We start from the raw sequence: 57,671 nt of genomic DNA on the forward strand, positions 1-57,671 counted from the left end.
AGAGTGAATACTTGATTCCTGAAATTCTGGATAAAATTAAGTTACATAGCGAGCATCTTGATGAGCATCACGAGATGTTGTTTTTCTATAAAATTGCTTGTATTTATTTTGGTAACGAGAAGTATAATGAATCTATATTTTATTTAGAGAAAATTATAAATAACAAAAATCTTTCGATGCGCGAGGATTTAATGTGCTTCTCTCGAATATTATGTCTTATTGTTCATTACGAATTAGGGAAAGATTATTACTTAGAGAATCAATTGAAAAACACGTATAAGTTTTTATTAAAAATGAATGACTTACACGAAGTGCAAAAAGAGATTATTAAGTTCTTAAAAAACTTGAATAATTTTTATCCTAATGATATAAAGAAGGAATTTATAAAGATGCGCGAGCGTTTTATTGAGCTTGAAAAAAACACTTACGAAAAAAGAGCTTTTTTATATTTAGACATTATTTCGTGGCTTGAAAGTAAAATTGAGAATCGGAAAATTGCTGATATCATGAAGGAGAAAGCAAAACTTATTAATAGATAATTCTTTTTAGGTTCTAAGTTGCTAAGGGACTGAGGTTCTAAGAGAGTGGTATTGTTTTTTACTGCACCCAAAAATAGTATATAACTTTTTTGGGGCAGTCTAAAATTGAGCTTTTTTATTATTTTATCTGCAATAGCAGCAAGTAGATGTTCCTTGTAAACAAACATCACCTCTACCTGGCGTATTTGATAGTACCCCTCCTGCTTCTCCACATAATCTATCACACAAACCGATTGTTGGATTTACATAAGGAAGAAGACCTCCGAATATAGATTTTTGAGCATTTTTAGACACAATTTCAATGTTTTTTAGGTTTTTTAAATTTTTCATAATTGTATAATTTGATTTTTTCCTACTCTTTAGCTTTTCGGATTACGCTTTTTCAATCGGTTAGTAATTAAGAGTTTACTACTGTCTAAATTAAAAAAATAAATCATAATTCTGTTTAAATTAATAGAAATAAAAAATATAAGTCATTCATTTTTAAATATTTGAATGTATTTGCTGGGGTTGGCTATAGAATCAATAACCAAACATTAGCTTTGAGTTATGACCAATAAAAAAGGCTTCCGTTGTATTGGAAGCCTTTCGTTATAAAGATTGTGTCGTTACTTATTTTGTGATGTCCATTTCGGCAACATAAAAATTAATGTCAACTTTTAAATCTGTTTTTCCAGAATCTACTTTAAGATTAGCCCATTCTGTAGTTGGTTTTAACCAAGTTTCAACACCATTTAAAGTAACTTTTATTGGCATATTAAATCCAGCTACAGCATTAGACCAACGGTATCCTAATTGATTGTCTTTAAAGTAATGCTCTAATGTAGGTATCATTGTTGATCTTAAATATTGATCAAAAACAGGAGATAAATTCATTCCAGCTTCTTTGCTCATATATCCTTCTATTTGCTGTGTTGTAACGGTTTGATGGTAAAAGGTACTGTTTAAGCCTCTTAAAATGCCTCTCCATTTTTCATCATTATTTACAAGTTGGCGTATGGTGTGTAGCATATTGGCTCCTTTTTGATACATATCTCCAGAACCTTCATTATTTACATCATAATTACCAATGATTGGTTTGTCGTTGCGAATGGTTTTTCGGCATCCTCTCACATATTCTGCGCCTGCATCTTTACCGTAATAGTATTCTACAAAAAGGCTTTCGGAATAGTTCGTAAAACTCTCATGAATCCACATATCAGCAATATCTTTATAAGTAATATTGTTTGCAAACCATTCGTGTCCTGATTCATGAATAATAATAAAGTCAAATTTTAATCCCCAGCCTGTTCCACTTAAATCACGCCCTTTATATCCGTTTTTATAATCGTTTCCATAAGTTACGCTACTTTGGTGCTCCATTCCTAAATAAGGTGCTTCGACTAGTTTATAGCTGTCTTCGTAAAATGGATAAGGACCAAACCAATGCTCAAATGCTTTAAGCATTCTTGGAGCATCTTTAAATTGTATTTTGGCTTTGGCTAAGTTTTCTCTTAACACATAATAATTACAATCTAGATCACCTTTTTCTCCTTTATATTTTTCTGAGAAATTAACGTAATCACCAACATTTATGTTTACTCCATAATTATTAATTGGGTTTGCAACATACCAGTTAAAAGTTTTTGTACCGTCTTTTAATTTTTGAACGCTTTGTAAACGACCATTTGAAACATCTGTTAAATGCCCCGGAACGTTTACACTAATAAGCATATTTTCAACTTCGTCATACATATGGTCTTTATTAGGCCACCAAACGCTAGCTCCTAACCCTTGACATGATGAAGCGATGAAATCATTTCCTTTGCTATCTTTTTTCCAAGTTATACCTCCATCCCAAGGTGGACGTACAGCAACTTTAGGTTTTCCTCCAAAAAATACTTTTATTTCTTTTACTTCACCTACTTTTTGGTTTGCTATTAATTGAATAAAAAAGGCATTTCCCTCTCTTTCAAACTTCAATTCCTTACCATCTTGGATTACTTTGTAGATATCCATTGGTTTTTGCAAATCGATTTGCATTTTGTTATAATCCTGCAAAACGGTATATCTAATTGTGTTTGATCCCGTAATAGTGCTATCTTTTGGGTTTACCTTTACATCTAGATGGTAATATTTTAAATCCCACCAAGCTCTTTCTTTGGTAATGCTCCCGCGTAAGGTGTCTTGTCTTGTGAAGGCAGTTTCAGACTTATTAAGAAGCCCTTGTGCACCTGCATTATTAAAAATAAATGCAGCGAAAAAAATAGCGCTAAAATATTTTTTCATGAATAGTAGTTTTGGATTATCGATAATTTTCTTTGTAATTTTTTTTATTTCAACAAATGTAACTAATCGAATTAAATTCATGTCAATTTCAATTTTCAAATTATTGAATTTAATTATTGTCATCTAAAATTTCTTGTTTATTTTAGCAATATCTAAAGCTATAAGTCTAATTATGAAATACTCTCGTTTATTTTGCTGTGTAGTTTTTCTTTTTTTCTTTTCATCTTATTCGCAAACTTTTCCTATTCATAGAATAACAAATTCTATAGCGATTGATGGAGATTTATCAGATTGGAAGACTCCTTTTATAGGACCATTTGTTATTCATAATTCTGGACTAAAAGCAACGCAGGAAACGTATGTTTCTCTTTCATGGGATGATAAAAATCTTTATCTAGCTTATAAGAGCAAAGATTCAAAAATTGTTGGTTCGACAAAAAAGAATGATACACAGCTATTTAAAACAGATGACTTAGTTGAATTGTTTCTTGATCCCGATGCAGATTCTCAAAACTATATCGAGATTGGTGTGAATGCTTATTCGAGTAATTATGATATGATTATTCACTGTATATCGCCTTCATGTGGTGGTTGGGACACTGATATTTCATTGGATATTCTAGGAATGAAAACCGCCAGTAAAATTACTTCTGACGGTTATGATGTCGAAATTATGATTCCGTTTTCTAGCCTTACTTCTATTAAAGACGCAGGTTTTACAATTCCTGTTGTTGGTACAAAATGGAAAGGAAATCTTTTTCGAATTGATTACGGTACTAAAACCGAATATCAAGCAATTGCTCCTTATAGTGGTTCGGAATATGGATTTCACAAACCAGAACAATTCAAGACTTTTGAGTTTATGGAGTAAATACTCCTCGTCGAGTATTTATTATATAGTTTATTTCTTTTACTAGGTGTATTTATTTTACAGTATAATATTTAAGTTCTTCTTCTGATAAATACTTAAAAAAATCATTCTCTTTTTTCATCTTATTAATTTCAGTAGAGGATTTCTTTTTTTGAAAGTACATATTTTGTAAAAATCTATCATTTAAATCTCCGTAGCAACTATATGTTTCTAAGAACATCGAAATTCCTTTTTTTAGAACTGGCGCTTTTGGGAATTTTAGAAGCATGAATGTACTAACTGTATTATCTTTTTTAACAAATAATTCTCCTGTACTTTGGTTAATTACTGAATACTCAGTCTTACTTTTTTCTAAAAAGAGAATTAACTTCTGACCCACTTTCAATTTTTCTATTCTACGGTCACACGTCCACTCATCCCAAATTGTTACATAGATTTTTGGAGTTGATTTTCCTTTTATGTATTCATTTATTGTGAATTCGTATTTTCCTTTTATAATTTTTGTGACTGACCCCTCGACAATTAAATCGGCTTTTGAAATAACAATTGAGTATGACAAAATGTTTTTTTTGTAATCAAAATTAAAAGAAGGAATTATAAATAAAAATAAAAAGGCAAACAACTTCATCGATTTTTTATACTAAAGTAAACTTTTTTTTGAAATAAAATATTCTAGCCCTGATAGTAGCGGTATCCTTTATACTTTTTCTTTAAAAATATAAAGATATAGCGAATAGCAGGAACAGCTCCTTACAATAGTTCAGAATATGGATTTCATCAACCTACTCTCTTCAAGTCTTTTGAGTTTATGGAGTAAATACTCTCCATAGATTGCTTGTTGTAGATGTGTCTTAATGTCAATATTTTAAAATCTTGTTATCTTAATTTTTTTAATTTATCAACTCCCTTAAATAGGAATAATAGGCCAACCACAAGAACGATAATACTATAACGCATAATTTGCCCATCTGTTAAGAAATAATAGATTATACTAAATGCTATTAAAAACACACCCAAATTTCTCGCGATTTGAGCATTTTTTATGTGCTCCTTTTTTGCAAACCTGTTAACGTTCTCCAGTTTAAAATCTAAATCAGATGGTACTTCTATTTTATTTTCTAAAATGGTTGCCAATATAAGTGAATAGTTATGGCTTGTATAGAAAGCATTCATTTTATTATCAAATTTTCCGTTTCCTAAAACGGTTTCTATCATATCTTCTAATACTAAAAGTACTTCCTCGTGGCTTAATTCTTCATTTTTTAAAAACTTTGTCTTGATTATCTCTAAATCCATAGTATCCTTTTTTGCAAATATTGCAAAACAGTTCCATTATTTAGTTTGAATTAACAAGAATTTAGATTTATTTTTTTGTTATTTTTGACGGTTTTTTAATACGTTTATCACATCGTTTAATTGAAAACCTTTGGCTTGCAATAGTATAAGGTAGTGAAAAAGCAAATCGGCACTCTCGCTTAAGAATAAATCATCATTATCATCTTTGGCTTCAATAACTACTTCTACGGCTTCTTCTCCTACTTTTTGTGCAATTTTATTAATCCCTAATTTGAATAATGAAGCAACATAACTTTTTTCTGAATCTGCATTCTCTCTTCTTGATTTGATTGTATTTTCAAGATCAGAGATGAATCCATAAGTAGTCTTATTTTCTTCTTGCCAGCATGTATCAGCTCCTGTATGACAGGTTGGTCCTTCGGGTTGTACCTGAATTAATAATGTGTCATTGTCGCAATCATTTTTGATACTTTTTAAGTGTAAAAAATTGCCACTCTCCTCACCTTTTGTCCACAATCGTTTTTTGGTACGGCTATAGAAAGTTACCTTTTGAGTTTCTATGGTTTTTAGGTATGCTTCTTCGTTCATATAACCCAGCATCAAAACGTTTTTAGTTTCGCTATCTTGAATTATTGCAGGGATTAACCCATCGTTATTTTTTGAAAAATCTATATTCATATCTTTTAGTCTAAAGTCTTATTTGCTTGAAATTCTTCGAATTTTTGCGTTATTATGTATTTCAGTTCGTTAAAAGGAATTTTTAGTCCATTGGGAGAAATATTCACAGGAGATCCCGTTTCTTTAAAATTCATTTTTAGTAATCTTTTCTTAATTGGATTGGTTACTCTATTAATATATTCTTCTGGTTTTTTCAGATAAATAGTTACTGACTTTTGATTTAAAAATTCTCTGTGATCAATAATCATAACGTCAGACCAAAGAATTCTTCCTATTGAAACTCCTGAAGAATTATCGATAATCCCAATGTTATCGATAATGACTCCAGGCTTCTTATCGAATATTTTTTTTGCAAAAAAGTAAATCCCGAATCCTCCCATTAAAACGCCTAATATTGAGGCTACATTTTTTATAATGAAATTTCCAAATAAAGGATTGCTCACTTCGGGTTGACTGGTTAATATCCAAAGACTTATTGCTAAAAATAAGACGGAGAAAAATAATAACATTATTAATTTCTTTTTGCTTAGTGCAACTTCTACCCTGTCTTTGATTTCCATATTTAATAATTTAAAGTCTAACTTCTATTTTATTGTTTCTAAGTTCTTGTTTTAAGTCTTTGATTTCAATCTCTTTAAAGTGAAAAACGCTTGCTGCTAGTGCTGCATCAGCCTTACCTTCTTTAAAAGTATCTACAAAATGCTGTATGTTTCCTGCTCCACCCGATGCGATAATCGGAATATTGACTAATGTCGAAAGTGTAGCTAAAGCCTCGTTTGCAAATCCGTTTTTTGTTCCATCATTATCCATTGAGGTAAACAAAATCTCCCCTGCGCCACGTGCTGCAACTTCTACAGCCCAATCGAATAAGTTTAGTTCCGTTGGAACCTTTCCGCCCACTAAATGCACAATCCATTGTCCATTGATTTGTTTAGCATCTATGGCGACAACGACACATTGACTGCCAAATTTTTGAGCTAAATCATTAATTAACTGCGGGTTTTTTACCGCAGAGGAATTAATAGATACTTTATCGGCTCCGTTATTTAGTAAAACAGCAACATCATCTACTGATGAAATACCGCCACCAACAGTAAACGGAATATTAATTGTTGAAGCTACTTTTCGAACTAAATCAATCAATGTTTTTCTTCTTTCTTCGGTTGCCGAAATATCAAGAAAAACCAATTCATCAGCACCCTCATCGGAGTATATTTTAGCCAATTCTACTGGATCTCCAGCATCACGTAAATCTACGAAATTTACTCCTTTTACAGTTCTTCCGTTCTTTATATCAAGACAAGGAATGATTCTTTTTGCTAACATTTATAGTAAGTATTAATTATTAAGGATGAAGTATTAAGTATTAAGTATTGAGTTTTTTAAGATTGTTCTTTGTGCTTATTATAATACTTTTTACCAATTTTAAAACTTCGATTCCATCATTATTCATGCTTGAAAATTCTTCTTGGGAAATATAATCTGTTGCGTGTAAAAGCTCTAACCAATATAAAGTTTCATCTGCTTCTTTTTGAGAAATTCCCATTTTATGAATGAAATCGGCTTTGCTTTCTGCATTTTTTGCCTCCCTTATATTTGCCCCGATAGAAGTTCCTGACCGAAGTATTTGCTTACTCATAACATATTCACCTCTACTATTTAATATTTTATAAAAATTAACTATTCTTATTGCAAAAGAAAAACTTTTACTTCTTATAACATCTTTATCCGCATTCATATTTCATACTTAATAATTACTACTTAATACATAGCTTTCCAATTGTTTTAATGAAATTCTTCCTTCGTAAATTGCTTTTCCGATGATTGTTCCTTCACAACCTAATTCGGCTAGTTTGGGTAATTCATCAAATGTTGAAATTCCACCAGAAGCGATTAGTTTTATTTCTTTTGCTTCTGCCAAAATCTTTGCATACAAATCAAAACTTGGACCTTCAAGCATTCCGTCTTTGGCGATATCAGTGCAAATAACGTATTGAATTCCTTTGCTTTGATAATTCTGAATAAACGGAATTAAATCTTCATTAGAATTTTCTAACCAACCCGAAACGGCTACTTTCTCATTGTTTGCATCAGCACCAAGAATTATTTTATCAGCACCATATTCGACAATCCAGTTTTCGAATAGTTCTCTGTTTTTTACTGCAATACTCCCGCCAGTAATTTGATTTGCACCACTTTCAAAAGCAATTTTCAAATCGGCATCGGATTTTAATCCACCACCAAAATCAATTTTCAGGCTGGTTTTTGTAGCAATTTGTTCCAGAATTTTATAATTCACGATTTGACTTGATTTTGCCCCATCTAAATCAACCAAATGCAGGTATTCTATTCCATGTGCTTCAAATGATTTGGCTACTTCAAGTGGGTTTTCATTGTATATAATTTTAGTATTGTAGTCACCTTTTGATAAGCGAACACATTTTCCTTCAATGATATCTATGGCTGGTATTATTCTCATTTATTTTTTATTTAAAGTTTTAAAAATTAATAATTTACTGGGCTTAATCATTCAAGCTTTAAATTTTTAATTATTCAATTTAAGAAAATTTCCAAGGATTTTCTCTCCCACATCTCCACTCTTTTCTGGGTGAAATTGGGTTCCGTAAAAATTGTTTTTCTGCAAAGCCGATGCGTATTCTACTTCATAATTAGTAGTAGCTATTGCATTTTTGCAAAGTGGTGCATAAAAACTATGTACCAAATACATATATTCGTTTTCATTAATTCCTGCAAACAATGGTGATTGCAAATTGTAAATTGTGTTCCAGCCCATTTGAGGCACTTTTACTGATGGTGTAAATTTTATTACATCTACATCAAAAATCCCTAATCCAGACGTATTTCCTTCTTCAGATGATTTGCACATTAATTGCATTCCTAAACAAATTCCTAGAACGGGTTGTTTTAAATTCGAAATCAAACCATCTAAACCACTTTCAATCAATTTTTTCATTGCAGAACTTGCCTCGCCAACACCAGGAAAAATAACTTTATCTGCTGCTTGTATTTCGTCAGGGTCATTACTCAAAATGGCTTTAAATCCCAATCTTTCGATGGCAAACATAATGCTTTGAATATTTCCTGCACCGTAATTTATAATTACTATTTTCATTAAAAAAAATTTAAGTCGTAAGCCGTAAGCTTTAGGTCTAATGCCTAATACTTTTAGCTTATTACGTTTTTACAACATTCCTTTTGTCGACGGTAGAATCATTTTCTCAGTATCGCGTTTTACTGCAACTTTTATCGCTTTTGCAAAGGCTTTAAAGATTGCTTCGATCTTGTGATGTTCGTTAGTTCCTTCGGCTTTAATATTGATATTTGCTTTAGCGCCATCAGAAAACGATTTAAAGAAATGATAAAACATTTCAGTAGGCATTTTACCTACCATTTCGCGTTTGAATTCGGTTTCCCAAACCAACCAATTTCTGCCTCCAAAATCTATAGCCACTTGCGATAAACAGTCGTCCATTGGCAAGCAAAAGCCATAACGCTCAATTCCTAATTTGTTCCCTAATGCTTTAGCAAAAACTTCACCTAGCGCGATTGCAGTGTCTTCAATAGTGTGGTGTTCATCGACTTCAAGATCCCCTTTTACAAGAATTTCAAGATCCATTTGTCCATGACGTGCAATTTGGTCTAGCATATGATCAAAAAAGGCAATTCCGGTTTCGATTTTACTCTTTCCTGTTCCGTCAAGATTTAAGTTAATGTAAATGTCTGTTTCGTTGGTTTTACGCGTAATCGAAGCCGAACGAGCTTCAAGCTTTAAAAACTCATAGATAGTCTTCCAATCAGTGGTTTGTAAAGCGATAACACTATCTAGCTCTTCTCTTTTTGAGGCAACTTCGGCGCTTCCTAGTCCTTCGTCAGTATTAATAAAAATAGCTTTTGAACCTAGATTTTTAGCCAATTCTACATCAGTTAAACGGTCTCCTAAAACAAATGAATTTTCTAAATCATATACAGGATTGTTTAAGTATGCAGTAAGCATTCCTGTTCTTGGTTTGCGTGTTGGAGCATTCTCATGAGGGAACGTTTTGTCTATAAAAACAGCATCAAATACAACTCCTTCATTTTCAAAAGCTTTTATAATAAAGTTATGCGTTGGCCAGAAGGTGCTTTCAGGATGCGAATCAGTTCCTAATCCGTCTTGATTCGTTACCATTACTAATTCGTAATCCAGCTCATTGGCAATTTTAGCCAAATATTGAAATGCTTTTGGGTAAAATTCTAGTTTCTCAAAACTATCTAATTGGTAATCTGCTGGTTCAAGGACCATGGTTCCGTCACGGTCAATAAAAAGTATTTTTTTCATGTTATTTATTTTCTAAATGGCAAGGATGTGAATTTAATCTGCAAAATCTGCGTGCAAAACCAATAGGTGTTTTGCGGTTAAACTTTTATTTCAATGCCTTCAATTCTTTAATTAATATAGCATTTTCTGCTTCAGTTCCAATAGTAAGACGCAAGCAATTTTCACACAAAGGCTGCGTACTTCTGTTTCTTATAACGATTCCTTTAGCAATTAATTGATCGTATCTTTTGTTAGCATCATCTACTTTTACTAGTACAAAATTAGCCTCAGTAGGATATACTTTTTCAACAAAATACACATCAAGTAATACTTTAAGTAATAATTCTCTTTGTCTTATTATAGATGCTATTTCCGAATTTATTTTGGCTGTTTCTTTTAATCGTAAACCGGCTCTTTGCTGCGTTAATTCATTTACATTATACGGAGGCTTTATTTTGTTTAAAATAGTTATAACCGCTTCTGTCGCATAGCAAATTCCTAAGCGTATTCCAGCCAATCCGTATGCTTTAGAGAGCGTTTGAGTAATTATTAAATTAGGATATGCATCCAATTCGTTAATCCAACTTTCCTTTTTAGAGAAATCGATATAAGCTTCATCGATAACTATCAAGCCTTTAAAATTCTGTAATAAGGTAACTACGCTTTCATCTGAAAATGAGTTTCCAGTTGGGTTGTTTGGCGAGCACAAAAAGATGATTTTAGTATTTTCATCTACAGCACTTATTATTTTTTCAATCTGTGGTTGAAAATCTCCCGAAAGTAAAACCTCTCTATTTTCTACATCATTTATATTGGCCAACACACTGTACATTCCGTAGGTTGGAGGTAATGAAATTACATTGTCTTTTTTTGGTTCACAAAAGGCACGAAACAATAAATCAAGTACTTCATCACTCCCATTCCCTAATAATATCTGATTTTGGTTGACATTTTTTTGTTTTGCCAAAATCTGTTTTACGCTATTTTGCTGTGGATCAGGATACCTATTTACACCATTTTCAAATGGATTTTCGTTAGCATCTAAGAAAACCATATTAGCAGTATCAAAATCTTCAAACTCATCACGTGCAGACGAATAGGGTTTTAAAGATTTTACATTTTTGCGTACTAGGTTATTTATATCAAAATTTTCCATTTTTTAAATTTTTATAGCGTTTATCTCAGCCAAACGCAGTGTTACTGCATTCTTATGTGCTTGCAACCCTTCAGCTGCCGCCATAACTTCGATGGCTTTACCAATAGTTAGGATTCCTTTTTCGGTTATTTTCTGGAAAGTCATTGATTTCATAAAGCTATCTAGATTTACGCCACTATAATTCTTGGCATAACCGTTTGTTGGTAAGGTATGATTGGTTCCTGAGGCGTAATCGCCTGCGCTCTCAGGGGTGTAATTGCCAATAAAAACTGATCCAGCATTATATATTCCATCAGCGTAAAAATCATCATCTTCTGTACAAATAATAAAGTGCTCAGGACCATATTCATTAATCAATTCAAGGGCAATAGTGTTGTTTTCTACAAAAATTAGTTTTGAATTAGCTATGGCTTTCTCAGCAATCGCTTTTCTAGGCAAAACGGCAATTTGAGATTGAATTTCATTTTCTACTGCATCAATTAATTTTTTTGAGGTAGAAACCAAAATTACCTGACTATCAGTTCCGTGTTCAGCCTGTGATAATAAGTCAGAAGCGACAAAGGCAGGAATTGCACTATCATCTGCCACAACTAATAATTCTGATGGACCAGCAGGCATGTCTATTGCTACACCAAACTGTGTTGCTAATTGTTTTGCTACTGTTACAAACTGATTTCCAGGGCCAAATATTTTATATACTTTAGGAATAGTTTCGGTACCAAAGGTCATTCCTGCAATAGCTTGAATCCCTCCTACTTTTATAATTCTGGTAACCCCACATAAATTAGCTGCATACAAAATAGCAGGATTTATCTTTCCATTTTTATCAGGTGGCGAGCATAAAACAATTTCGTTGCAACCCGCAATTTTAGCAGGAACGGCAAGCATTAAAACGGTAGAAAATAAAGGCGCTGTACCTCCAGGGATATATAAACCAATTTTTTGTATTGGTCTTTTTTCTTGCCAGCAATTAACTCCTTCGGTAGTTTCGATAGTTATTCTTTCTGTTTTTTGTGCTGAGTGGAACTTGTAAATGTTGCTTTTCGCTAACTGAATAGCCTCTTTTAATTCCTCTGCAATTGAAGCTATTGCTTCGTTTATTTCGTCTTGGGATACTTCATTGTTTTCTAAAGCAATCCCATCAAAGATAGAAGTGTATTTAGAAACGGCTTCATCTCCTTTTTTCTGTACTTCTTTAAAAATTTCTTTAACCGTAACCTCGATATCATCGATTGTTTTAGTTGGTCTTTTTAATATTTCTGACCAAGTTTCGGGTTTTGGACTATATATCTTGTTCATTTTTTTTTGTTTTTTATGCTATGCTTTACGCATATTTGTTTAGATAAAGCTTACAGCCTAAAGCTGGAATACAAAGTCTTAAAGGACCATTTTCTCAATTGGACAGACTAAAATTCCTTCTGCTCCAACATCTTTTAATTTATCTATTACGTCCCAAAAAGTATCTTTATCTATTACCGAATGTACACTACTCCATCCTTCTTGTGCCAGTGGCAACACAGTAAGGCTTCGTAGAACTGGGAGTATTTTTCCAACTTCTTCGATTCGATCATTCGGTATATTCATCAGAATATATCTTGATTTTCTAGCCCTAAGAACAGATTCTATTCTAAATTTAAGGGTGTCAATTAGTTTTTGGTTTTCAGGGTTTATCTTTGGAGAAACGGCAAGAACAGCTTCGCTTTTTAGGATTATCTCTACTTCCTTTAGGTTGTTTTTAAACAATGTACTCCCACTAGAAACAATATCTACAATAGCATCAGCAAGACCAATATTTGGAGCAATCTCCACAGAACCAGAAATTTGGTGAATGTCTACAGTTAATCCAAATGAATTAAAATAATCAGTAACAGTATTTGGGTATGATGTTGCAATACGCAATCCGTCAAGGTCTTTTATGGAATTGTATTCAAAAGCTTTAGGTACAGCAACAGAAACTTTGCATTTAGAAAATCCTAATTTCTGTGCAATTTGGATTCCTTTTCCTTTTTCAACTAATAAGTTATCCCCAACAATAGCAGCATCTACAACACCATCTATTAGATATTGTGGGATATCTGAGTTTCTTAAGAATAAAACTTCTAAAGGGAAATTGGTAGCTTCTGCTTTTAATTGGTCGTTACCGTTGTCTATCGAAATTCCGCAATCTTTTAAGATTTGAATGCTTTCTTCGTTTAAACGACCTGATTTTTGAATTGCAATTTTTAATGTACTCATTTTAGTTTTTTGATTTAAATTAATAGTTTGAGTACAAAGGATTGGATACAAAAAAACCCGTTTGAGTACTCAAACGGGTTTTAAAATATGATGATTTACACGCATACCATTAACACATCGCTTGAGAGCAATAATGAAAATGATGATGATGTAATTGAATTAATGACATAACTTTGCTTTGTTTTTTTTCTTTGATTCGTTTGCAAATATACTAGATAATTAAATTAAAAAGCAATTTTTAATTTAACTTAAAATGATTTTATTGTTAAATTTAAAAATTCTGCAGGCTTATAGCCCGTAAACATTGCTATTTATCTAAAGAAAATGCATTTGCTTTATTAAGTTTTAATGTTGTGAATTTTCATTAAAAATAAGTTTTACGACAGTTCCTTCATTCAACTTACTTGAAACTGAAATAGAGATATCTAATAATTGACTTATTTTTTTTACAATAGATAATCCTAAACCAATTCCTTTTATTTCGGGATATAATTCAGCATGTGAGCGGAAAAACTGATTGAATACTTTTTGTAAATCTTCAGATGGAATCCCGATTCCAAAATCGATAATCTGACATTCAATACCATTTGCAATATCAGTTACAACAATGTCTAATTTGCCATCTTGCTTAGAATATTTAAGAGCATTAGATATTAAGTTGTTAAAGATTATAGTCAGCAAATAAGGATCAGTATCTAAGCAGTAATCCCTATGGAATTTTGTTGAAAGTTGAATTTTTTTAGACTGAATGGTATTTGAATGTCGTGATATTGTGTCTAAAATAAGGGCATTTAAATATACTTTTTCTTTTTTTAAATCTTGGCCTTTATCTCCAAATCGGGCCAATAATAACAATTGATCGACCAATGCATTCAGTCGGTCGACTTCAGAAATACAAAAATTTATTTTTTCTTCATATTCCTTACTATCACGTGGTTTACGTATTAAAACTTCTAGTGTCCCTTTAATTATTGTTAGCGGTGTTCTTAATTCATGTGAAGCATCAGAGGTAAATTGTTTTTCTCTTTCAAGTGCATTCTCAATTCTTTCTAATAAGCTATTTATAGTTTTTGATAATACATATAATTCATCTCGATTTCCTGGTAGTGGAATTCTAGTTTTTAAATTGTCTTTAGTAATAATATTCGATGTTTTGATAATAGTATTAATAGGTTTAATACTTTTTCCAGCAAAAAATCTTGCGATAAAAAACAACAATATCAAAATAAGCGGAAAGGCTACAACCAATATATAGAACAAGTTGTCGAGTACCATTGTAGAATCGGTTAAAGACATGGCAACAATTAAAGATCCTATTTTTTTATTATCTACATAAATAGGCACTTGTATCTGTCGGATGATATTGTCTAATAATTTGGTATTAAACAATTCATAATTGTCTTTTTGACTATGAAAAACTAAGGTTTCAGATTTTAAATTGGGTGATTTTTCTATAATCGTTCCCTTTAAATCTAAAAACTGAACGAAAACGGGGTTTACATCAACAGTATTATGTTCGCGTTCGTTCCACTCCTCTACATCTATCAAAGTTAAAGTACCATTTTTAGTATTGATCTCCTCTAGATGATTTTTAATTTCTATTATAATATCGTTATCGATATGACTGTAAACATTTTGTTTTACAATCGTATAGATAGTAAAAAACACTACAAAAATTAATAATGCAGTGATCGCAATATAATTAAATGCGATTCGGTCCTTGAATGAAAATTGTAACATTTTATTAGTCGTTTGCGATATAACCAATACCACGGATTGTTTTTATGTAATCTTCTTCGATTTTTAAATTCAATTTTTTCCGAATTGCATTCATAAAAACATCAATTACACTTGTGTCATATTCAAAATTAATCTGCCATACAGCTTGCAAAATCTGATTTCGAGTACACACATTTCCTTTATTCTTAACCAAATATGTTAGTAATTCAAATTCTCTTTGTGTAAGCGATACTTCAACACCATTTGTACAAACAGTATGTTGTGCTAAATTAATTTTGATAGTACCAAGTGTGAGTATTTCAGGAGTGCTTTGGTTTCTGAAATGAATTCTAATTCGTTCAATCAACTCTTCAAAGCTAAATGGTTTTTTTATATAATCATTTGCACCCGCTTTTAATCCTTCTATAGTTTCAAGGATAGTATCTTTTGCCGTTAAGAAAAGTATTGGTGTTGTAGTATCTTTAATTCTAATGGCTTTACATAAGTCTAATCCATTGATTTTAGGAAGCATCCAATCAAGTAGAATTAGATCAAATTTTTGTTTTTGTGATAATTCAAAGCCAATTAATCCATCAGAAGCAGCAGTGATTTCATATCCTTCTTCTTCCAAACCTTGTTTAAGAAATTGCACAATGCCAGCTTCATCTTCGACTATTAAAATATGCATTTTTAAATTTATTTGTATTTAAACTTATGTTACTTACCTACTAATACGATTTATTAATAAGCTAGTTTACTACTTTCAAAGATAGAGGTTTTTAAATTGGGTTCGCAAAGTGATGGTATTTCAAATTCAAAAAATATATATTTTTAGAAGAATAGTACTCTTAAAATAAATGAACTCAATGTCTTAATAAAGTACACAAAATGTATTATCTTAAGGGAATCTTAAGGTAATTCTAAGTTACGCAAAAGGTTAAGTTAATAGTCTACAAAGAGAAACAGTTAAATTTGCAACAAATTTTTTTAAGATGACATTATATAAAAAACTCGCTCCGTTTTATTATCTCGCTTTATTTTATTTGCTAGTAAGTTTTGTATTAAGACTAGTTTTATTTTTTCACCCCATAACCGAAGCATCCTTTAGTTTTATTGACACAATAAAAATTTTTGGAATTGGATTGGTTTCAGATGTTTTTGTTTTTGTTATTGCCAGTGTTTTTTTATGGTTGTATCTAATTTTTATATCCAATTCTAAATATCTAAAACCTACAGGTTATATTATTTTTGGTGTTCTTTTAGCACTGTTCCTTTATGTAGCTAGCGGTAAAAGTATTCTTAATGAATATGGAGGGGCATTGCCAGAAATAGTTCTTATATTCATTGGTATAAAAACATTTTTGTTTGGCTTGTTACTTTTCCTTCCTAATTATCGTGACAAAATTAGATTTTGGCTCTTTGCATTTGTAATCTTTCTATATGTGCTTCTAATTTTACAAAATGGAATTAGTGAGTATTTTTTCTGGAATGAATTTGGTGTAAAATATAACTTTATTGCAGTCAATTATTTGGTTTACACCAATGAAGTTATTGGTAACATAATGCAGTCGTATCCTGTTGTTCCATTGTTTTCGGCATTGTTTTTAATCGCTGGAACCGTAACTTACTTTATCGTTAAACGAACAAGAATTTATATTGATAACATTCCCACGTTTGTTGAGAAGGTAAAAACTTCAGCATTATACATTACACTTTTTGCTTTTTCCTTATTTTTTATTCCACGTTTAGCACTTACTGAAAATTCAGAAAATACATTTTCGAATGAGTTGCAATCAAACGGATTATATAAATTTTATTTAGCTTATATAAATAGTAGTTTAGATTACTTTAAATTTTACAAAACAATTCCTAATGCTCAGGCTTACGGAATATTGAAACAACAATTACCTACCATCTCAGGTGAAAGTACTTTGCGAAAAATACAAAGTGACTCAGCTGAAATTCATAAAAATGTAGTTTTAATTACAATTGAAAGTTATAGTGCTGAGTTTATGAAGCGCTATGGTAATGACCAGAATATAACTCCTTTCTTGGATAGCTTAGCTGATAAAAGTTTAGAGTTTACTAATCTATATGCTGTTGGAAATAGAACAGTTCGTGGTTTGGAGGCTGTAACTTTAAGCATTCCTCCTACCGCAGGAGAAAGCGTAGTTAAAAGAAAAGATAATAAGAATAAATTCTCAACAGGATCTATTTTTATGAAGAAAGGATATACTACAAAATATCTTTATGGTGGTGATGCATATTTTGATAATATGAGGGATTTCTTTTCTGGTAATAATTATGATATTGTAGATAAATCAAGTTTTACTCGCGACGAAATTACTTTTTCAAATGTTTGGGGTGTTTGTGATGAAGACATGTCTAATAAGGCAATAAAAGTTATGAATGCTGAAGCTAAAGCAAATAAACCGTTCTTCAATCATATTATGACCGTGAGTAACCACCGTCCGTTTACATATCCAAATGATAAAATTGATATTCCAGGCGATGCTAAATCGCGTGATGGAGGTGTAAAATATACTGATTATGCGCTGAAAAGATTCTTTGAAATGGCGAGTAAGCAACCTTGGTTTAAGAATACTGTTTTTGTAATTGTAGCCGATCATTGTGCGTCGAGTGCTGGAAAAACAGAACTTCCTCTTGATAAATATAGAATTCCTGCTTTTATCTATAGCCCAGGATTTATTCCAGCTCAGAAGTATAATACACTAATGTCGCAAATAGATATTATGCCTACTTTATTTGGTTTATTAAACTTTAGCTATGAAAGTAAGTTTTATGGAGAAGATGTTTTAAAATCTGATTATAAACCAAGAGCTTTTATTGCTACGTACCAAGATATGGGATTAATAAAAGATAATGTTTTAACAATACTTTCTCCAAAGCAAAAGGTAAAGCAGTTTCAATTAAACTTGATTCCAAAGGAAGGTATTGCACCTGAATATCAGATTTTCTATGATGAAATTCCATTAACGAAAGAAAGAACTGATTTGGTAAACGAGACAATTTCGTACTATCAAACGGCTTCGGATATGTTGAAGCATAAAAAGTATGAGAAGTAGGTTTTACTGAAGTTTCTAAGTGTTTTTTTAGGTTCTAAGGCTCTAAAGGTTCTGAGTAACTAAGTGACAAAGTTGCTAAGGCTCAGAGGGACAAAGGTTGTCTATTGTAATCTAGAAATTTTTGAAGGTTGAAGACATCTTATCGTATAAAAAAAGCGTCAAATTCTATTGAATTTGACGCTTTTTTTTTATAGAACCTCAGAACCTCAGAACCTCAGAACCTCAGAACCTCAGAACCTCAGAACCTCAGAACCTCAGAACCTCAGAACCTCAGAACCTTTGCAGTTTAGTCATCTTGGTTTTTCATTCCAAAAAGGCTTCCGCTTTGAAATAATTTCAAATCATCTTTTAAAGCTTGGTTGTTTCTTTGTGTAACCATTGGAGAATCTAGATCACTTAAATCTGGTTTTCCAGCGTTAACCCATGCAGTATACCAGAAACTTGCTGTAGCAGTGATTGCTTTTTTCATTTGTTTCTCAACCATTCCGTCTAAAGAAGCATGGAATTTTGAAGCATAAGCATCTGTGTATTGTAAAGCATTGTATTTGTTTTTGATAAAATTTCCGTCTTTATCAACAACAAACATTTCTTTTTCGGTAGTTGCTTCTCTTAACTTTTTATCAGCTGCTAATAATGGTACGATTAAGCTATGAGTATCATTAATAATATCCCAAGTTGCTTTGTTTACGTTCTCAATATATTGAGCAGTTGGTACATTAAGCTTGTATTTTTTAACAAATAATTCAGGTAGTCTACTTTCCCAAAGTGAATGAATTCCTTTTTGGTTAGTAAGCTGTCCGTCATGATTTGCAGAGGTATGTAAAGGCATGTGAGCATCACCAATATAATGACCTAAATCAGCTGCAAGAAATAAGATTTCTGCACGGTTTTTATCTTTAAAAGCTTTAGTAAGCTTTACCATCATTTCTTCAATGTACCATGGTAAAATTCCATTATCAGATAAAAATTTAGCGTCGTATTTTTTAGTTGCTTCTTCTAATGTTTTTGGTAAACTATCGGCAGAACCGAAGTTTTCCATATCAAAATAATGTCTTGGATTTTCCTCCTTGTATTTTAAAGCATACTTACGAATGTCTGGAACGGATGCTTCTTGTGTAATAAAATCGATGTGATTGTAAAAAAACACTTGTAATGGTCGTGGAAGAGCCATAACTGCAGCTTTGTTGATGCGTTCATGACCAACAATTCCCCACGATAATGATAAAAACCCTATTCCAATCGCTATGATTGCAATAAATTTAGGTTTCATTTTAAATTTTTTCATTTTGTATATTTATTAGGGCTACAAATGTAATTTAATAAATATAATATAAAAGGATAACATTAAGATTATGTTAATTTAACTTCACATAATTTACCATTCCTTCATAAAACATTTAAAATTATGTACTATTTTTACACTAAAATTTGATATATGTGTCGCCCTATCTACTTGAGTGTTTTTTTAGTTTTATTTTCTTTCATCTGTACTGCCCAAGAAGATGTTATACAATTAAAAAAGGTTAGCGATACGATCTTAAATCCGAAAAGAACATTGCAAGTTTCAGATCCGTTTGATCCAATAAAAACGATGCAAAAATTGTTTCCTGGTAGATTGTATAAACTCACTGACGATAATATTTTTATAAGTTGGAAATGCAATAATTGTAAGCCAACGCCATATACAGATGTTAATGAAGTTGAAGGAGATCAATTGTTTCCTTACACAGATGGTGTTGCGACAAGACTTCTTGATAATATTGATTATGTAGATTCAAAAGGAAATCAATTTAAACTTCTACTGTTCAATCATTCTAATTACGATACTGACGGCGCTCAAACTGGGAGATTTTCTGGTGGTTTAGTCGGAATTGCTAAGTTTGCAAAAAATGACAACAGTTGGCAAATGAGATCATTTCAACCGGGAATTGCTGCTTTTGGAGCATTTTCTCGAGCTCCTTCTCCTAAATTGGTACAAATAGGTGAAGATCAATATGCATTTACATTAATTCAGGCAAATGGTGGAGCTGGTGCTCCCTATTCAGGTTACCTCTATCTTATAGCAGGTTTTGGAGGGAAATACCAACCAATAATGGAATTGGGTTATTATAATCTCACTAACAATGGTGAAGAAAATGTACAATGGTCAAGTGCTTATTCTATTATTAATGATGGTAAGAAAAAGTTTTTCAGAGATTTTGCAATTACAACCACAGGATTTTATCGCAAACCAAAAGGGACAGAAGACGATTATGAAGTAGATCTGCCCAAGGAAATAAATGGATTGGCAAAGACAAAAAAACAATTTAATTTCACGATTGAAAAACGCCTTTCATTTAATGGAAAATGGTATGTTATTGTTGGTGAGCCAACTGTTAAGTTTTCTAACGTAAAATAGATTTTTAATTAAAGTATAAAATAGAAGCCAAACTTAAACTAGCGATAACTATCCATAGCAGAACTCCTTGAACTAAAGGCTTCACTCCTACTGTTTTTAAAACACTTAAATTCAATCCTGCTCCAATTAAGAATAAAGTTACAGTTAATCCTATTTTTGCTAAAAGAACCAAAGTTGGTGCAATGATTTCGGTTTGCGGTACATAAGTGTTTAGTAACATTGCCAAAATAAACAATCCAATGAAATAAGGAATTTTAATTTTTGTTTGTTTGTTTTTAAAAAGCACAGTTGTGATAAGTGCAATAGGAATAATCCATAAGGCACGTGCTAGTTTTACAGTTGTAGCTATTTGCAAAGCTTCAGCTCCAAATTTATTTGCAGCTCCAACTACTGAACTCGTATCGTGAATTGCCACTGCGCACCATAATCCAAATTCTCTTTGTGATAAGTCTAATTGATGTCCTATATATGGGAATAAAAACAATGCAATTGAGTTTAATATAAAAATTACTCCTAATGCTATAGATGTTTGTTTCTCATCTGATTTTATTACTGGAGCAATTGCAGCAATGGCACTTCCTCCACAAATAGCCGTTCCACAAGAGATTAAGTGAGATGTTTTTTTATCGATGTTAAACCATTTCCCTATAAAATACCCTAATATTATAGTACTAAATATTGATGCAATAGTAAGAACTAATCCTTCTTTACCGGCTGTTAACGCACTTGTAGCGTTCATTCCAAATCCTAATCCCACTACAGAGAATTGTAATAAAATAGTAATTGCTTTATGATTTAAGTGTAAAAAAGGGTTTCCTGATAAATTAGCGACCAATAGACCTAATAACAAAGCTATTGGAGGAGATATAATTGAAGTTAGACAAAGTAATAATAAAAGAGCAAAAATTATCTGTTTTGAAATTGTACTAATTTCAAATAAATGGCTTGTTGTATGTTGTTTTGTTTCCAAGGTAATAGTATTTAATAATTACAGTACAAAGATCTATAGTTATTGCAACAATTGCCAATTGTAAATTGCGATGGGCTATAACTTCAAGTTATAGTAGTTTGCCATATTCTTAATAAATAGCTCCGTAAGAGCATCAGATTTTCCGTGTAGGGTTATGATATAAAAGTAACGCTCTATTGTTAATTTTTCAATATCCAAAACAATTAATTCGTTGTTTTTTAGTTCTTTGTCTACCGCGTGGATGGACATGAAAGCTACACAGTCAGAATTTAGGAGATAGGACTTGATACTTTCTGTGCTTCCCAATTGCATTTCGATTTGTAATTCTAATAACTTGATATTGAATTGTTTTAAAGCGTACTCAATAACTTCAAGTGTTCCAGAACCTCTTTCGCGAGTTATAAAGCGTAAGTTCTGTAAATCCTCTAATAAAATTTCATTTTTATTGGCTAATGGGTTTTTGCTACTGCAAACCAAGACCAATTCATCCTTTAAAAACTCGGTATATTTGATAGATTGGTTTCGGGATTGCCCTTCGACAATTCCAATTTCTATCTCTTTATTGATTAATGCACTTTCTATTTGTTCGGTGTTTCCGTTTAGCAAATTGACTTTTATGTCTTGCAGTTTTTGATGAAAGCGAGCCAATAAAGGTGGAATGATATATTGTGAAATGGTTGTACTTGCTCCTAATCGTAATAATCCTTGACGCTCATTGATAAACGTACTCATATCAAAATCGATTTCTCGATAAATTTCGAATATGTCCTTGGTATGTTTTAAAAGAATTTCTCCAGCTTTAGTTAGTGTGATTTTGGAGCCGTTTCGTTCAAAAAGTTTTGTTTTATAGGTTTCCTCTAATTCTTGAATATGCTTAGAAACAGCTGGTTGTGTAATATACAATTCGGCTGCAGCTTTGGTAAAACTCAACCTATTTGCAACAGCAGAAAATACTTTTAGCCTGAAATCCATAATCTTAAATTTTTAATTCGTAACGCCCTTTCCTCCACAATATTTTTTTGTAATAAAATAATTAAAAAATTTATAAAAAAAGTTCAGGTCGATACTCAAAATGCATTGTGTCATAATGTTTCCAATTTCCTCCCCAAATAAAACCATATTTTTCAAAAATTGAAACTAGCTTCAGGGGAATTTGATTTCTATAGGAAAGAGTAGCTTCTTCATTTTTACATTTACAATCCCATTGCCAATAATTAGAATTTTGGACATTAATATCTATAGTCATTCCATAACTATGCATACTCAATCGGTTTGTTCCTGAAATTTTTCTCCAACTAAATGTACCTCCAATAGCATTAATATATTTTTTGAACTCTGGATGATTATCTAATTCTGCCGAGAGTTTTTTTACTATTTTATCAATTCCATTCACGGATGTTACTTTTATTTTTTGATTGACTAATTTTGGGCACCAGATAATTTCAGTCATTTTTGATTCAACTTCTGATTTTGAATTTCCGTAAATTTTCTTAAAAAAAGCTTCATTTCGAATTCTTCCAGGATCTTCTTTTGGAATTAAATTCATGTTTGTTTTATTATAAACAAACTTAAATTGATCCTCAATATCTGGATTTTCCAACAATTCTTGATTCGTTTTATTTTTAAAATCATCATAAATCAAATTTGATTTATCGCTAAAAATAACTTTATTATCTTTATAACCAACAATTTGATTTGGATATGCTTTAATTAATTTTTGAACATTCAATGGGATTTCTTGAGAAAAACCATTTTGGAATATAAGGACTAAAAAAAGGAATCGTTTCATTTAAAAACGTTTTAATTGAGAAGAACTAAAAGTCCATTCGGGTGTTTTTAGAGAAGTTCCAAAATCGACGGCGTACCAAGGACTCAACGAACTTTTATTTGGATTTTTCAATATTTGAATTTCCTGTGCTGGCATATAGCTTTGTGCTAAAAGCATGATTTTTTGGTTGTTTTTTGGATTCACAGCTATATCAACCACAATAACAGCATGACCTGGAAAGCCTCCTTTTATAAAAACATCTCCAATTTTTATGTCTAAAACATTAATTGATTTCAGCTCTTTTTCTAATGAAGCAGTTCCTGCATACATAAAAACCGTCTCTAAGTATTTCCAATAGGTTTGATAACTATCAGATGGTTTTGCAGTTTTAACCCAACTAGTTTTGTTGCCTTTAACTGCAATTCTGTAACCTGCAGCCCATTTACTAAAATCAACTCGAAAACCATTTGTGAAATTAAAATGTATTTTATCGTACTGTTTTTGGCTATAAAAATAATCCGCTCGTAAACGCATCACGGCATCGGCACATTGATGTAAATCCTGTTTTCCAATGGGTAAATCTACAACCGCTTCATAAATATTTCGATTTGATTTTATAGTTCCGTCAAAATACAAAACATTTGAACCTGAAGGTTTTAATGGAAGATTTCGTAAAAAATATCCAAACGAAGTTTTAGATTCTTCTTCCCTCACAAATCCCTGAGGTGGCTGAAAACGTTGTTGAATCGTGTTTTCTAAAAGATTACTTTTGGTAGTATTATTTGTCTTTGAAAATGAAAAATAACAAAAAAGAACCATCAAAATTGTTACAATAAACAAGAATTTAACTTTCATAATTTAGTCTTTTAATTCATAACTACAAGATTACAAAAAGTTAACAGGAATTCGATTATATTTCATCACAACATTCCATTATATTTTCTAACAAACCACTCTGTTGCTAATGCTATTGAAATTAAAATCAAAAGCCAAACCCAATCAATCAAAGGAGTTTTTGCACTCACATTTTTTTGAATTGCTTTGTATTCTGGATTCTCTAAAAGCGCTTTTATCAATGAATCTGATTCATTCTGAAAAAATGCTTTTCCGTTAGTTTGCAGTGCTAGTTGTTGCAATTTTTGAACATCTGGATTTACAAATTGTTTTTCAATGTCAAAATCTAAAACTTCAAAACGACTTGAATATGTGGTTTTTGAATTTAATTCTTTAACTGAAAAAGTATATTTTCCTGCTGGAAGCCCATCTAAATTTACGGAATAAAAATTATTGTCTTTTAATAAATCGTAATTTTTAGTTTGCTTCGTTTCTGTATTGGTCACAGAAATAGTAAGATTGGCTTTCTCATCAAACTCATAATTTTTATTAAAATATTGAGCATTGATTTCTAGGGCATCTCCTGAATTGTAAAAACTTTCATGATTTACAACCAATGATTTCTTTGAGTTATTTGAAGCAAGATACTGAATGATTTTGTCAATGAAAATATCATATTTGGTAAATGACTGATTGTCAATATGACTTTGCATACGCCATTTCCATGTGTTCTCTCCAAAAAGATAAGCATTTCTTTTTCCTTGATTTTCTGTAAAAGATAATAATGGAGCATTGGTAGCTACATTTCTAATTTTCGACGAAAGTAAAATCGAAACATTTTCTTTTGTAGTTATTGTTCCAAAAGAATTTTGCAGGGGTGGGAAATTTTCAAATCCAATTTCTTCGGATGCAAACAAATTAAATTGCGAATTAAATTCGGCCAAATAATCTTCTTTCTGATTGCTCATTCTGAATAAGAAAGCAGTTTGTTGTTGGTTCAAGAAATTAAAGTCAGTATTATTTCCTGTTATAATAAAGGTGTTAATTCCGGCAGCTTTGTTTGAGTCAAAAACAGGTTTGAATGCAGCAGTTGGTTGGTATAATATTAAAATATTATAATCTTGTAATGATTTGATTTCGTTAGGCTTAATCAGAACAACTTTACGTTGTGCATTTGATTCAATCGAACGTTTTAATGAAGCAATATCAGGATGGTTTATTGTTGAAACAATAGCTACTGTAGTTTTTTGGTCAATAATTTCGACAGCAAAATTCTTAGTATTGTTATACGAGTTTTTTTCTTTTTCGCTTGACGAAATTGTTGCTTTAAAAATTTGTGTTCCTACTTTATCCGCAGGCAATAGTATATTTAAAGTAGCAGTTTTTTTAGACGGAGAAAAAGAAACTTTTTCTTTAGCTAAAACTGTACCTCCCTGAGAAATCGATAAATCAGAATTTATATTTTTTGTTCCCGAATATTGCAAGAATACTTCGACTGGAAATTTGTTTTTATAAAAGGCATATTTGTTTACGTTAAGCTGATTTATTTTTAAATCCAAAAAAGTTGTAGTGTCTCCTACTATTACAGGATAAACTTTATTGTTTGGGTCAAAACGATATACATAATCATTCCCTGTAGTTTGATTTCCGTCAGTAATAATTACAGTTGGGAAAACTACATTCTTATTGATGCTTTTTAAATTCTTTGCAATTTCGTCTAGATTTGTTTGGCTCCCTTTAAAATCAAATTCTTCCGATTGTTTAAAGTCGGCATCGAATTGATAAGATTGAATTTCAAACTTTTCTTGTAACTCTTTATTCGAAGTTAGTTTTTTATACAATTCAAGAACTTTTTCTTTCGAATTTAAAGCGATGATAGAACTTGAATTATCCACTACTATTGGTAATGGTGTTTTAATAATTTCTAATGAGTTTTTGGTGATTATTGGATTTATCAATAAAACGAATATCCCAAAAATGGATAGAAAACGTAAAAAAGCCAAAAACAAATTCAATTTTGATTTGCTTTTGGCTTTATAATAATATTGAAAAAATGACAAACCTCCTGCAACTACTAATGAAAGTACCAATAATAGAATCGTGTTTGTAGTCATGTTTTTTTATTAAAAGATTTAATAATTGAAAGATTTAATGATTGAAAAATCTAAATAAAGTTAGTATAAAAACATTCAATCTAAATCTTTACAACTAAAACCTTTGAAGCTTTGTCACTTAGAACCTTAGTGGCTTATGTAAGCATTCCTCCACAAACATTAAGTACTTGTCCAGTAACATAAGCACTCATATCTGAAGCTAAGAAAAGACAAGCATTTGCTACATCTTCAGTAGTTCCTCCACGTTTTAATGGAATCCCTTCTCTCCAACCTTTTACTACATCTTCGCTTAATTTTGCAGTCATTTCAGTTTCAATAAATCCTGGAGCAATTGCATTGCAACGAATGTTACGAGAACCTAATTCTAATGCTACAGATTTTGTAAATCCGTTAACACCAGCTTTTGAAGCAGCATAATTTGTTTGACCTGCATTTCCTTTCACTCCAACAACACTACTCATATTGATGATTGATCCAGAACGTTGTTTCAAAAATGTTTTTTGAATTGCTTTAGTCATATTAAAAACTGATTTCAAGTTAACATCAATTACTTGATCAAAATCAGCTTCGGACATACGCATTAAAAGGTTGTCTTTAGTAATACCAGCATTATTTATCAAAATATCTACAGTTCCAAAGTCAGCCAAAACAGCATCAACGAAAGTTTGTGCTTCTGTAAAATCTGCTGCATTCGATTGGTATCCTTTTGCTTTAACACCTAGAGCATTCAATTCTTTTTCTAAAGCCAAAGCTGATTCTACAGATGCACTGTATGTAAAAGCTACGTTTGCACCATGTTTTGCGAAAACTTCAGCAATTCCTTTTCCTATTCCGCGGCTTGCACCAGTTATAATGGCAACTTTTCCTTCTAGTAATTTCATATTATGGTATTCGTTTTTTATTTTCTAAATACAAATATAGATTATTTAGGCGTTTTATAAAATTTGTAATACAAAAAAGCCTCACCGAAGTGAAGCTTTTTTGTATTGTTATTTGAAGTGTGACTAGAAAGCTACATTCCATCTTGGTAATTTACCATTTTCATCTAAGAAATTTTGTAAAACCTGTCCTTCAACTGTTGTTGGAATTGCTTTAACATCTTCATTAAAAGTTTCGTACCATGAAACTTCTAATCTGTCGATGTTTTCAATTTTCATTTGTGCTGGCCAAGAATATTTTCTCCCTGTTTTTGCAAATTGGTGACCGTTTACAATTTTATCGTGTAATCCACCATTTTTACTTTTTAGAGTTCCATCATTTTGTACAGTTCCAGTAGAACCTACCATGATTAATTCTTTGTTTTCACCATCTATAGCGTAAACAACAAAAACTCCACTTCCAGTTTCAGATGCATTGCATGCTTCTTCTAGGCTATCGTCTTGTGTATAAGTAAAATTTCCTTTTACTGTAAACTTTTCTAATTCTTTGTGCATATCTTTTATTTTAAGCTTCTAGGCTTCAGAGAGGCTAAGTTGCTAAGTTTTTACTCTAAATTCCAACATTATAAAAATGTAAAAAAAGTCTCAACAAATATTGAGACTTTTTTTTGGAATTTTTTATTTTGAATATTAGAGATTATCCTAATACTTCTTTTACTTTTTTACCAATTTCAGCTGGAGAATCAACCACGTGAATTCCGTTGTCTCTCATAATTTGCTTTTTAGCTTCAGCTGTATCATCAGTACCACCAACGATTGCACCTGCGTGACCCATTGTACGTCCTGCTGGAGCAGTAACTCCTGCGATGAAACCTACAACTGGCTTACGGTTACCATCAGCTTTAATCCATTTAGCAGCATCAGCTTCTAATTGTCCACCAATTTCACCAATCATTACGATACATTCTGTTTCTGGGTCATTCATTAACAACTCAACAGCTTCTTTAGTAGTAGTTCCGATAATTGGATCTCCACCAATACCAATTGCTGTAGTTATTCCTAAACCTTGTTTTACAACTTGGTCAGCAGCTTCGTAAGTTAAAGTTCCTGATTTAGAAACGATTCCTACAGTTCCTTTTTTGAAAACGAAACCTGGCATAATTCCAACTTTAGCTTCACCTGGAGTAATGATTCCTGGGCAGTTTGGACCAATTAATCTAGCATTTCTTTCTTTTACATAACTGTTGGCTTTAATCATATCTGCTACAGGAATTCCTTCAGTAATAGCAATGATAACTTTAATTCCAGCGTCAGCTGCTTCCATAATTGCATCAGCAGCAAATGCAGGTGGTACAAAAATAATTGTTGTATCAGCTCCAGCTTGTACTACAGCGTCTTTTACTGTATTAAAAACTGGACGATCTAAATGCGTAGTTCCTCCTTTTCCTGGAGTTACACCACCAACAACATTAGTACCGTACTCAATCATTTGAGAAGCATGGAAAGTTCCTTCGCTTCCTGTAAATCCTTGAACAATTATTTTGGAATCTTTATTAACTAAAACACTCATGATATATATTTTATGTAGTTTTTAAAATTGTGATGCAAAAGTAAGGTTTTGTAAATTATTTTGAACCTTTTTATTATCAAAATATCTTATAATAATTGACTCATTTGATAACCTCGGTATAATTTATTGTCTTTTATTTGCCAAATAGCCATAAAATGGGCTAATAACATTTCTTCTCTTGGGTTTTCGATAGTCTTTACATAATGAGAATAACGTACCGAAACTAAATCATCTTCTTCTATAATATGACTAATTCGAACTTTAGAACGCACATAGGCTCTACTTAATTCGTTAGATAAATCTAATATTCCATTATAATCAAGCTGGATAGGTCCTTTTGTACTATGCCAATCAATAATTACTTCTGGATGCAAATATAATTTGAAGGTTTCACTATCAATTAAAGCATCCGACTTATAAAATTTCTGAATAAATTCTTTAGCAGTCATAGTTATTTTAATTTATTTAGAATTTCAGGAATTTTCTTGATATTAGCTAATTGTTTTAGCTTTTCTCTTGATTCTTCGATTGGCGTACCAAAATAAGATTTCCCTCCTTCTACAGATTTAGTAACTCCTGTTTGTCCCATTATTACTGCCTTCTCTCCTATTGTAATACCGCTTGTTGTACCAACTTGTCCCCAAATTGTTACTTCGTCTTCGATAATTACACAACCAGCAATACCAGTTTGTGAAGCGATTAAGCATTTTTTTCCAATAACGGTATCGTGACCTACGTGAACTTGATTGTCAAGTTTAGTTCCTTCACCAATAGTTGTATCGCCCGTAACTCCTTTATCGATAGTACAAAGCGCTCCAATTCCAACATTATCTTGTATTACAACTCGTCCTCCCGAAATTAATTGGTCGAAACCATCAGGGCGCTTTTTGTAATAAAAAGCATCTGCTCCTAATATTGTTCCAGCGTGTATGATAACATTGTCACCAATTACAGTATGGTCATATATAGATACATTTGGGTGTATCAAGCAGTTTTTACCAATTGTAACATGATTACCAATAAAACAATTGGGTTGTATTAAGGTTCCTTCTCCAATGGTTGCCGAATCTGATATGGCAACATTAGCAAATCGGAAAGGTCTAAAATGTTTTGTAAGTTTATTAAAATCTCTAAAAGGGTCATCAGAGATCAATAGTGCTTTACCTTCAGGACAATCTACAACTTTATTAATTAAAACAATTGTTGCTGCTGAATTTAATGCCTTGTCATAATATTTTGGATGATCTACAAAAACGATATCTCCAGGTTCAACAACATGAATTTCATTCATACCTAAAACTGGGAAGTTTTTATCACCAACAAATTCACAATTAAGCAAATTTGCAATTTCTTCTAAAGAGCAAACTTTTTGAAATTTCATATTTTATAATTAGTTTTTAGTATCAGTTTTCAGTCTCAATTTTCAATCTATATTAACAAATTGCCAACTGTGACTGAAAACTAAAAACTTATAAAAACTATTCTTTTACACGCTCCATGTAAGAACCTGAAGCAGTATCAATTTTAATTTTATCACCTTCATTGATGAATAAAGGAACGTTTACTGTAGCTCCAGTTTCAACAGTTGCAGATTTTGTTGCATTTGTTGCTGTGTTTCCTTTAATTCCTGGTTCAGCATAAGTAACTTCTAAGATTACTGAAGCTGGCATATCTACTGATAAAGGTAAATCTGTTTCAGTATTGATTTGAACCATTACATTTGTTCCTTCTTTTAATAATCCTGGAGCATCCAAGATTGATTTGTTCAAAGAAATTTGCTCAAATGTTTCATTGTTCATAAAGTGAAATTCATCCCCTTCAGCATATAAAAACTGGTATGTTTGTGTTTCAACACGAACATCTTCAATTTTGTGTCCAGCAGAAAACGTATTATCTAATACTTTTCCTGTTGTTAAGCTTCTTAATTTCGTTCTAACGAAAGCAGGACCTTTACCTGGTTTTACGTGAAGAAATTCGATAATTTTATAAATGTCGTGATTGTATTTGATACAAAGTCCGTTTCTTATGTCTGATGTTGATGCCATTGTGATTTTGTTTTATTTTATGTTTTGTTTAATCGTTTAACCGCTTATTTGTTTTCGATTAAACAAATCAACGATAGAACTTTTTCTAGTAATTTCCTGAATATCCTTTCATAATTCCACGTGATGAGTTTCGAATAAAATCTAAAATTTCATCTCTTTCTGGAGTTGCCTCCATTTCACCTTCGATTATGCTAAGTGCTTGGGTTGTATTGTAATTTTTTTGATATAAAATTCTATAAATTTCTTGAATTTCTCTGATTTTATCTGTGCTAAAACCTCTTCTTCTTAAACCTACTGAATTAATTCCAACGTATGACAATGGTTCTTTTGCCGCTTTGGTATATGGAGGAACATCTTTTCTTACCAAAGAACCTCCTGATATCATTGCGTGATCACCAATGTGAATAAATTGATGAATTGCAGCCAAACCACCAATTACAGCGTGGTTTCCTACTACTACGTGTCCTGCCAATGCAACACCATTTACAATAATTGCATTATTACCAATCTCGCAATCGTGAGCAATATGAGCATAAGCCATAATCAAGCAATTGTTACCAAGAATTGTTTGTCCAGATGCAACCGTACCACGATTAATTGTAACACACTCTCTAATAGTGCAATTATCTCCTATTATCGCTAAAGAATCCTCTCCACCAAACTTTAAATCTTGGGGTACTGCGGAAATTACTGCGCCTGGAAAAATATTACAATTTTTTCCAATTCGCGCGCCTTCCATTATGGTTACATTTGAACCAATCCAAGTACCATCACCAATAACTACATTATTGTGAATTGTTGTAAAAGGCTCAATTACAACGTTTTTAGCGATTTTGGCGCCAGGATGAACATAAGCTAAAGGTTGATTCATCTGTATTTTTTATATTTTAAATTAAAATTGTCTTTTTTTGAAACAATAAATCTAAATAATTAACTATTTTCTTTATTGTTTTTTTGCAATTTGTGCCATTAACTCTGCTTCAGTAACTAATTTACCATTTGCATAAGCATTTGCTTGCATGTGACAAATTCCTCTTCTTATAGGAGAAATTAATTCACATTTAAATATTAATGTATCTCCAGGTAATACTTTGTGCTTGAACTTAACATTGTCTATTTTCATAAAATAAGTTAAGTAATTTTCTGGATCTGGAACGGTACTTAATACTAAGATTCCTCCTGTTTGTGCCATTGCTTCAACAATTAAAACACCCGGCATAACTGGGGCTTCAGGGAAATGACCTACAAAGAAATTCTCATTCATGGTAACATTTTTCAATCCTACAACATGACTAGATGACATTTCAATGATTCTATCAATTAATAAAAATGGAGGTCTATGAGGTAAAACCGACATAATTTTATGAATATCCATCAATGGCTCTTGATTTAAATCATAAACTGGTACGTGATTTCTTTGCTCTATTTTTATAATTTTAGCTAATTTTTTAGCAAACTGAGTATTTACAAAGTGCCCTGGTTTATTAGCGATAATTTTACCTTGGATTCTTACTCCAATTAAAGCTAAATCTCCAATAACGTCAAGCAATTTATGTCTTGCAGCTTCGTTAGGATAATGTAATGTTAGGTTGTCTAAAATTCCGTTAGGTTTAACAGTGATTTTATCTTTCCCAAAAGCTTTCTTTAAGTTCTCCATTGTAGAGTCAGATATTTCTTTATCTACATATACAATTGCATTATTTAAATCTCCACCTTTAATTAATCCGTGCTCTAGAAGAGATTCTAATTCATGTAAGAAGCTAAATGTTCTTGAATTAGAAATTTCTGATTTAAAATCGGCAATACTTTTTAATGTTGCGTTTTGAGTACCTAAAACTTTAGTACCAAAATCTACCATTGTTGTAACTTGGTAGTCATCGCTAGGCATAACAAGAATTTCACTTCCTGTAGCTTCGTCAGTAAAAGAGATAACTTCTTTTACAACATATACATTACGTTGTGCATCTTGCTCTTCTATTTCAGCTTTTTCAATTGCTTCAACAAAATATTTTGATGAACCATCCATGATAGGAAGTTCTGATGCGTTTAATTCAATTATAACATTGTCTAAATCACTACCAACCAAAGCTGCTAAAACGTGCTCTGGTGTTTGAATTTTAACACCTAATTTTTCTAAATTTGTACCTCTTTGAGTATTTACTACATAATTAGCATCAGCCTCAATGATTGGGTGACCTTGCAAATCAACTCTCACAAAAGTAAATCCATTATTTATTGGAGCAGGTTTAAAAGTCATTGTTACTTCTTTCCCAGTGTGTAGTCCAACTCCTGTTAGTGAAATTTCCTTCTTGATGGTCTTCTGTTTAACCATTATTTCCATTTTTTTGGTTTAATATTTGTTTTTTTAATTCTTCTAGTTCAGCAACGATTTTCGGTAAATTCTTAAAATGAACATACGATTTGTTGAAATCAGTATATCCAAGAGAAGGTGTTCCTTGTAATATTTCGTCGTCTTTAATGTTTCTGGCAACTCCAGATTGAGCTTGCAGTCTAACATTGTTTCCAATAGTTAAATGTCCTGCAATACCTACTTGTCCACCAATCATAACATTTTTACCAATTTTTGTAGAACCAGCAACTCCAGACTGGGCTGCAATTACAGTGTTTTCACCAATTTCTACATTATGGGCAATCTGTATTTGATTGTCTAACTTCACTCCTTTTCGGATAATTGTTGATCCTAAAGTTGCTCGGTCTATAGTTGTATTTGCTCCAATATCAACATTATCTTCTATAATTACATTCCCAATTTGTGGGACTTTACTATAAATACCTTCTTCATTTGGTACAAAACCAAATCCGTCAGCACCAATAATTGTTCCCGAATGAATTGTACAATTGTTTCCAATTATAGTTTCGGAATAAATTTTAGCGCCTGCAAAAATATGGACATTATTGCCAATAACAACATTATCTCCAATAAAAGAGTTAGGATAAATTTTGACATCGTTACCTAAAACTACATTTTGTCCCACATAACTGAAGCTCCCTAAGTATAGGTTTTCTCCATGTTTTACACTTTCTGACAAGAAAGATTGCGGTTCAATTCCGTTTTTATTCAATTTTACTTGATTATAAAACTCTAATAATTTAGAAAATGACGCATAAGCATCATCAACCTTAATTAAGGTTGTGCTAATTTCTGTTTCGGGAACGAAAGTATCATTAACGATAGTTACTGATGCTTTTGTCGAATATATATGATTGATATATTTAGGGTTAGCCAAGAAAGTAAGAGATCCTTCTGTACCTTCTTCTATTTTAGATAAGCGAGAAACTTCTGCATTGGGATTTCCAACTACCTCTCCTCCTAAAATTTCTGCTATTTGTTCTGCTGTAAATTTCATTGCGACAAAAATATAAAAAAATAGGTTTTAAATGTTAATTTTAGATCAGTTGTTTTGGAAAGCAGATGTAATACTTTGTTACCAATTTAGATAACGATTTCAAATTCAGCTGGTCTGAGGCTTCAACAACATCCTCAATTGTTTTATCTTTTTTTAATATTCGTATAGGTTCGGCCTCTTTACTGTAAGCTTGATTTTTTATTTTCCCTCTATATATAAAATAACTTGCGTCTATTGCTGAAATATTATTTTGTGCAGCAAATCGTTCTTTTAAGCTTTGTAATTCTTCTAATGAAACTTTCTCACTAGTTAATTTGATTTTTAATAAGTCTCTGTTTACTATCATCTTACTTAAGGTAGAAAGAATAAAATCATCATGTTTTTGCCAAGATTTTAAAGCGCCAATTATGTCAAAATCATCCAATTGAGAAAACAACTCCAATGTTTCAGGAGTAAAAGTTTCTAGGGTAATTTTGTTTTGCATAAAAAATAGCAAAGGTTCACTACAAGGAAGGTGAATTCCTTTTAAAGTTAATTCTTTGGCTCTTTTTAAAACTTTTGTCAATATAAGTTCAGCAACCAAACTAGTTTTATGTAAATAAGCCTGCCAATACATTAATCTGCGAGAAAGCAAAAACTTTTCGACAGAGTAAATTCCTTTTTCTTCAATAACCAAAACATCATCTACAACGTTCATCATTTGGATTAAACGCTCCGAATTTACATTTCCTTCGGCTACTCCACTATAAAAACTATCACGTTTAAGATAATCCATGCGATCCATATCTAATTGACTAGAAATTAATTGCAACATAAATTTTCTGTGATAATCTCCTTTAAAAATCTGAATCGCTAAACTTAGCTTTCCGTCGAATTCAATATTTAATTGATTCATAAATAATAAAGAGATTGCTTCGTGATTTACATCTTCAACGATACTTCTCTCCATTGCATGCGAAAATGGCCCATGCCCAATGTCATGTAGTAAAATAGCCACGTGCAGTGCATTCTCCTCTTCTGCGGAAATTATAACTCCTTTAAAACGTAATGTTTCAATTGCTTTTTGCATTAAATGCATACAGCCTAAGGCATGGTGAAAACGAGTATGATTTGCTCCAGGATAGACCAAATAGGACAGCCCCATTTGTGAAATTCGGCGTAAACGCTGAAAATATGAATGCTCTATTAAATCATATATTAAAGCATTTGGAATGGAAATGAAACCATAAATCGGATCATTGAAAATTTTCAGCTTATTTATAATATTCACTATTTGGTTATTTTTTAGGTCAACAAATATAACTAATTATAGACTTATTCTGTTTTACATTTTTTAGAAAAAAGCAAACAAATAAACTTTTTTGATGTAATGTTATCATAATTATTTAAATTAGTACATCGAAAAGGCAATATTACGCTTTTTTTTAGCTAAGAAATAATTAACACAAATTTAAGTTCGTTTAGTTCGGTAAATTGCGAACCAATTTTATCTTTGTAAAAAAAAATTATGGACACTAGTATACAAAAGGAAAAAGAAGAGCTAATAGAGTTATTCGGTATTCATTTCGAAACAGTGTACCATTTACCACCACTTTGCTCTAGAATTTTAGGCCTATTAATAGTTGAAGCTTGTAAAACAGGTTTAACTTTTGAACAAATAGTTGAAAAGGTTGGCGCTAGCAAAAGTTCAGTATCAACAAATTTGAATTTTCTCTTGAAAATGGGAAAGATCGATTATTATACTTTGCATGGTGATAGAAAAAAATATTTTAGACCCTCCCCCTTTAGTGAACGATTTGCCAATTATATTAAAATAATTGAAATTGAAAAGAAAATAATAGATAAAATGATTACTTACAGAGAAAAAACTATGGACAGCCCAGAGGAAAGAATTAATTTAGAACATGCAAAAGCATATAAAGGTCACGTTAAAAAAGTTGAAGAATTGTTGAAAGAAACAATTATAGAATTCGTAGAAATAGAAAAAGTAAATAATAATTCATAAATCAAATTTAAATTTAAATCCAAATGAAGAATATTTCATTCTCCCTAATAGCGATCATGCTGGTTTTTGCATCATGTAAAAAAAAGGAAGAACAAGCTCCACCACAAGGTCCAGCTCCGTTCCCAGTTAAAACAATTTCAGTACAAGATGCTGTAGTATATCAAGAGTATAGTGCAAATCTAGAAGGACAGCATAATGTTGAAATTCGCCCAAAAGTGAATGGGTATATTCAAAAAATTTATGTTGATGAAGGTCAGGTTGTAAAAAAAGGACAATTACTTTTTAAACTTGAAACTCAAACGTTAAATCAAGATGCATCTGCTGCTAAAGCTGCAGTTCAAGCTGCACAAGTAGAAGTTGACAGATTAAAACCACTAGTTGACAGAAAAATTATTAGTATTGTTCAATTAGAAACGGCTAAAGCTAAATTAGCACAAGCAAAAAGTACTTACGGTAGTATTGCAGCTAATATTGGATATGGAACAATCGTTTCTCCAGTAAGTGGAGTAATTGGCGGGTTGCCATTTAGAGAAGGAAGTTTAGTTAGCGCTACTAGCGAAGTGCCTTTAACAACAGTATCTGACACAAAAATTGTTCGTGCTTATTTTTCAATGAATGAAAAACAGTTGTTATTGTTTAATAAAACTTTTAAAGGTGCTACTACTGCTGAAAAATTAAAATCTGCACCATTAGTTTCATTGATTTTAGTAGATAATACTGAATACGATCAAAAAGGAAAAATCGCTACAATGAATGGTTTAGTTGATGCTTCAACTGGAAACACACAATTTAGAGCAGACTTTAATAACCCTGAAGGTATCTTAAGAAGTGGTAGTACAGGAATTATTCGTTTACCTATTGAACAAAAGAATGTAATGTTGGTTCCTCAAAATGCAGTTTTCGAAGTGCAAGGAAAACAAACACTTTATATTGTTGAAAAAGGAAATAAAGTAAAATCTACAATTGTTGAAACAAATGGAACTTCAGGTTTAGATTTTATTGTTACAGGTGGACTTAAAGATGGAGATGTTGTTGTAGTAGAAGGAGCATCTAAATTAAAAGATGACATGGAAATTGTACCACAGCAAGTTAAAGATGTTGCTGTTCAAGCAGCGGAAACAAAAAATACTACAGCTAAAAAATAATATACAAGATGTTAAAGACGTTTATAGAAAGACCAGTTCTCTCGACGGTAATATCTATCTTAATCACCATATTGGGTGTTTTAGGATTGATGTCCTTACCTATAGAACAATACCCGGAAATTGCCCCTCCAACCGTTCAGGTAACTGCAACATATACTGGAGCTAATGCTGAAACAGTATTAAATAGTGTTGTGATTCCTTTAGAAGAAGAAATAAACGGTGTGGAAGGAATGACATACATGACGTCTTCTGCAGCGAATGATGGATCTGCAAAAATATCTGTTTATTTTGAACTTGGAGTTGACCCAGATATTGCTGCAGTAAACGTTCAAAATAGAGTTTCTCGTGCTACTAGTAAACTGCCACAAGCGGTTGTACAAACAGGAGTTACGACACTGAAAAGTCAGACGAGTGCTTTGATGTTCTTTGCTTTGTATTCGAACAACAAAGATTTCGATGAAACTTATATTCAGAATTACGCCAAAATTAACCTTGTACCAAAATTACAACGTGTTAAAGGTGTAGGACAAATAAATGTTTTTGGAGCCAAAGATTACTCTATGAGAATCTGGATTAATCCAGAAAAAATGGCTGCTTACAATATATCTCCGAGAGACATTCAGGCAGCATTACAAGAACAAAACGTAGAAGCAGCTCCAGGTAAATTTGGAGAAAATGCAGATGGTATTTACGAATACGTAATTAAATATAAAGGACGTCTTTCTGAAATTAAAGACTACGAAGATATTGTAATTAAATCTACAGGTAATGGTAATTTTGTTCATTTAAAAGATGTTGCAACTGTAGAGTTGGGAGCTTTTAATTATGGGAATAAAAACTTAGCAATGGGACAACAAGGTGTTGCTGTTGGGGTTTTCCAAACTTCAGGTTCGAATGCACAAGACATCATCACTGAGGTTATGAGTATTTTGGATGATGCGAAACCAGATTTTCCAAAAGGAATAGATTACGTTATTCCATATAATACAAAAACGTTCCTTGATGCTTCGATAGAAAAAGTAATTTCAACATTGATTGAAGCTTTTATCTTAGTATTTATTGTAGTGTTTTTATTCTTGCAGGATTTCCGTTCTACGTTAATTCCAGCAATAGCAGTTCCAGTAGCAATTGTAGGTACGTTTTTCTTCCTGCAGGTATTTGGATTCTCTATCAATATGTTAACATTGTTTGCAATGATTTTGGCTATTGGTATTGTGGTCGATGATGCGATTGTCGTCGTCGAGGCTGTACACGCCAAATTAGATGAAGGAGTGAAATCTGCAAAAGAGGCTACTATTTCTGCAATGAGTGAAATTACAGGTGCGATTATCTCTATTACATTAGTAATGTCAGCGGTATTTATACCAGTATCATTCTTAAGTGGACCATCAGGAGTATTCTATCAACAGTTTGCGATTACATTGGCAATTGCGATTTTGATCTCAGCTGTAAATGCATTGACTTTAAGTCCGGCGTTATGTGCTTTGTTCTTGAAGCCACACGAAGATTCAGAACACCATGAGAAAAATTTTAAAGATCGATTCTTTATTGCTTTCAATACTAGTTTTGATAGAATGAACAATAAATATGTTAAGTCTCTAGGGTTCTTAGCAAGAAAGAAATGGGTTGCAATAACTGGATTGTTAGCATTTTGTGCGATTACTATCTTTTTATTCCAAACTACACCTTCAGGATTTATTCCTAATGAAGATAGAGGTATCATCTTTGCCGATTTAACACTTCCTCCAGGAACTACAATTGAGAAAACTCAAAAAGCAGTTAATGAATTGGATTCTATTTTGGCATCAATGGATATTGTAGAATCACGTATGAGTGTTGTTGGTTTTAGTTTATTGAATAGTGTAAATGGTGGGTCTTATGCCTTTTCTGTAATTAAATTAAAAGATTGGGAACACCGTAAAGAAGCTAATCAATCGGTAGATGCTGTTGTAGGTGAGTTATTCGGAAGAACAGCGCATTTTAAAGATGCTAAAGCTTTATTCTTTACACCTCCGAGTGTACAAGGTTTTGGATCTGCTGACGGATTTGAATTGAAAATTCAAGATAAAGGTGATGATGATTGGACGACAGTAAGTAAAGTAAGTAATGAGTTCTTAGGTGAATTAATGAAAAGACCTGAAATTCAATATGCTGTTACAAACTTTAACCCTAACTTTCCACAATATCAAATGGATATTAATGTAGAAAGAGCTAAAAATGCTGGGGTTTCGGTTTCAGAAATTTTTAATACAATGCAAGGGTATTACGGAGGGTTGTATACTACAGATTTTAATAAATTTGGTAAACAATATCGTGTAATGATTCAGGCTAAACCGTCTGAAAGAGCTACTCTAGAATCTATTAATACTATTTATGTTAAGAATGCTGCAGGTCAGCAAGTGGCTATAAATCAATTTGTTGATTTTAAAAGAATTTACGGACCAGAAGCAGTTGCTCGTTTCAACTTGTTAAAAGCAGTAAACGTAAATGGTAAAGCAAAACCAGGATATAGTTCTGGAGATGCGATTAGAGCAGTTCAGGAAGTAGCAGCTCAGCATTTACCTAAAAATTATACTTACGAATTCTCTGGAATGACACGTGAAGAGATTCTTGCAGGAAGTCAGGCAGCTGGAGTATTTTTATTGAGTTTAATATTTGTATATTTCTTATTAAGTGCACAATACGAAAGTTATTTAGTTCCATTATCAGTATTACTTTCATTACCTGTTGGTATTGCTGGAGCTATTGGTTTTGTGAAGTTAGCAGGATTAGAAAATAACATTTATTTCCAGGTAGCCTTGATAATGCTTATAGGACTACTGGCCAAAAATGCCATTCTGATTGTTGAGTTTGCCATACAAAGGCGTAGACACGGGATGGATTTAACTCAGGCTGCGATCGAAGGTGCAAAAGCGCGTTTGCGTCCTATTTTAATGACCTCTCTTGCTTTTATCTTTGGTTTAATGCCATTGGCTTTATCATCAGGAGTTGGTGCAGTAGGTAACCGTTCAATTGGTATGGGTGCTGTAGGTGGAATGTTAATAGGAACAATTTTTGGAGTATTTGTAATTCCGATATTGTTTATTATTTTCCAAAGCTTACAAGAAAGAATCTCTGGAAAACCATTTACAGAGCAACAATCAGATGTTACACTTTTAGACGAAGAAAATGAAAAATAATGTATATAAAATAGTAACAGTTGTCTTTACGGCAACTGTTATGCAATCCTGCTTCGTTGCAAAAGAATACGAAAGACCAAAGGATATTAAAACGGAGAACTTATATAGAACCGAAGTGGTTTCTAAAGACAGTACTTCAATGGCAAATCTTTCTTGGGATAAAGTTTTTACAGATCCTATTTTGCAAGGTTATATTAGAAAAGGATTAGAGAATAACTTAGATATTCGAATTGCAATGCAAAATATTGCAGCTGCCGAAGCGTTAATGAAACAAGGAAAAGCAGGGTACTTCCCTACTCTTTCAGTTGGTACAGATTGGACACATCAACAGTTATCAAAAAACAGCCAATTTGGAGCTTTACTTCAAAATCGTAGTACTGATCAGTATCAGATAAGTGGTACTCTAGGTTGGGAAGCTGATATTTGGGGGAAAATTAGAAGTAATAAACGTGCAACAAGTGCAGCTTATTTACAGACTACTGCTGCAAACCAAGCTGTTAAGACACAATTAATTGCTGATATTGCTGCAACTTACTATCAGTTAATTGCTATAGATGAGCAAATTAAATTATCAGAAGAGACTTTGATCAACAGAACCGAAAGTGTTGAAGCGATAATTGCTTTGAAAGATGCTGGAAATGTAACCGAAGTTGGAGTTAAACAAACAGAGGCTCAGAAATATGCAACAGAAATTATCATCGCTGATTTAAAAGTGAACACGATTCTTTTTGAAAATAAAATGAGTATTCTTTTGGGTGTAGCTCCTACTAAAGTTGAAAGAAGTAGTTTTGAAGCTCAAAAAACACAACCAGAGATTACACTTGGTGTACCTGCAACTTTATTAAGAAACAGACCTGATGTAATTGCTGCAGAATATAATTTGATTTCAAATTTTGAAAGAACCAACGTTGCAAGAAGTAATTTTTATCCAACATTTAAAATTACTGCAACTGGAGGATTACAAAGTATTGATCTTAAAGAATGGTTTAGTTCAAATTCATTTTTTGCAAATATTGTAACAGGATTAACACAGCCAATCTTTAATCAACGTTTGAATAAAACAAATCTAGAAATAGCTAAGTCAAATCAAGAAGTTGCATACATACAGTTTGAGCAATCTTTACTTAATGCAGGAAGAGAAGTTTCAGATGCATTAGCGCAATATAATAACGAAACCCAAAAAATTGTAATTCGTCAGAAACAAGTAGATGCTTTAAAAGTAGCTACAGATTATTCAGATGAATTATTGAAATATGGTTTAGTGAATTATCTAGAAGTTCTTACTGCAAAAGACAATGCACTGAATGTAGAATTAACTTTAATAGATAATAAATTTTCACAATACAATGCCATTATTCAATTATATAGAGCCCTTGGTGGTGGATGGCAATAAGATTTCATAATTAGGTTACTTATTAATTTTTATATTAAAACCACTGAATATTTTTATATTCAGTGGTTTTGTTTTTTTACACTAAAAATTATCATAATATTAATAAATAGCCGTTTTAAAAAGAACTAAATTGCCACTTAGATTTAACAATTTTGAACAAGCTATATAATTATGGATAAGATAAAAATACTTTGGGTTGATGATGAAATCGACTTATTAAAGCCACACATACTATTTTTAGAGAAAAAAAATTATGCAGTAACGACATGTAATAACGGTCTTGATGCAATTGCAATTTTTGAAGAGGACAATTTTGATATTGTTTTTCTTGATGAAAATATGCCAGGAATGAGCGGATTGGAGACACTTTCTGAGATGAAAGAAAAAAAATCAACCATTCCGATGATTATGATTACCAAAAGTGAAGAAGAATATATCATGGAAGAAGCCATCGGGTCTAAAATAGCCGATTACCTTATTAAACCCGTGAATCCAAATCAGATTTTATTAAGCTTAAAGAAAAACTTAGACCATTCAAGATTAATTTCTGAAAAAACAACATTAGACTACCAAAAGGAATTTAGAAAAATTGCTATGGAAATGGCAATGGTCAATTCTTATGAAGACTGGATTGAGTTGTATAAGAAGTTGATTTTTTGGGAATTGGAGCTTGAGAATATTAATGATCAAGGAATGATTCAGATTTTAGAATCTCAAAAAGTTGAAGCTAATTCACAATTTGGGAAATACATAGAACGCAATTATGAAGACTGGTTTGCACCAAAAGCGGATAAACCAATTCAATCGCATACCCTGTTTAAAGAATTAGTAGTTCCGGAAATTAAAAAGAAAGACAAGCCAATTTTGTTTGTAGTAATAGATAATTTACGCTACGACCAATGGAAATCATTTGAGAAAGTAGTAGGTAATTATTATAAGTTAGAAAAAGAAGTTCCTTATTTCTCCATACTTCCTACGGCTACACAATATGCTAGAAATGCAATATTTTCAGGTTTGTTGCCTATTGAAATGGAAAAGCAATTTCCTGAGTATTGGAAAAATGATGTAGAAGACGGAGGGAAAAATTTATTTGAAGCTGAATTTTTAAGTGCGCAACTAAAACGCTTGGGATTAAATATAAAAGAAGATTATTTTAAAATCACCAATCTAGCAAGTGGAAAAAAATTAGCTGAAAATTTTAAAGCACTTAAGAACAATGATCTTGTTACGGTGGTTTACAATTTTGTGGATATGTTATCGCATGCTAAAACTGAACTAGATGTTGTAAAGGAATTGGCTTCAGATGACAAAGCCTACCGATCGCTGACATTGAGCTGGTTTAAAAATTCTCCTTTGTTAGAAATTATACAGCAAGCTCAGCACTTAGGTTTTAAATTAATTCTTACTACAGATCATGGGACAATTAATGTAAAAAACCCATCCAAAGTGGTTGGAGATAAAAATACAAGTTTGAACTTACGTTACAAAACTGGGCGTAGCTTGACGTACGAGCAAAAAGATGTGTATGTTGCAAAAGAACCTAAAAAAATAGGATTACCTGCCATAAATATGAGTAGTTCGTTTATTTTTGCAAAAAATGATTTGTTTTTGGCTTATGTGAATAATTACAATCATTATGTGAGTTATTATAAAAATACCTATCAGCATGGTGGAATTTCCTTAGAAGAAATGATAATCCCATTCTTGATATTTAACCCTAAATAATTAGGGTTTTAATCACAGCATTTAATTAGCATTAGTCAAAATAATTTTGCTTTAAAAATATATAAATATAAAATGGAAGTTACTTTTTCGTTAGATCAAATTCAGGAAGTTGCAGAACAAATTTTAGCACAAAACCCAAATAAAATTCTCCTATTTAATGGAGAAATGGGTGCTGGAAAAACAACATTAATTAAACAGTTATGCAAAACTCTTGGAATTGAGGATGCTACAAGTAGTCCAACTTTTTCTTTAGTTAATGAATATAAAACTAATGATAATCAAACAGTTTATCATTTTGATTTTTATAGATTGAATCATGAAACTGAAGCTTTGGATATGGGAGTTGATGATTATTTGTATTCTGGAAATTGGTGTTTTATAGAATGGTCAGAAAAAATTCCAAGTTTAATTCCAGAACAACATTCAGTTGTTACAATTGAATTATTGCCAAATGGAAAACGTTTATTAAAACTTGTTTAGTTTTAAAATTATTAGTTCTTTAAGCTATGCGTATTAGCCCTGATAATACTGTTTTATTAAAAACTTTTTACGTAATTTGTACTCTTAATTTTGTATAAACAATGTCAATAACGATAACTCCATTTACGAAACAAGATTTGTTGCCTCAAGAAGAAAAACTTGAAATTGGTAGATACAAACGAGAACTGTTCATTGGAATTCCTAAGGAAACAAGTTATCAGGAGCGCCGTATTTGCTTAACACCAGATGCAGTAAACTCGCTTACCTACCAAGGTCATAGAGTTATGATAGAATCTGGTGCGGGCGAAAGTTCAAGTTATACAGACAAAGAATATAGTGATGCAGGTGCAGAGGTAACAAAGGATACTAAGCGGGTTTTTGGTTGTCCGATGTTGCTAAAGGTTGAACCACCAACGATTAACGAAATTAAGTTGATGAATGCGGAAACGATTTTAATATCTGCGATTCAATTAAAAACTAAGAAAAAAGCTTATTTCGAAGCTTTAGCACAGAAAAGAATTACTGCATTAGCTTTTGAATATATAAAAGATGAAGATGGCTCCTATCCTGCTGTAAAATCATTAAGCGAAATTGCAGGAACTGCATCAATACTAATTGCCGCTGAATTAATGATTACGGATGAGATTGGAAAAGGATTGCTGTTTGGTAATATTACTGGCGTTCCTCCTACTGATGTTGTTATTTTAGGAGCTGGAACTGTAGGTGAATTTGCTGCAAAAACAGCTATAGGTCTTGGAGCAACAGTTAAAGTTTTTGATAATTCAATTACTAAATTACGCCGTTTACAAAACAATCTTAATCAACGTGTTTTTACATCTACCATACAGCCAAAAGCATTATTAAAAGCGCTAAGGCGTTGTGATGTTGCAATTGGAGCTATGCGTGGAAAAGAGCGTTGTCCAATTGTTGTTACTGAAACAATGGTGGAGCACATGAAAAAAGGTGCGGTAATTGTAGATGTAAGTATAGATACTGGTGGTTGTTTTGAAACTTCAGAGGTAACAACACATGAAAAACCAACTTTCATTAAAAGTAATGTTTTACACTATTGTGTTCCTAATATCCCATCACGCTATTCTAAAACAGCCTCACTTTCAATAAGTAATATCATTACCCCTTATTTATTGCAAATTGCAGAAGATGGAGGAATTGAAAGTGCTATAAGATGTAATAAAAGTTTAAAAAATGGTGTTTATATGTATCATGGTATTTTAACCAACAAAGCTATAGGCGAATGGTTTGATTTACCTGATAATGACATCAATTTACTTGTTTTTTAAGGCAACTTTAGTGTACCTTTGCCAAAAATAAAATTCATGAAGTTTGTACATCGTTTTGCTTATTATTTAGTTGGTTTAGTTATTGGATCTTTCTTTGTAGCCCTTGTGTTTAGTGGTAAAGATACGCGTTGTAATTATTTTCCAAATGCAAGAGTTTTAAATGATCTAAGAAATAAACCATTTCACTATTCAGATGAAGCTTCTAAAGTTTTGACAGAAAAATGGATTGATACATCAGATATTAAAAACACATTACAATTTGGTGATGTAGATTTTGATAAAAGTAATATAGAATATAAAAAAGGGAAATTATACGTTATTGAAGGTAAAACTTTGAAGAATCAAGAAGTAGTACTTAAAGTAATAAATTACCCTGGAAAAGCTGTTCTAGAATCTATAGAAAAAAAACAGGCTAATTAAAGCCATTTGATTTCAGGAATCTTCTTCGATTTTAAATAAGTATTTGTTTTAGTAAAATGTTTGTTCCCAAACCATTTACCTTGATTTGCACTCATAGGCGATGGATGACCAGATTCTAAAATATAATGTTTTATAGTATCTATTTTACGGCCTTTCTTCTGAGCAAATGCACCCCATAATAAGAAAACTACATTTTCCTTTTTATCAGATATTGCTTGGATTACTGCATCTGTAAACAAATTCCATTTTAAATGTTTATGACTGTTTGGGGTATCTTTTCGAACAGTTAATGAAGCATTTAAAAGTAATACGCCTTGTTTTGCCCAAAATTCTAAATTACCAGAGGTTGGCATAAATACAGAATCAAAATCAGTATTTAATTCTCTGTAAATATTGCGCAATGAAGGAGGGATTTTTATATCGTCATTTACCGAAAAACTCAAGCCATTAGCCTCCCCTGTTCCATGATATGGGTCTTGTCCGATGATGACAACTTTTATATCTTGAAAAGAGCAATGATTAAATGCAGAAAAAATCAAATCAATTGGAGGGTAACAAATTTGGTTTTTGTATTCTTCTTCAACTGATAGTATTAGATCGTTAAAATATGGTTTAGCTATTTCATCTGATAATACTGTTTGCCAATCTGGATTGAGGTTGATTTTCATTTCAATAAATTTTACTACAAATTAAGGAAAGTTTTTTGCAAAGTACCAATTAATACTACTATTTAGTTTCAAAACTTTGTAACTTTGAAGCTTTACAACTTATGTTATAATATGATATCTATTACTGATAAAACATTACAAGATTTACAATTCCCTACAGTGCTCGAAACTATTTCGGACATTTGTAATACTGATATAGGTAAACAAAAAGCCTTAGAAATAACACCATTCAGAGACAAAGAAACTTTGATGCAAGCACTTATGCAAACATCAGAATATGTTTCGTCTTTCCAAAATAATAATGCAATTCCAAATCATGGGTTTGATGCAATCAGCTACGAAATAAAATTTTTAGCAATTGAAGATAGTTTTCTTGAAGTTGGAAGTTTTAGAAAAATTGCAACCCTCTCATCTACAGTTAATTTTTTATTGAATTTCTTAAAAAAATTCGATGATTATTATCCGAACTTAAATGTTAGAGCTTCACAAGTTGAATTCACTAAAGAAATTATTTCTCAAATAGATGTAGTTGTAGATAAATATGGAGAGATAAAAGATAATGCCTCTCCCGAATTATCAAACATTCGCAGAGATATGAATTTGGTTCGCGGAAAAGTAAATCAAAGTTTTGGTGTGGCCTTAACACAATATAATAGTTTAGGTTATCTAGATGATATTAAAGAAAGTTTTGTACAGAACCGTAGGGTTTTAGCTGTTTTGGCTATGTACCGTCGTAAAGTAAAAGGCTCTATTTTAGGAAGTTCTAAAACTGGAAGCATAGCTTATATTGAACCTGAAACTACTTTACAATACTCTAGAGAATTAAGTAATTTAGAATATGAAGAAAAAGAAGAGATCACTCGTATTCTAAAACAATTGTCAAATGCAATTCGTCCGTATTTGTCTTTGTTGATTGAATATCAAGCTTTTTTAAGTGATATCGATGTTATTGCTGCGAAAGCAAAATATGCTAATAAGATAAATGGTATTTTGCCAACAATTACTGAAGAGCGTCGTTTGTATTTTAGAGATGCTTTTCATCCGATTTTGTATTTAAACAACAAGCAGAAGAAAGAAATTACGCATCCGCAAACAATTGAATTAAAGCAAGATAATAGAATTATTGTTATCTCTGGACCTAATGCTGGAGGTAAAACAATTTCTCTAAAAACGGTTGGATTGTTACAATTAATGTTGCAATCGGGAATGTTAATTCCTGTACATGAGCGAAGTGAAACATTTTTATTTGACAGAATCTTAACTGATATTGGTGATAATCAATCTATTGAGAATCATTTAAGTACCTATAGTTATAGATTGAAGAATATGAACTATTTCCTTAAAAAATGCAATCGTAAAACTATGTTTTTGATTGACGAGTTTGGAACGGGTTCAGATCCTGAATTAGGTGGAGCTTTGGCAGAAATATTCTTGGAAGAATTTTACCATCGTGAAGCCTTCGGAATTATAACCACGCATTATTCTAATCTTAAGATTCTTGCAAATGAATTGCCTCATGCAACAAATGCAAATATGCTTTTTGACGAAAAATCTTTAGAGCCGATGTATAAATTAGTTCTTGGTCAAGCGGGAAGTTCGTTTACATTTGAAGTTGCATTAAAAAATGGAATTCCATATGGTTTAATTAATCGTGCGAAAAAGAAAATTGAAATTGGAAAAGTTCGTTTTGATAAAACTATTGCCACGTTACAAAAAGAGCGCTCAAAATTAGAAAAGACTTCTTTGAATTTAAAAGAAGAAGAAACTAGAGCTCGTGCCGAAAGTAATAAAATGGAGAATATAAATGTCAAGATAAAACAAAAATTAGAAAGCTATCAGGAATTATATGATAGCAATCAAAAGACAATTTACATTGGACAAAAAATTGAAGATATTTCGGAGAAGTATTTCAATAATAAAAATAAAAAAGAATTGATTGGTGAGTTTTTGAAGATTATAGAAATTGAAAATTCAAAAAGAAAAAAAGCTACTCCTAAAGAAACTAAAGCAATAATTGAAAAGAAAAAAGAAGTTATAGCTGAAGTAACTGTTCAAGTTGAAGAAATTCGAAAAGAGAAAAAAGAGAAGAAATTAAAAGCTGTTGTCGAAAAACCAAAAGTTATTTTAAAAGTTGGTGATCGTGTTCGAATGTTAGACGGAAGATCGGTAGGAAGTATTGATGCTATCGAAAAAAATAAAGCTACAGTAAATTACGGAATTTTCACCTCAAAAGTTAGTTTGGAGGAATTAGAATTTGTAGAAGCAGCTAAAAAATAAGTAAAAATAGTAAAAACCGAAATAAAGAGATTTAAATAAGTATCTTTTAGAATACGGGAATTAAGATGGGTAAATAGAAAAAATCGCTTAAATGTCATTTATGAAAGCTGTTTTTTATTTGTAAAATTTATGGAATAACTAATTTCTATAGATATTAATAATAAAGGATGAGTTGTGTTTAAAAATCCTTTTTTATCATTCTTAAACAAGAGGAAAGTTTCATAAAGCTAAAAGCAAAAATATAGATTTCATTTTCATCAAAATAACTAGATTGAGGTAAACTTAAAATCTTAAAAACGGAAACAAATTAAATAATGCTTGATTTACCAAAAAATAAAAAAATAATCCTGTTTGACGGAGTTTGCAATTTATGCGATTCGGCAGTACAGTTTATTATTAAGCATGATAAAAAAGATAATTTTCGTTTTGCGTCATTGCAATCTGAAATTGGAAAAGATATTTGCAAACATATAGGAGTCGACATTACTAAAATGGATAGTATTGTGTTTTATGAACCCGGAGTTGCTTACTATTACAAATCAGGTGCAGCAATTGCAATAGCTGAAAACCTTGGTGTTTTATGGAGTTGGTTTTCTGTTTTTAAAATTATACCCAAATTTTTAAGAGATCCTTTGTATGACTACATTGCCAAGAACAGGTATAAATGGTATGGCAAAAAAGAAAGTTGCATGATTCCAAGCCCTGAACTAAAAGCAAAGTTTTTGTAAGTAGTAAAAAGTGAGATGTGATTTGTGATATTTAAAATGTGAAATGTAAAGAGAATCGAGATAATAAAAAAAGCCTCAAATAATAAAATTTGAGGCTTTTTTGTAATTAATCAGAAGACTAGCTTCTGATTAATTTTCTATATTTCAGACGTTTTGGAGTTAAATCTCCACCTAAACGTTTCTTTTTGTTTTCTTCGTATTCAGAGAAACCTCCTTCAAAATAGTAAACTTCTGAATTTCCTTCGAAAGCTAAAATATGTGTACAGATTCTGTCTAAGAACCATCTGTCGTGAGAGATAACTACTGCACAACCAGCAAAATTTTCTAAACCTTCTTCAAGTGCACGTAGTGTATTTACGTCCAAGTCATTCGTAGGCTCATCTAATAAAAGTACGTTTCCTTCTTCTTTCAATGTCATTGCTAAGTGTAAACGGTTACGCTCACCACCCGATAACATTGAAACTTTTTTGTTTTGATCACTTCCACCAAAGTTGAAACGACTTAGGTAAGCACGAGAGTTCACTTGCTTTCCTCCCATCATTATCATTTCTTGGCCATCTGCGAAATTTTCCCAGATAGATTTGTCAGGATTGATGTTAGAGTGTGATTGATCTACGTAAGCGATTTTTACAGTTTCTCCAACAACAAATTCTCCGCTGTCTGTTTTTTCTTCACCCATAATCATTCTGAAAATAGTTGACTTACCAGCACCGTTTGGTCCGATAATTCCAACAATTCCAGCTTGTGGTAAAGTGAAGTTTAAGTTATCATACAATAATTTATCTCCATAAGCTTTGGAAACATTTTTTGCTTCGATAACATTTGTTCCTAAACGTGGTCCGTTCGGGATATAAATTTCAAGATTTTCATCAAGTTGTTTTTGATCTTCGTTTAATAACTTATCATAGTTTTGTAAACGTGCTTTTTGTTTTGTCTGACGCCCTTTAGCTCCTTGACGAACCCAGTCCAACTCGCGTTCTAAAGTTTTTCTACGTTTTGAAGCCACTTTTTCTTCTTGAGCCATACGGTTTGATTTTTGATCTAACCAAGAAGAGTAGTTTCCTTTCCATGGAATACCTTCTCCTCTATCTAGTTCTAAAATCCAACCTGCTACATTATCAAGGAAGTATCTATCGTGCGTTACAGCAATTACTGTTCCTGCATATTGTGCTAAATGTTGCTCTAACCAAAGTACACTCTCTGCATCCAAGTGATTTGTAGGCTCATCAAGAAGCAAAACATCTGGTTGTTGTAATAACAAACGACATAAAGCTACACGACGACGCTCTCCTCCTGAAAGGTTTTTGATTGGTGTGTCTCCTTCTGGCGTGCGTAAAGCATCCATTGCGATTTCTAGTTTGGTGTCGATTTCCCAAGCACCTAAAGCATCAATTTTGTCTTGCAAAAGTGCTTGACGCTCCATTAGTTTGTCCATTTTATCGGCATCTTCATACACTTCTGGCAAACCAAAACTATCATTTATTTGATTGAATTCTTCTAGAACCGCCATTGTTTCGGCAACTCCTTCACGAACGATTTCAATAACTGTTTTATTATCGTCTAATATTGGTTCTTGTTCTAGGTATCCTACTGTGTAACCTGGAGCAAAAACTACATCACCTTGGTAATTTTTATCAACACCAGCAATAATCTTCAAAAGTGAAGATTTTCCTGAACCATTTAAACCTAAAATACCAATTTTAGCTCCGTAAAAAAAGCTTAGATAGATGTTTTTTAGCACTTGCTTGTCGCTACTTGAGTATGTTTTACTCAGTTTTGACATGGAGAAAATTACTTTCTTATCGTCTGACATTATTAATTTATTTTAAATTTTATTATTTTTTTGTTTAAACTCTTCCTTTTAATGCATTAAAAACCCACGCATTGGCTAAAAATCCTACTCCTACAGCACCAAATCCCCAACCTGAAACATCACTATATCTAAAAATTCCAAGTCCAATTAGGAGAAATCCCATTAGTACCATTATAAAAGTTGCCCATCCTAAGATTGTATTTTTATTCATCCCCATAACCGCGGTGTTTTTTTATTTTAAATAGCTTACAAATATCGGTAATTTAAGTGGCTTAATTAAATATTTTGTAGAGCATTTCTTTTAATAAATCAGATTGCGGTAATGCATTGGCTCCCACTCCTTTACTTTTAACATCAATGTCACGTAACGCCGATACTACCTGACTTACTTTTCTCATTGGATAATTTTTTATCGCCAAATCGTATTCTTTCAAGAAATAAGGATTCACCCCTATGGCTGTTGCAACATTTTTTGGGTTTTTGTCCTTTAATCCATGATACTTTAGCAACTGAATAAAGAAACCAAAAATTAAACCTGTGGTCATGACTATTGGGTAATCTTTAGGATTGTGTGCAAAGTTTTCGGCAATTTTATATGCTTTAACTTGATTGCGTTCTCCGATTGCTTTACGCAACTCAAATACATTATAATCTTTACTAAAACCAATATTTTCCTCAATATGCGTAGGTGTGATTGCTGTACCCTTTGGTAAAATTATTTGTAGTTTTTCAAGTTCGTTATTAATTTTACTCAAATCTGTTCCTAGGAACTCTACCAGCATTGCATTGGCTTTGGGTTCTATTGTATATCCTTTGCCAGATAAGACTCTCTTAATCCAATCACCAACCTGATTTTCGTATAGTTTTTTACTTTCGTAAACGAGTCCTTTTTGCCCTAATAATTTGGTTACTTTCTTACGTTTATCGAGTGTTTTGTATTTATAACAAAATACTAAAACAGTCGTTTCCATAGGGTTTCCTGCGTACGTTTCTAGTTTATCTATTGTTCTGGATAAATCCTGTGCTTCTTTTACAATGATAACTTGTCGATCAGCCATCATAGGATAACGTTTTGCTGCAGAAACTACATCATCAACAGATACGTCACGACCGTATAAAACAGTTTGATTAAATCCCTTCTCTTCTTCTGATAATATGTTCTTCTCTATATATTCAGCTAATTTGTCAATGTAGTAAGGCTCTTCTCCCATAAGGAAGTAGATAGGCTTGATGTTTCCTGCTTTGATATCATTAACAATTTTTATAACTTCATCCATAATTTTTGATTCAAGCTTTACGTTTTAGGCTATTGCTTCAATAATGATGAAACTTTAAACCTGAAACCTAAAACTATTTTATATTTTTGCCTCATGCAAAAACTAAATTTTCCCTCTTATATATTTCGATTCAAAAATAGCGAAAATAAAGTGTCTATTTTTGATGAAATCAGGAAAAAATTTATCATTCTTACTCCTGAGGAATGGGTTCGCCAACATGTGGTGCAGTTTTTAATGGTTGAGAAAAAATACCCTAAATCATTGATAAATGTAGAAAAGGTTTTAAAAGTCAATGGGTTAAGAAAGCGCTATGATATTGTAGTATATAATCCGGATGGTACTATATATATACTAGTAGAATGTAAAGCTCCTGAAGTAAAGATTTCGCAAGCTACTTTTGATCAGATTGCCCGTTATAATATGACTATGAATGCACAATATTTGACGGTTACTAATGGTTTACAACATTATTTTTGTCAAATGGATTTTGAAAATGAAAAATATGAATTTTTAAGGGAGCTACCCAATTATAATTCTCTAAATAAATAAAACGCAATACACTTGGATAAAATAGCAGTTGTCATTTTAAATTGGAATGGAGTAAAATTATTAGAACAGTTTTTACCTTCGGTAATGCAGTTTTCTCCCGAAGCTTCTATATATGTAGCGGATAATGCTTCGACTGATAGTTCTATTGCCTATGTAAAAGAGCATTTTCCTACTGTGAAAATTGTAGTAAATGCTGGTAATTATGGATATGCTCAGGGTTATAATGAGTCATTACAACATATAGATGCCGAAATATATGCTTTGGTTAACTCTGATATTGAAGTTACAGAAAATTGGTTGGAATCTATTTTAAGTACTTTTGCAAATGAGCCTAAAACAGCTATCATCCAGCCAAAAATATTAGATTTTAAAAGTAAATCAAATTTTGAATATGCTGGTGCGGCTGGTGGATTTATAGATAAATACGGATATCCATTTTGTAGAGGGCGTATTTTTGATACTATTGAAAAAGATAACGGACAATATAATGATAGCTCTGAATTGTTTTGGGCTTCAGGAGCATGTTTCTTTATAAGAAGTACAGTTTATAAAGAATTAAAAGGTTTTGATGAAGGTTTTTTTGCTCATCAAGAAGAAATTGACTTGTGTTGGAGAGCAATTAATCTTGGCTATACGATTAAATATAATTCGCAATCTATTGTGTATCATGTAGGTGGTGCGACATTGCAGCAAGGCAACCCTAAAAAGACCTTTTTGAATTTTAGAAACTCTTTATTGATGCTTACTAAGAACTTGCCTAAAAAGGGGTTTTATGGCATTCTTTTTGCTAGATTAGTACTTGATGGTATCGCAGGGATACAATTTTTAACACAAGGAAAGTTTAAACACACTTGGGCAATTGTAAAAGCTCATTTTTCTTTTTATAGTCTTTTTTCTAAATATTATAAAAAAAGAAGCAATTTCCAAAAGCAAGAATACTATATGGTTAAAAGTATCGTTTTCTTGTATTATGTGAAGAAAATCCGCGTATTTAAAGATATCTTTAACAGTAATCAAATTAATAACCCTTAACTTTGTAGACATACGTCTAACTAAAATTTTATTTTTTATGAGAAAAATATTCATTGCTCTAACTGCACTAATGGTACTATCTTCGTGTGTTTCTAAAAAGAAATATGCTGATTTAGAAGCTAAAAACAAAGAAACTCAAGATTTATTAAATTCTTGTACTGTAAAATTAAATTCTTGTTTAGAAGAAAAAGCTGGTTTAACTGCTACAGTTGCAAGTTTAAAAGAACATAACCAAAATTTAATTAGTAGTTCTAAAGATTTAACAATGCTAACTTCTAAAGGAGCTGAGAATTTAGAAAAATCATTGGAAAGCTTAAAAGAAAAAGATTTAAAAATATCTAGACTTCAAGATGCCTTAACTAAGAAAGACAGTGTTACTCTTGCTTTGGTTACTAGCTTAAAAGGAGCTGTTGGAATCAACGATCCAGACATTGAAATTAATGTTGAAAAAGGAGTTGTGTTTATTTCTATTGCTGACAAATTATTGTTTAAAAGTGGTAGCTATGATGTAACTGACAAAGCTAAAACTGTTTTAGCTAAAGTTGCTAAAGTTGTTAATGACAAACCAGACTTTGAGTGTATGGTTGAGGGGCATACTGATAGCGTTCCTTACAAAAGTAATGGTATATTGCTAGACAACTGGGATTTAAGTGTTAAACGTTCTACGTCTATTGTTCGTGTATTAACAAATGATCTTGGTGTTAACCCTGCAAAATTAATTGCTGCTGGTAGAAGTTCTTATGTGCCTTTAGTTGAAAATGATACAGCTGAAAACAAAGCACGTAACAGAAGAACTCGTATTGTTGTTATGCCTAAAATTGACCAATTCTATGATATGGTTGAAAAAGAAATGAAAAAACAATCAGGTAAATAATCTGATTACTTCATACTAGAATTGTAACAAAGATTTGCAATTCATGAATAAATTAAAACCAGTGAAATATTTCACTGGTTTTTTTTATGCCATCATGTTTAAAAAAGAGTTGCGTGTTAAAATAGAAAAAGCAGGTCGATTGACCTGCTTTTATGTACCCTTAATCTTTTTAATAACCAATTAAATATAAATTAAGAATAACATTATTGTGCTATATATAATGTGATGATTTATTTATTCGCCTCTAATATAGGTAATTAACTTCAAATATCTTGCCGAATTGCTCTTTTTTATAGAATATCTAAGCTTCCTTTTCCTTCTCTGACCACAATTGGTTCGTGTTCGGATAAATCAATAATAGTTGATGCTACGTTATCTCCATAACCACCATCGATAACCATATCTACTAAATTTTGCCATTTTTCAAAAATTAGCTCTGGATCAGTAGTGTATTCGATAACGTCATCTTCATCACGTATAGAGGTAGAAACAATTGGGTTTCCTAACTGACGTACAATTTCTAGAGCAATTGAATTGTCTGGTACACGGATTCCGACTGTTGTTTTCTTTTTGAATTCTTTTGGTAAGCTGTTGTTACCAGGTAAGATAAAAGTGTAAGGACCTGGTAGTGCTCTTTTTAGTATTTTAAATGTTGATGTATCTATTTGTCTTACATAATCAGAGATGTTGCTTAAATCGTGGCATATAAATGAAAAATTCGCTTTTTCAAGTTTAACGCCTTTTATTTTTGCAATACGTTCTAATGCACGTGAATTAGTAATATCACAACCTAGACCATAAACAGTATCTGTTGGATAAATAACTAAACCTCCATTTTTTAAAACCTTTACCACTTTTGCAATAGCAGCTTCACTTGGTTTATCGGTATATATTTTTATAAATTCTGCCATGTCTAATTTTTGTTTGAGGTTTAAAGTTGAATAAGATTTCTTACTAACTACTTTAAAGTTACTATTTTTTTATTTAATTAAGATGTTTAGATTGCCAAGAGAAATTTGATTTTTCTTATCTCAGCTACCCTATTACATCAAGCTTAGCAAATCGCAATAATAATTTTTTAATTCCTCCTACTTCAAATTTTATCTCTGCTTTTTTATCTGCTCCTACTCCTTCTAGATTAACAACCTCTCCTTTTCCAAATCGTTCGTGCATCACAGTATTACCAATTGTTAATTTGTTGTCAAATAAATTTGGTGCACTTGCATTTGGATTGCTTGCTACTGGTTTTAATTTACGAATATTTAAATCCGATTTTGGTTCGTTGTTAGAAACCGTTTTAGGTGGAGTTGATCCAATTGGTTTTGCTAATCGTAATTTTGATTTATCTACATCTCCAAAGATATCACTATCAATCATTGGTTTATAGCGATAATTACTTTCTGCAGGTGTTAGGTATTCTAAATATTGTGCATCAATCTCTTCAATAAATCGTGACGGCTCACTATCTGTTAATTTACCCCAACGGTAACGTGATTGTGCATATGTTAAATAAGCTTGATGTTCAGCGCGTGTTAGAGCTACGTAAAATAAACGACGTTCTTCTTCTAGTTCACTTCTTGTACTCATACTCATGGCACTAGGAAACAAATCTTCTTCCATTCCGACAACAAAAACATGTGGGAATTCCAATCCTTTTGCCAAGTGAATTGTCATTAATGCAACTCTATCTTCGTCATTTGTATCTTTGTCTAAGTCTGTTGCAAGTGCTACATCTTCCATAAACTCGGCTAATGCACCTCTTGCTCCATCAACTTCTCTCTGTCCTTCAGTAAAATCTTTTATACCGTTTAGTAATTCTTCTATGTTCTGAACTTTTGCCATTCCTTCTGGAGTAGCATCTTTTTTGAGCTCTTGTACTAATCCAGTTTTTTTGGCAACATGATCGGTGATATAAAAAGCATCTTGATTTTCATTGATTACCTGAAAACTATGAATCATGGTTACAAAATCATTAAGCTTGTTTTTGGTTCCAGAATTTAATTTCAAATCAATTTTATCGATGTTTTGCATCACCTCCCAAATTGAGCGCTTGTAATGATTTGCAGCAATTGTAAGTTTTTCGACAGTGGTATCGCCAATTCCTCTTGCAGGGTAGTTAATTACTCGTATAAGTGCCTCTTCGTCTTTTGGATTGATTACCAATCGTAGATAACATAAAACATCTTTGATTTCTTTTCTTTGATAGAAAGATAGTCCACCGTAAATTCGATATGGAATATCTCGTTTTCTCAAAGCGTCTTCCATTGCACGTGATTGCGCATTGGTACGGTATAAAATTGCAAATGATCCATTTGTAAGCTGATTTTGCATTTTTTGTTCAAAAATTGTACTAGCAACAAAACGGCCTTCTTCAGCATCTGTCATACTACGATGTACCTTGATTTTTGGACCAAAATCATTAGCAGTCCAAACAATTTTATCAAGTTTGGTCTTATTGTGTTCCATTATAGTATTTGCAGCTTCAACTATGTTACGGGTTGAACGATAATTTTGCTCCAAGCGAAACATTATTACGCCTTCATAATCTTTCTGGAAATTCAAAATATTATTAATATTCGCTCCACGGAAAGCATATATACTTTGCGCATCATCTCCTACAACACAAATATTTTGGAATCTATCTGCTAAAGCTTGTACAATTAAGTATTGTGAGTGATTTGTATCTTGGTACTC

The 57,671-nt window shown here is 31.9% G+C and carries 55 protein-coding genes (2 of these 55 cut by a window edge); 17 read left to right on the forward strand and 38 right to left on the reverse strand.

Annotated features, from left to right (window positions below; genetic code table 11):
- On the forward strand, positions 1–539 hold the 3' end of the coding sequence (locus LNQ49_RS00255) for a hypothetical protein (RefSeq protein WP_229986793.1). The gene continues 1,006 nt to the left of window position 1, outside the view; the window shows 539 of its 1,545 coding nt (coding positions 1,007–1,545); its start codon lies beyond the left edge, outside the window; the stop codon is at positions 537–539.
- Positions 540–662: 123 nt separating this feature from the next.
- On the opposite strand, the gene LNQ49_RS00260 is transcribed toward LNQ49_RS00255, so the two are convergent.
- Both LNQ49_RS00260 and LNQ49_RS00265 read right to left on the reverse strand, forming a co-directional pair.
- The gene (locus LNQ49_RS00260; protein ID WP_229986794.1) at positions 663–869 is read right to left on the reverse strand and encodes a hypothetical protein; all 207 of its coding nucleotides are present in this window, start codon (positions 867–869) and stop codon (positions 663–665) included.
- A gap of 282 nt (positions 870–1,151) precedes the next feature.
- Positions 1,152–2,807 carry a M1 family metallopeptidase gene (locus LNQ49_RS00265; RefSeq protein ID WP_229991302.1) on the reverse strand — a complete coding sequence of 552 codons (1,656 nt, stop codon included), beginning with the start codon at positions 2,805–2,807 and terminating at the stop codon, positions 1,152–1,154.
- A 172-nt stretch (positions 2,808–2,979) separates the two neighbouring features.
- Between LNQ49_RS00265 and LNQ49_RS00270 the strand changes: the two genes are divergently transcribed.
- On the forward strand, positions 2,980–3,678 hold the full coding sequence (locus LNQ49_RS00270) for a carbohydrate-binding family 9-like protein (protein ID WP_229986795.1): 699 nt from the start codon (positions 2,980–2,982) through the stop codon (positions 3,676–3,678).
- A gap of 52 nt (positions 3,679–3,730) precedes the next feature.
- Here the strand turns inward: LNQ49_RS00270 and LNQ49_RS00275 are convergent, their stop codons facing one another.
- From LNQ49_RS00275 to LNQ49_RS00340, 14 genes are all read right to left on the reverse strand, one after another.
- Positions 3,731–4,237 carry a hypothetical protein gene (locus tag LNQ49_RS00275; protein WP_229986796.1) on the reverse strand — a complete coding sequence of 169 codons (507 nt, stop codon included), beginning with the start codon at positions 4,235–4,237 and terminating at the stop codon, positions 3,731–3,733.
- A 317-nt stretch (positions 4,238–4,554) separates the two neighbouring features.
- Positions 4,555–4,974, reverse strand: a complete 420-nt coding sequence (locus tag LNQ49_RS00280; RefSeq protein WP_229986797.1) for a hypothetical protein — start codon at positions 4,972–4,974, stop codon at positions 4,555–4,557.
- Positions 4,975–5,052: 78 nt separating this feature from the next.
- Positions 5,053–5,652 carry a bifunctional phosphoribosyl-AMP cyclohydrolase/phosphoribosyl-ATP diphosphatase HisIE gene (gene hisIE, locus LNQ49_RS00285; RefSeq protein WP_229986798.1) on the reverse strand — a complete coding sequence of 200 codons (600 nt, stop codon included), beginning with the start codon at positions 5,650–5,652 and terminating at the stop codon, positions 5,053–5,055.
- Positions 5,653–5,657: 5 nt separating this feature from the next.
- Complete coding sequence (locus LNQ49_RS00290) at positions 5,658–6,212, reverse strand: STM3941 family protein (protein ID WP_229986799.1); 555 nt, start codon at positions 6,210–6,212, stop codon at positions 5,658–5,660.
- A 10-nt stretch (positions 6,213–6,222) separates the two neighbouring features.
- The gene (gene hisF, locus LNQ49_RS00295; RefSeq protein WP_229986800.1) at positions 6,223–6,978 is read right to left on the reverse strand and encodes an imidazole glycerol phosphate synthase subunit HisF; all 756 of its coding nucleotides are present in this window, start codon (positions 6,976–6,978) and stop codon (positions 6,223–6,225) included.
- A 40-nt stretch (positions 6,979–7,018) separates the two neighbouring features.
- Entirely contained in the window at positions 7,019–7,390 is a 372-nt protein-coding gene (locus LNQ49_RS00300) for a four helix bundle protein (RefSeq protein WP_229986801.1), read from the reverse strand.
- 9 nt (positions 7,391–7,399) lie between these two features.
- Positions 7,400–8,131, reverse strand: coding sequence for a 1-(5-phosphoribosyl)-5-[(5-phosphoribosylamino)methylideneamino]imidazole-4-carboxamide isomerase (gene hisA / locus LNQ49_RS00305; protein WP_229986802.1), 732 nt, complete (start codon positions 8,129–8,131; stop codon positions 7,400–7,402).
- A 66-nt stretch (positions 8,132–8,197) separates the two neighbouring features.
- Positions 8,198–8,785 carry an imidazole glycerol phosphate synthase subunit HisH gene (hisH, locus tag LNQ49_RS00310; protein ID WP_229986803.1) on the reverse strand — a complete coding sequence of 196 codons (588 nt, stop codon included), beginning with the start codon at positions 8,783–8,785 and terminating at the stop codon, positions 8,198–8,200.
- Between the two features lie 69 nt (positions 8,786–8,854).
- Entirely contained in the window at positions 8,855–9,991 is a 1,137-nt protein-coding gene (hisB, locus tag LNQ49_RS00315) for a bifunctional histidinol-phosphatase/imidazoleglycerol-phosphate dehydratase HisB (RefSeq protein ID WP_229986804.1), read from the reverse strand.
- An 85-nt stretch (positions 9,992–10,076) separates the two neighbouring features.
- Entirely contained in the window at positions 10,077–11,126 is a 1,050-nt protein-coding gene (gene hisC / locus LNQ49_RS00320) for a histidinol-phosphate transaminase (RefSeq protein WP_229986805.1), read from the reverse strand.
- Between the two features lie 3 nt (positions 11,127–11,129).
- Positions 11,130–12,425: a histidinol dehydrogenase gene (gene hisD / locus LNQ49_RS00325; RefSeq protein ID WP_229986806.1), complete on the reverse strand. Its 1,296-nt coding sequence runs from the start codon at positions 12,423–12,425 to the stop codon at positions 11,130–11,132.
- A gap of 78 nt (positions 12,426–12,503) precedes the next feature.
- A complete protein-coding gene (hisG, locus tag LNQ49_RS00330; protein ID WP_229986807.1) occupies positions 12,504–13,361 on the reverse strand; it encodes an ATP phosphoribosyltransferase in 858 nt (285 codons plus the stop codon).
- A gap of 345 nt (positions 13,362–13,706) precedes the next feature.
- Positions 13,707–15,101, reverse strand: a complete 1,395-nt coding sequence (locus tag LNQ49_RS00335; RefSeq protein WP_229986808.1) for a sensor histidine kinase — start codon at positions 15,099–15,101, stop codon at positions 13,707–13,709.
- 4 nt (positions 15,102–15,105) lie between these two features.
- Positions 15,106–15,768, reverse strand: a complete 663-nt coding sequence (locus tag LNQ49_RS00340; protein WP_229986809.1) for a response regulator transcription factor — start codon at positions 15,766–15,768, stop codon at positions 15,106–15,108.
- Positions 15,769–16,072: 304 nt separating this feature from the next.
- On the opposite strand from LNQ49_RS00340, the gene LNQ49_RS00345 reads away from it, so the two are divergent.
- Positions 16,073–18,166 (forward strand): LTA synthase family protein, encoded by a 2,094-nt coding sequence (locus LNQ49_RS00345; RefSeq protein WP_229986810.1) that lies wholly within the window; start codon positions 16,073–16,075, stop codon positions 18,164–18,166.
- Positions 18,167–18,452: 286 nt separating this feature from the next.
- Here LNQ49_RS00345 and LNQ49_RS00350 read toward each other — a convergent pair whose 3' ends face one another.
- Positions 18,453–19,451 (reverse strand): zinc dependent phospholipase C family protein, encoded by a 999-nt coding sequence (locus LNQ49_RS00350; RefSeq protein WP_229986811.1) that lies wholly within the window; start codon positions 19,449–19,451, stop codon positions 18,453–18,455.
- Positions 19,452–19,601: 150 nt separating this feature from the next.
- Between LNQ49_RS00350 and LNQ49_RS00355 the strand changes: the two genes are divergently transcribed.
- Entirely contained in the window at positions 19,602–20,564 is a 963-nt protein-coding gene (locus LNQ49_RS00355) for a hypothetical protein (protein ID WP_229986812.1), read from the forward strand.
- 4 nt (positions 20,565–20,568) lie between these two features.
- Here the strand turns inward: LNQ49_RS00355 and LNQ49_RS00360 are convergent, their stop codons facing one another.
- The 15 genes from LNQ49_RS00360 to LNQ49_RS00430 all read right to left on the reverse strand — a co-directional run bounded on the left by LNQ49_RS00360 (position 20,569) and on the right by LNQ49_RS00430 (position 35,381).
- Positions 20,569–21,534: a YeiH family protein gene (locus tag LNQ49_RS00360; RefSeq protein WP_229986813.1), complete on the reverse strand. Its 966-nt coding sequence runs from the start codon at positions 21,532–21,534 to the stop codon at positions 20,569–20,571.
- Between the two features lie 75 nt (positions 21,535–21,609).
- Positions 21,610–22,506, reverse strand: a complete 897-nt coding sequence (locus LNQ49_RS00365; RefSeq protein ID WP_229986814.1) for a LysR family transcriptional regulator — start codon at positions 22,504–22,506, stop codon at positions 21,610–21,612.
- Between the two features lie 70 nt (positions 22,507–22,576).
- Positions 22,577–23,323 (reverse strand): M15 family metallopeptidase, encoded by a 747-nt coding sequence (locus LNQ49_RS00370; RefSeq protein ID WP_229986815.1) that lies wholly within the window; start codon positions 23,321–23,323, stop codon positions 22,577–22,579.
- Entirely contained in the window at positions 23,324–24,157 is an 834-nt protein-coding gene (locus LNQ49_RS00375; protein ID WP_229986816.1) for a DUF4846 domain-containing protein, read from the reverse strand. It abuts the gene before it with no gap.
- Between the two features lie 65 nt (positions 24,158–24,222).
- Positions 24,223–26,250, reverse strand: coding sequence for a hypothetical protein (locus LNQ49_RS00380; protein WP_229986817.1), 2,028 nt, complete (start codon positions 26,248–26,250; stop codon positions 24,223–24,225).
- Positions 26,251–26,384: 134 nt separating this feature from the next.
- Positions 26,385–27,131, reverse strand: coding sequence for a 3-oxoacyl-[acyl-carrier-protein] reductase (gene fabG, locus LNQ49_RS00385; RefSeq protein WP_229986818.1), 747 nt, complete (start codon positions 27,129–27,131; stop codon positions 26,385–26,387).
- 123 nt (positions 27,132–27,254) lie between these two features.
- Positions 27,255–27,683 carry a hypothetical protein gene (locus LNQ49_RS00390; RefSeq protein ID WP_229986819.1) on the reverse strand — a complete coding sequence of 143 codons (429 nt, stop codon included), beginning with the start codon at positions 27,681–27,683 and terminating at the stop codon, positions 27,255–27,257.
- Between the two features lie 142 nt (positions 27,684–27,825).
- The gene (gene sucD, locus LNQ49_RS00395; protein ID WP_229986820.1) at positions 27,826–28,698 is read right to left on the reverse strand and encodes a succinate--CoA ligase subunit alpha; all 873 of its coding nucleotides are present in this window, start codon (positions 28,696–28,698) and stop codon (positions 27,826–27,828) included.
- Positions 28,699–28,784: 86 nt separating this feature from the next.
- A complete protein-coding gene (locus tag LNQ49_RS00400) occupies positions 28,785–29,147 on the reverse strand; it encodes a nuclear transport factor 2 family protein (RefSeq protein ID WP_229986821.1) in 363 nt (120 codons plus the stop codon).
- Between the two features lie 2 nt (positions 29,148–29,149).
- The gene (locus LNQ49_RS00405; protein WP_229986822.1) at positions 29,150–30,079 is read right to left on the reverse strand and encodes a UDP-3-O-(3-hydroxymyristoyl)glucosamine N-acyltransferase; all 930 of its coding nucleotides are present in this window, start codon (positions 30,077–30,079) and stop codon (positions 29,150–29,152) included.
- Positions 30,080–30,176: 97 nt separating this feature from the next.
- The gene (gene efp / locus LNQ49_RS00410) at positions 30,177–30,743 is read right to left on the reverse strand and encodes an elongation factor P (RefSeq protein ID WP_129538468.1); all 567 of its coding nucleotides are present in this window, start codon (positions 30,741–30,743) and stop codon (positions 30,177–30,179) included.
- An 85-nt stretch (positions 30,744–30,828) separates the two neighbouring features.
- Complete coding sequence (gene lpxA / locus LNQ49_RS00415) at positions 30,829–31,614, reverse strand: acyl-ACP--UDP-N-acetylglucosamine O-acyltransferase (RefSeq protein WP_035624097.1); 786 nt, start codon at positions 31,612–31,614, stop codon at positions 30,829–30,831.
- Positions 31,615–31,686: 72 nt separating this feature from the next.
- Entirely contained in the window at positions 31,687–33,075 is a 1,389-nt protein-coding gene (locus LNQ49_RS00420) for a bifunctional UDP-3-O-[3-hydroxymyristoyl] N-acetylglucosamine deacetylase/3-hydroxyacyl-ACP dehydratase (RefSeq protein WP_229986823.1), read from the reverse strand.
- Complete coding sequence (gene lpxD, locus LNQ49_RS00425; protein ID WP_229986824.1) at positions 33,068–34,111, reverse strand: UDP-3-O-(3-hydroxymyristoyl)glucosamine N-acyltransferase; 1,044 nt, start codon at positions 34,109–34,111, stop codon at positions 33,068–33,070. Before lpxD ends, LNQ49_RS00420 begins: the two co-directional genes overlap by 8 nt.
- 40 nt (positions 34,112–34,151) lie before the next feature.
- Entirely contained in the window at positions 34,152–35,381 is a 1,230-nt protein-coding gene (locus LNQ49_RS00430; RefSeq protein ID WP_229986825.1) for an HD domain-containing protein, read from the reverse strand.
- 237 nt (positions 35,382–35,618) lie between these two features.
- Here LNQ49_RS00430 and LNQ49_RS00435 point away from each other — a divergent pair, with 237 nt between their 5' ends.
- The 8 genes from LNQ49_RS00435 (at position 35,619) to LNQ49_RS00470 (ending at position 45,759) form a co-directional block, all read left to right on the forward strand.
- On the forward strand, positions 35,619–36,116 hold the full coding sequence (locus LNQ49_RS00435) for a GbsR/MarR family transcriptional regulator (RefSeq protein WP_229986826.1): 498 nt from the start codon (positions 35,619–35,621) through the stop codon (positions 36,114–36,116).
- A 23-nt stretch (positions 36,117–36,139) separates the two neighbouring features.
- A complete protein-coding gene (locus LNQ49_RS00440; RefSeq protein WP_229986827.1) occupies positions 36,140–37,261 on the forward strand; it encodes an efflux RND transporter periplasmic adaptor subunit in 1,122 nt (373 codons plus the stop codon).
- 8 nt (positions 37,262–37,269) lie between these two features.
- On the forward strand, positions 37,270–40,440 hold the full coding sequence (locus LNQ49_RS00445) for an efflux RND transporter permease subunit (RefSeq protein ID WP_229986828.1): 3,171 nt from the start codon (positions 37,270–37,272) through the stop codon (positions 40,438–40,440).
- Positions 40,430–41,833: a TolC family protein gene (locus LNQ49_RS00450; protein WP_229986829.1), complete on the forward strand. Its 1,404-nt coding sequence runs from the start codon at positions 40,430–40,432 to the stop codon at positions 41,831–41,833. The genes LNQ49_RS00445 and LNQ49_RS00450 overlap by 11 nt, the downstream gene beginning before the upstream one ends.
- Positions 41,834–42,004: 171 nt before the next feature.
- A complete protein-coding gene (porX, locus tag LNQ49_RS00455; protein ID WP_229986830.1) occupies positions 42,005–43,558 on the forward strand; it encodes a T9SS response regulator signal transducer PorX in 1,554 nt (517 codons plus the stop codon).
- Positions 43,559–43,630: 72 nt separating this feature from the next.
- Complete coding sequence (tsaE, locus tag LNQ49_RS00460) at positions 43,631–44,038, forward strand: tRNA (adenosine(37)-N6)-threonylcarbamoyltransferase complex ATPase subunit type 1 TsaE (RefSeq protein ID WP_229986831.1); 408 nt, start codon at positions 43,631–43,633, stop codon at positions 44,036–44,038.
- A gap of 101 nt (positions 44,039–44,139) precedes the next feature.
- Positions 44,140–45,339: an alanine dehydrogenase gene (locus LNQ49_RS00465; protein WP_229986832.1), complete on the forward strand. Its 1,200-nt coding sequence runs from the start codon at positions 44,140–44,142 to the stop codon at positions 45,337–45,339.
- Between the two features lie 36 nt (positions 45,340–45,375).
- Positions 45,376–45,759, forward strand: coding sequence for a DUF4258 domain-containing protein (locus LNQ49_RS00470; protein ID WP_229986833.1), 384 nt, complete (start codon positions 45,376–45,378; stop codon positions 45,757–45,759).
- Here LNQ49_RS00470 and ung read toward each other — a convergent pair.
- Complete coding sequence (ung, locus tag LNQ49_RS00475; protein ID WP_229986834.1) at positions 45,756–46,427, reverse strand: uracil-DNA glycosylase; 672 nt, start codon at positions 46,425–46,427, stop codon at positions 45,756–45,758. The two genes, LNQ49_RS00470 and ung, sit on opposite strands and share 4 nt — an antisense overlap.
- Before the next feature lie 111 nt (positions 46,428–46,538).
- Here ung and LNQ49_RS00480 point away from each other — a divergent pair, with 111 nt between their 5' ends.
- Positions 46,539–48,704 carry an endonuclease MutS2 gene (locus LNQ49_RS00480; protein WP_229986835.1) on the forward strand — a complete coding sequence of 722 codons (2,166 nt, stop codon included), beginning with the start codon at positions 46,539–46,541 and terminating at the stop codon, positions 48,702–48,704.
- 314 nt (positions 48,705–49,018) lie between these two features.
- Positions 49,019–49,432, forward strand: a complete 414-nt coding sequence (locus LNQ49_RS00485) for a thiol-disulfide oxidoreductase DCC family protein (protein WP_229986836.1) — start codon at positions 49,019–49,021, stop codon at positions 49,430–49,432.
- Positions 49,433–49,550: 118 nt separating this feature from the next.
- Here LNQ49_RS00485 and ettA read toward each other — a convergent pair whose 3' ends face one another.
- The 3 genes from ettA to holA are packed head-to-tail and all read right to left on the reverse strand — an operon-like array spanning position 49,551 to position 52,522.
- Positions 49,551–51,245 (reverse strand): energy-dependent translational throttle protein EttA, encoded by a 1,695-nt coding sequence (gene ettA / locus LNQ49_RS00490; RefSeq protein ID WP_229986837.1) that lies wholly within the window; start codon positions 51,243–51,245, stop codon positions 49,551–49,553.
- Between the two features lie 34 nt (positions 51,246–51,279).
- Entirely contained in the window at positions 51,280–51,462 is a 183-nt protein-coding gene (locus tag LNQ49_RS00495; protein WP_229986838.1) for a CAL67264 family membrane protein, read from the reverse strand.
- Positions 51,463–51,517: 55 nt separating this feature from the next.
- Positions 51,518–52,522 (reverse strand): DNA polymerase III subunit delta, encoded by a 1,005-nt coding sequence (gene holA, locus LNQ49_RS00500; protein ID WP_229986839.1) that lies wholly within the window; start codon positions 52,520–52,522, stop codon positions 51,518–51,520.
- 93 nt (positions 52,523–52,615) lie between these two features.
- Between holA and LNQ49_RS00505 the strand changes: the two genes are divergently transcribed.
- Genes LNQ49_RS00505 through LNQ49_RS00515 form a run of 3 tightly spaced genes read left to right on the forward strand, consistent with a single transcriptional unit; the run spans position 52,616 to position 54,977 of the window.
- The gene (locus LNQ49_RS00505; protein WP_229986840.1) at positions 52,616–53,071 is read left to right on the forward strand and encodes a type I restriction enzyme HsdR N-terminal domain-containing protein; all 456 of its coding nucleotides are present in this window, start codon (positions 52,616–52,618) and stop codon (positions 53,069–53,071) included.
- Positions 53,072–53,083: 12 nt separating this feature from the next.
- On the forward strand, positions 53,084–54,103 hold the full coding sequence (locus LNQ49_RS00510) for a glycosyltransferase family 2 protein (RefSeq protein ID WP_229986841.1): 1,020 nt from the start codon (positions 53,084–53,086) through the stop codon (positions 54,101–54,103).
- Between the two features lie 37 nt (positions 54,104–54,140).
- The gene (locus LNQ49_RS00515) at positions 54,141–54,977 is read left to right on the forward strand and encodes an OmpA/MotB family protein (protein ID WP_229986842.1); all 837 of its coding nucleotides are present in this window, start codon (positions 54,141–54,143) and stop codon (positions 54,975–54,977) included.
- 290 nt (positions 54,978–55,267) lie between these two features.
- Here LNQ49_RS00515 and LNQ49_RS00520 read toward each other — a convergent pair whose 3' ends face one another.
- Together LNQ49_RS00520 and LNQ49_RS00525 are read right to left on the reverse strand one after the other, a co-directional pair.
- Positions 55,268–55,888 carry an L-threonylcarbamoyladenylate synthase gene (locus LNQ49_RS00520; RefSeq protein ID WP_229986843.1) on the reverse strand — a complete coding sequence of 207 codons (621 nt, stop codon included), beginning with the start codon at positions 55,886–55,888 and terminating at the stop codon, positions 55,268–55,270.
- A gap of 124 nt (positions 55,889–56,012) precedes the next feature.
- Positions 56,013–57,671 carry the 3' portion of an ATP-dependent helicase gene (locus LNQ49_RS00525; RefSeq protein WP_229991303.1) on the reverse strand. It continues 675 nt past the right edge of the window, so only the last 1,659 of its 2,334 coding nucleotides appear in the window; its start codon lies beyond the right edge, outside the window; its stop codon occupies positions 56,013–56,015.

It is taken from the genome of Flavobacterium pisciphilum (assembly GCF_020905345.1).
In the GTDB taxonomy this organism is placed as follows: Bacteria; Bacteroidota; Bacteroidia; order Flavobacteriales; family Flavobacteriaceae; genus Flavobacterium; species Flavobacterium pisciphilum.

Coding starts and splice junctions, on each gene's coding strand:
- LNQ49_RS00260 (WP_229986794.1), bottom strand. CDS start 869: ATGAAAAATTTAAAAAACCTAAAAAACATTGAAATTGTGTCTAAAAAT.
- LNQ49_RS00265 (WP_229991302.1), bottom strand. CDS start 2,807: ATGAAAAAATATTTTAGCGCTATTTTTTTCGCTGCATTTATTTTTAAT.
- LNQ49_RS00270 (WP_229986795.1), top strand. CDS start 2,980: ATGAAATACTCTCGTTTATTTTGCTGTGTAGTTTTTCTTTTTTTCTTT.
- LNQ49_RS00280 (WP_229986797.1), bottom strand. CDS start 4,974: ATGGATTTAGAGATAATCAAGACAAAGTTTTTAAAAAATGAAGAATTA.
- hisIE (WP_229986798.1), bottom strand. CDS start 5,652: ATGAATATAGATTTTTCAAAAAATAACGATGGGTTAATCCCTGCAATA.
- LNQ49_RS00290 (WP_229986799.1), bottom strand. CDS start 6,212: ATGGAAATCAAAGACAGGGTAGAAGTTGCACTAAGCAAAAAGAAATTA.
- hisF (WP_229986800.1), bottom strand. CDS start 6,978: ATGTTAGCAAAAAGAATCATTCCTTGTCTTGATATAAAGAACGGAAGA.
- LNQ49_RS00300 (WP_229986801.1), bottom strand. CDS start 7,390: ATGAATGCGGATAAAGATGTTATAAGAAGTAAAAGTTTTTCTTTTGCA.
- hisA (WP_229986802.1), bottom strand. CDS start 8,131: ATGAGAATAATACCAGCCATAGATATCATTGAAGGAAAATGTGTTCGC.
- hisH (WP_229986803.1), bottom strand. CDS start 8,785: ATGAAAATAGTAATTATAAATTACGGTGCAGGAAATATTCAAAGCATT.
- hisB (WP_229986804.1), bottom strand. CDS start 9,991: ATGAAAAAAATACTTTTTATTGACCGTGACGGAACCATGGTCCTTGAA.
- hisC (WP_229986805.1), bottom strand. CDS start 11,126: ATGGAAAATTTTGATATAAATAACCTAGTACGCAAAAATGTAAAATCT.
- hisD (WP_229986806.1), bottom strand. CDS start 12,425: ATGAACAAGATATATAGTCCAAAACCCGAAACTTGGTCAGAAATATTA.
- hisG (WP_229986807.1), bottom strand. CDS start 13,361: ATGAGTACATTAAAAATTGCAATTCAAAAATCAGGTCGTTTAAACGAA.
- LNQ49_RS00335 (WP_229986808.1), bottom strand. CDS start 15,101: ATGTTACAATTTTCATTCAAGGACCGAATCGCATTTAATTATATTGCG.
- LNQ49_RS00340 (WP_229986809.1), bottom strand. CDS start 15,768: ATGCATATTTTAATAGTCGAAGATGAAGCTGGCATTGTGCAATTTCTT.
- LNQ49_RS00345 (WP_229986810.1), top strand. CDS start 16,073: ATGACATTATATAAAAAACTCGCTCCGTTTTATTATCTCGCTTTATTT.
- LNQ49_RS00350 (WP_229986811.1), bottom strand. CDS start 19,451: ATGAAAAAATTTAAAATGAAACCTAAATTTATTGCAATCATAGCGATT.
- LNQ49_RS00355 (WP_229986812.1), top strand. CDS start 19,602: ATGTGTCGCCCTATCTACTTGAGTGTTTTTTTAGTTTTATTTTCTTTC.
- LNQ49_RS00365 (WP_229986814.1), bottom strand. CDS start 22,506: ATGGATTTCAGGCTAAAAGTATTTTCTGCTGTTGCAAATAGGTTGAGT.
- LNQ49_RS00370 (WP_229986815.1), bottom strand. CDS start 23,323: ATGAAACGATTCCTTTTTTTAGTCCTTATATTCCAAAATGGTTTTTCT.
- LNQ49_RS00375 (WP_229986816.1), bottom strand. CDS start 24,157: ATGAAAGTTAAATTCTTGTTTATTGTAACAATTTTGATGGTTCTTTTT.
- LNQ49_RS00380 (WP_229986817.1), bottom strand. CDS start 26,250: ATGACTACAAACACGATTCTATTATTGGTACTTTCATTAGTAGTTGCA.
- fabG (WP_229986818.1), bottom strand. CDS start 27,131: ATGAAATTACTAGAAGGAAAAGTTGCCATTATAACTGGTGCAAGCCGC.
- LNQ49_RS00390 (WP_229986819.1), bottom strand. CDS start 27,683: ATGCACAAAGAATTAGAAAAGTTTACAGTAAAAGGAAATTTTACTTAT.
- sucD (WP_229986820.1), bottom strand. CDS start 28,698: ATGAGTGTTTTAGTTAATAAAGATTCCAAAATAATTGTTCAAGGATTT.
- LNQ49_RS00400 (WP_229986821.1), bottom strand. CDS start 29,147: ATGACTGCTAAAGAATTTATTCAGAAATTTTATAAGTCGGATGCTTTA.
- LNQ49_RS00405 (WP_229986822.1), bottom strand. CDS start 30,079: ATGAAATTTCAAAAAGTTTGCTCTTTAGAAGAAATTGCAAATTTGCTT.
- efp (WP_129538468.1), bottom strand. CDS start 30,743: ATGGCATCAACATCAGACATAAGAAACGGACTTTGTATCAAATACAAT.
- lpxA (WP_035624097.1), bottom strand. CDS start 31,614: ATGAATCAACCTTTAGCTTATGTTCATCCTGGCGCCAAAATCGCTAAA.
- LNQ49_RS00420 (WP_229986823.1), bottom strand. CDS start 33,075: ATGGTTAAACAGAAGACCATCAAGAAGGAAATTTCACTAACAGGAGTT.
- lpxD (WP_229986824.1), bottom strand. CDS start 34,111: ATGAAATTTACAGCAGAACAAATAGCAGAAATTTTAGGAGGAGAGGTA.
- LNQ49_RS00435 (WP_229986826.1), top strand. CDS start 35,619: ATGGACACTAGTATACAAAAGGAAAAAGAAGAGCTAATAGAGTTATTC.
- LNQ49_RS00440 (WP_229986827.1), top strand. CDS start 36,140: ATGAAGAATATTTCATTCTCCCTAATAGCGATCATGCTGGTTTTTGCA.
- LNQ49_RS00445 (WP_229986828.1), top strand. CDS start 37,270: ATGTTAAAGACGTTTATAGAAAGACCAGTTCTCTCGACGGTAATATCT.
- LNQ49_RS00450 (WP_229986829.1), top strand. CDS start 40,430: ATGAAAAATAATGTATATAAAATAGTAACAGTTGTCTTTACGGCAACT.
- porX (WP_229986830.1), top strand. CDS start 42,005: ATGGATAAGATAAAAATACTTTGGGTTGATGATGAAATCGACTTATTA.
- tsaE (WP_229986831.1), top strand. CDS start 43,631: ATGGAAGTTACTTTTTCGTTAGATCAAATTCAGGAAGTTGCAGAACAA.
- LNQ49_RS00465 (WP_229986832.1), top strand. CDS start 44,140: ATGTCAATAACGATAACTCCATTTACGAAACAAGATTTGTTGCCTCAA.
- LNQ49_RS00470 (WP_229986833.1), top strand. CDS start 45,376: ATGAAGTTTGTACATCGTTTTGCTTATTATTTAGTTGGTTTAGTTATT.
- ung (WP_229986834.1), bottom strand. CDS start 46,427: ATGAAAATCAACCTCAATCCAGATTGGCAAACAGTATTATCAGATGAA.
- LNQ49_RS00480 (WP_229986835.1), top strand. CDS start 46,539: ATGATATCTATTACTGATAAAACATTACAAGATTTACAATTCCCTACA.
- LNQ49_RS00485 (WP_229986836.1), top strand. CDS start 49,019: ATGCTTGATTTACCAAAAAATAAAAAAATAATCCTGTTTGACGGAGTT.
- ettA (WP_229986837.1), bottom strand. CDS start 51,245: ATGTCAGACGATAAGAAAGTAATTTTCTCCATGTCAAAACTGAGTAAA.
- LNQ49_RS00495 (WP_229986838.1), bottom strand. CDS start 51,462: ATGGGGATGAATAAAAATACAATCTTAGGATGGGCAACTTTTATAATG.
- holA (WP_229986839.1), bottom strand. CDS start 52,522: ATGGATGAAGTTATAAAAATTGTTAATGATATCAAAGCAGGAAACATC.
- LNQ49_RS00505 (WP_229986840.1), top strand. CDS start 52,616: ATGCAAAAACTAAATTTTCCCTCTTATATATTTCGATTCAAAAATAGC.
- LNQ49_RS00515 (WP_229986842.1), top strand. CDS start 54,141: ATGAGAAAAATATTCATTGCTCTAACTGCACTAATGGTACTATCTTCG.
- LNQ49_RS00520 (WP_229986843.1), bottom strand. CDS start 55,888: ATGGCAGAATTTATAAAAATATATACCGATAAACCAAGTGAAGCTGCT.